56 protein-coding genes (1 of these 56 only partly in view) are annotated in these 56,238 nt (G+C 63.5%); 12 read left to right on the plus strand and 44 right to left on the minus strand.

The window, feature by feature from the left end; translation table 11 throughout:
* Positions 1-165: 165 nt before the first annotated feature.
* The 10 genes from V3W39_RS28815 to V3W39_RS28860 all read right to left on the minus strand — a co-directional run bounded on the left by V3W39_RS28815 (position 166) and on the right by V3W39_RS28860 (position 7,379).
* The gene (locus tag V3W39_RS28815; RefSeq protein WP_330213822.1) at positions 166-630 is read right to left on the minus strand and encodes an MEKHLA domain-containing protein; all 465 of its coding nucleotides are present in this window, start codon (positions 628-630) and stop codon (positions 166-168) included.
* A 16-nt stretch (positions 631-646) separates the two neighbouring features.
* Entirely contained in the window at positions 647-1,777 is a 1,131-nt protein-coding gene (locus V3W39_RS28820) for an MFS transporter (RefSeq protein WP_177047373.1), read from the minus strand.
* 75 nt (positions 1,778-1,852) lie between these two features.
* Positions 1,853-3,217, minus strand: a complete 1,365-nt coding sequence (locus tag V3W39_RS28825; protein WP_330213823.1) for an MFS transporter — start codon at positions 3,215-3,217, stop codon at positions 1,853-1,855.
* Positions 3,218-3,309: 92 nt separating this feature from the next.
* Positions 3,310-3,846 (minus strand): alpha/beta fold hydrolase, encoded by a 537-nt coding sequence (locus tag V3W39_RS28830; protein WP_330213824.1) that lies wholly within the window; start codon positions 3,844-3,846, stop codon positions 3,310-3,312.
* A gap of 3 nt (positions 3,847-3,849) precedes the next feature.
* Positions 3,850-4,626: a DNA-binding domain-containing protein gene (locus V3W39_RS28835; RefSeq protein ID WP_330213825.1), complete on the minus strand. Its 777-nt coding sequence runs from the start codon at positions 4,624-4,626 to the stop codon at positions 3,850-3,852.
* On the minus strand, positions 4,623-5,474 hold the full coding sequence (bufB, locus tag V3W39_RS28840; RefSeq protein ID WP_330213826.1) for an MNIO family bufferin maturase: 852 nt from the start codon (positions 5,472-5,474) through the stop codon (positions 4,623-4,625). The genes V3W39_RS28835 and bufB overlap by 4 nt, the downstream gene beginning before the upstream one ends.
* 97 nt (positions 5,475-5,571) lie before the next feature.
* A complete protein-coding gene (gene bufA2 / locus V3W39_RS28845; protein WP_003211275.1) occupies positions 5,572-5,844 on the minus strand; it encodes a BufA2 family periplasmic bufferin-type metallophore in 273 nt (90 codons plus the stop codon).
* Between the two features lie 24 nt (positions 5,845-5,868).
* The gene (locus V3W39_RS28850) at positions 5,869-6,636 is read right to left on the minus strand and encodes an alpha/beta fold hydrolase (protein ID WP_177047363.1); all 768 of its coding nucleotides are present in this window, start codon (positions 6,634-6,636) and stop codon (positions 5,869-5,871) included.
* A 45-nt stretch (positions 6,637-6,681) separates the two neighbouring features.
* Positions 6,682-7,110 (minus strand): DoxX family protein, encoded by a 429-nt coding sequence (locus tag V3W39_RS28855; protein WP_177047361.1) that lies wholly within the window; start codon positions 7,108-7,110, stop codon positions 6,682-6,684.
* A complete protein-coding gene (locus tag V3W39_RS28860; RefSeq protein WP_169387734.1) occupies positions 7,107-7,379 on the minus strand; it encodes a BufA1 family periplasmic bufferin-type metallophore in 273 nt (90 codons plus the stop codon). Before V3W39_RS28860 ends, V3W39_RS28855 begins: the two co-directional genes overlap by 4 nt.
* 577 nt (positions 7,380-7,956) lie before the next feature.
* Here V3W39_RS28860 and V3W39_RS28865 point away from each other — a divergent pair.
* The 3 genes from V3W39_RS28865 to V3W39_RS28875 all read left to right on the plus strand — a co-directional run bounded on the left by V3W39_RS28865 (position 7,957) and on the right by V3W39_RS28875 (position 14,917).
* On the plus strand, positions 7,957-10,782 hold the full coding sequence (locus V3W39_RS28865) for an ATP-binding protein (RefSeq protein ID WP_330213827.1): 2,826 nt from the start codon (positions 7,957-7,959) through the stop codon (positions 10,780-10,782).
* 277 nt (positions 10,783-11,059) lie between these two features.
* Complete coding sequence (locus V3W39_RS28870; protein ID WP_330213828.1) at positions 11,060-13,333, plus strand: TonB-dependent receptor; 2,274 nt, start codon at positions 11,060-11,062, stop codon at positions 13,331-13,333.
* A 9-nt stretch (positions 13,334-13,342) separates the two neighbouring features.
* Positions 13,343-14,917, plus strand: a complete 1,575-nt coding sequence (locus tag V3W39_RS28875; RefSeq protein ID WP_330213829.1) for an alkaline phosphatase D family protein — start codon at positions 13,343-13,345, stop codon at positions 14,915-14,917.
* A gap of 161 nt (positions 14,918-15,078) precedes the next feature.
* Here V3W39_RS28875 and gspM (V3W39_RS28880) read toward each other — a convergent pair whose 3' ends face one another.
* From gspM (V3W39_RS28880) to gbpA, 13 genes are all read right to left on the minus strand, one after another.
* Entirely contained in the window at positions 15,079-15,507 is a 429-nt protein-coding gene (gene gspM / locus V3W39_RS28880) for a type II secretion system protein GspM (protein WP_177121953.1), read from the minus strand.
* Positions 15,504-16,598, minus strand: coding sequence for a type II secretion system protein GspL (gspL, locus tag V3W39_RS28885; protein ID WP_330213830.1), 1,095 nt, complete (start codon positions 16,596-16,598; stop codon positions 15,504-15,506). The genes gspM (V3W39_RS28880) and gspL overlap by 4 nt, the downstream gene beginning before the upstream one ends.
* Positions 16,595-17,428: a general secretion pathway protein GspK gene (locus V3W39_RS28890; protein ID WP_330213831.1), complete on the minus strand. Its 834-nt coding sequence runs from the start codon at positions 17,426-17,428 to the stop codon at positions 16,595-16,597. Before V3W39_RS28890 ends, gspL begins: the two co-directional genes overlap by 4 nt.
* A complete protein-coding gene (gene gspJ, locus V3W39_RS28895; RefSeq protein WP_177079871.1) occupies positions 17,425-17,967 on the minus strand; it encodes a type II secretion system minor pseudopilin GspJ in 543 nt (180 codons plus the stop codon). Before gspJ ends, V3W39_RS28890 begins: the two co-directional genes overlap by 4 nt.
* Positions 17,960-18,328, minus strand: a complete 369-nt coding sequence (gene gspI / locus V3W39_RS28900; protein WP_177047339.1) for a type II secretion system minor pseudopilin GspI — start codon at positions 18,326-18,328, stop codon at positions 17,960-17,962. The genes gspJ and gspI overlap by 8 nt, the downstream gene beginning before the upstream one ends.
* On the minus strand, positions 18,321-18,788 hold the full coding sequence (gspH, locus tag V3W39_RS28905) for a type II secretion system minor pseudopilin GspH (RefSeq protein WP_330213832.1): 468 nt from the start codon (positions 18,786-18,788) through the stop codon (positions 18,321-18,323). The genes gspI and gspH overlap by 8 nt, the downstream gene beginning before the upstream one ends.
* Positions 18,788-19,243, minus strand: a complete 456-nt coding sequence (gene gspG / locus V3W39_RS28910; RefSeq protein WP_177047335.1) for a type II secretion system major pseudopilin GspG — start codon at positions 19,241-19,243, stop codon at positions 18,788-18,790. The genes gspH and gspG (V3W39_RS28910) overlap by 1 nt, the downstream gene beginning before the upstream one ends.
* A gap of 3 nt (positions 19,244-19,246) precedes the next feature.
* On the minus strand, positions 19,247-20,455 hold the full coding sequence (gene gspF / locus V3W39_RS28915; protein ID WP_330213833.1) for a type II secretion system inner membrane protein GspF: 1,209 nt from the start codon (positions 20,453-20,455) through the stop codon (positions 19,247-19,249).
* 3 nt (positions 20,456-20,458) lie between these two features.
* Complete coding sequence (gene gspE, locus V3W39_RS28920; protein ID WP_330213834.1) at positions 20,459-21,931, minus strand: type II secretion system ATPase GspE; 1,473 nt, start codon at positions 21,929-21,931, stop codon at positions 20,459-20,461.
* Positions 21,928-23,841, minus strand: a complete 1,914-nt coding sequence (gene gspD, locus V3W39_RS28925; protein ID WP_330213835.1) for a type II secretion system secretin GspD — start codon at positions 23,839-23,841, stop codon at positions 21,928-21,930. The genes gspE (V3W39_RS28920) and gspD (V3W39_RS28925) overlap by 4 nt, the downstream gene beginning before the upstream one ends.
* An 8-nt stretch (positions 23,842-23,849) precedes the next feature.
* The gene (locus V3W39_RS28930) at positions 23,850-24,374 is read right to left on the minus strand and encodes a type II secretion system protein N (protein WP_259201158.1); all 525 of its coding nucleotides are present in this window, start codon (positions 24,372-24,374) and stop codon (positions 23,850-23,852) included.
* 7 nt (positions 24,375-24,381) lie between these two features.
* Complete coding sequence (locus V3W39_RS28935) at positions 24,382-24,930, minus strand: cytochrome b (RefSeq protein ID WP_330213836.1); 549 nt, start codon at positions 24,928-24,930, stop codon at positions 24,382-24,384.
* 68 nt (positions 24,931-24,998) lie between these two features.
* Complete coding sequence (gbpA, locus tag V3W39_RS28940; RefSeq protein WP_330213837.1) at positions 24,999-26,465, minus strand: N-acetylglucosamine-binding protein GbpA; 1,467 nt, start codon at positions 26,463-26,465, stop codon at positions 24,999-25,001.
* Between the two features lie 282 nt (positions 26,466-26,747).
* Between gbpA and V3W39_RS28945 the strand changes: the two genes are divergently transcribed.
* Positions 26,748-27,374, plus strand: coding sequence for a response regulator transcription factor (locus V3W39_RS28945; protein WP_177047321.1), 627 nt, complete (start codon positions 26,748-26,750; stop codon positions 27,372-27,374).
* Between the two features lie 8 nt (positions 27,375-27,382).
* On the plus strand, positions 27,383-27,922 hold the full coding sequence (locus V3W39_RS28950) for an Hpt domain-containing protein (protein ID WP_259201154.1): 540 nt from the start codon (positions 27,383-27,385) through the stop codon (positions 27,920-27,922).
* On the opposite strand, the gene V3W39_RS28955 is transcribed toward V3W39_RS28950, so the two are convergent.
* The 3 genes from V3W39_RS28955 to V3W39_RS28965 all read right to left on the minus strand — a co-directional run bounded on the left by V3W39_RS28955 (position 27,900) and on the right by V3W39_RS28965 (position 30,375).
* Positions 27,900-28,334 (minus strand): hypothetical protein, encoded by a 435-nt coding sequence (locus tag V3W39_RS28955; protein ID WP_177047374.1) that lies wholly within the window; start codon positions 28,332-28,334, stop codon positions 27,900-27,902. The two genes, V3W39_RS28950 and V3W39_RS28955, sit on opposite strands and share 23 nt — an antisense overlap.
* Before the next feature lie 80 nt (positions 28,335-28,414).
* Positions 28,415-29,695 carry a sensor histidine kinase gene (locus V3W39_RS28960; protein ID WP_330213838.1) on the minus strand — a complete coding sequence of 427 codons (1,281 nt, stop codon included), beginning with the start codon at positions 29,693-29,695 and terminating at the stop codon, positions 28,415-28,417.
* Complete coding sequence (locus V3W39_RS28965; protein ID WP_177130976.1) at positions 29,692-30,375, minus strand: response regulator transcription factor; 684 nt, start codon at positions 30,373-30,375, stop codon at positions 29,692-29,694. The genes V3W39_RS28960 and V3W39_RS28965 overlap by 4 nt, the downstream gene beginning before the upstream one ends.
* A gap of 213 nt (positions 30,376-30,588) precedes the next feature.
* On the opposite strand from V3W39_RS28965, the gene bamA reads away from it, so the two are divergent.
* Positions 30,589-32,961, plus strand: coding sequence for an outer membrane protein assembly factor BamA (gene bamA / locus V3W39_RS28970; RefSeq protein ID WP_259201152.1), 2,373 nt, complete (start codon positions 30,589-30,591; stop codon positions 32,959-32,961).
* Between the two features lie 861 nt (positions 32,962-33,822).
* Here the strand turns inward: bamA and dctA are convergent.
* From dctA to V3W39_RS28995, 5 genes are read right to left on the minus strand one after another with little or no spacing between them, the layout of a single operon-like run.
* A complete protein-coding gene (dctA, locus tag V3W39_RS28975) occupies positions 33,823-35,121 on the minus strand; it encodes a C4-dicarboxylate transporter DctA (RefSeq protein ID WP_330213858.1) in 1,299 nt (432 codons plus the stop codon).
* 49 nt (positions 35,122-35,170) lie between these two features.
* On the minus strand, positions 35,171-36,112 hold the full coding sequence (locus V3W39_RS28980; RefSeq protein WP_330213839.1) for a D-2-hydroxyacid dehydrogenase: 942 nt from the start codon (positions 36,110-36,112) through the stop codon (positions 35,171-35,173).
* Positions 36,109-36,492 (minus strand): VOC family protein, encoded by a 384-nt coding sequence (locus V3W39_RS28985; RefSeq protein ID WP_177047909.1) that lies wholly within the window; start codon positions 36,490-36,492, stop codon positions 36,109-36,111. The genes V3W39_RS28980 and V3W39_RS28985 overlap by 4 nt, the downstream gene beginning before the upstream one ends.
* Positions 36,489-37,454: a hydroxymethylglutaryl-CoA lyase gene (locus tag V3W39_RS28990; RefSeq protein WP_169387726.1), complete on the minus strand. Its 966-nt coding sequence runs from the start codon at positions 37,452-37,454 to the stop codon at positions 36,489-36,491. The genes V3W39_RS28985 and V3W39_RS28990 overlap by 4 nt, the downstream gene beginning before the upstream one ends.
* 15 nt (positions 37,455-37,469) lie before the next feature.
* A complete protein-coding gene (locus tag V3W39_RS28995) occupies positions 37,470-38,660 on the minus strand; it encodes a CaiB/BaiF CoA transferase family protein (RefSeq protein WP_330213840.1) in 1,191 nt (396 codons plus the stop codon).
* Between the two features lie 117 nt (positions 38,661-38,777).
* Here V3W39_RS28995 and V3W39_RS29000 point away from each other — a divergent pair, with 117 nt between their 5' ends.
* Positions 38,778-39,680 carry a LysR family transcriptional regulator gene (locus V3W39_RS29000; RefSeq protein WP_177047912.1) on the plus strand — a complete coding sequence of 301 codons (903 nt, stop codon included), beginning with the start codon at positions 38,778-38,780 and terminating at the stop codon, positions 39,678-39,680.
* Here the strand turns inward: V3W39_RS29000 and V3W39_RS29005 are convergent.
* Positions 39,677-40,561, minus strand: a complete 885-nt coding sequence (locus V3W39_RS29005) for a LysR family transcriptional regulator (protein WP_177079370.1) — start codon at positions 40,559-40,561, stop codon at positions 39,677-39,679. The two genes, V3W39_RS29000 and V3W39_RS29005, sit on opposite strands and share 4 nt — an antisense overlap.
* A gap of 104 nt (positions 40,562-40,665) precedes the next feature.
* Here V3W39_RS29005 and V3W39_RS29010 point away from each other — a divergent pair, with 104 nt between their 5' ends.
* The 4 genes from V3W39_RS29010 (at position 40,666) to V3W39_RS29025 (ending at position 44,664) form a co-directional block, all read left to right on the plus strand.
* Complete coding sequence (locus tag V3W39_RS29010; RefSeq protein WP_259198494.1) at positions 40,666-41,322, plus strand: RraA family protein; 657 nt, start codon at positions 40,666-40,668, stop codon at positions 41,320-41,322.
* Complete coding sequence (locus V3W39_RS29015) at positions 41,319-42,548, plus strand: pyridoxal phosphate-dependent aminotransferase (protein ID WP_330213841.1); 1,230 nt, start codon at positions 41,319-41,321, stop codon at positions 42,546-42,548. The genes V3W39_RS29010 and V3W39_RS29015 overlap by 4 nt, the downstream gene beginning before the upstream one ends.
* 97 nt (positions 42,549-42,645) lie before the next feature.
* A complete protein-coding gene (locus V3W39_RS29020) occupies positions 42,646-43,971 on the plus strand; it encodes an MFS transporter (RefSeq protein ID WP_330213842.1) in 1,326 nt (441 codons plus the stop codon).
* A 30-nt stretch (positions 43,972-44,001) separates the two neighbouring features.
* Positions 44,002-44,664 (plus strand): RraA family protein, encoded by a 663-nt coding sequence (locus tag V3W39_RS29025; protein ID WP_330213843.1) that lies wholly within the window; start codon positions 44,002-44,004, stop codon positions 44,662-44,664.
* Between the two features lie 8 nt (positions 44,665-44,672).
* Here V3W39_RS29025 and gspD (V3W39_RS29030) read toward each other — a convergent pair whose 3' ends face one another.
* From gspD (V3W39_RS29030) to V3W39_RS29085, 12 genes are all read right to left on the minus strand, one after another.
* On the minus strand, positions 44,673-46,874 hold the full coding sequence (gene gspD / locus V3W39_RS29030) for a type II secretion system secretin GspD (protein ID WP_330213844.1): 2,202 nt from the start codon (positions 46,872-46,874) through the stop codon (positions 44,673-44,675).
* Entirely contained in the window at positions 46,871-47,395 is a 525-nt protein-coding gene (locus tag V3W39_RS29035) for a hypothetical protein (protein WP_330213845.1), read from the minus strand. The genes gspD (V3W39_RS29030) and V3W39_RS29035 overlap by 4 nt, the downstream gene beginning before the upstream one ends.
* A complete protein-coding gene (gspM, locus tag V3W39_RS29040; RefSeq protein WP_259198487.1) occupies positions 47,392-48,003 on the minus strand; it encodes a type II secretion system protein GspM in 612 nt (203 codons plus the stop codon). Before gspM (V3W39_RS29040) ends, V3W39_RS29035 begins: the two co-directional genes overlap by 4 nt.
* Complete coding sequence (locus V3W39_RS29045) at positions 47,978-49,009, minus strand: PilN domain-containing protein (RefSeq protein WP_294737637.1); 1,032 nt, start codon at positions 49,007-49,009, stop codon at positions 47,978-47,980. Before V3W39_RS29045 ends, gspM (V3W39_RS29040) begins: the two co-directional genes overlap by 26 nt.
* On the minus strand, positions 49,006-49,728 hold the full coding sequence (locus V3W39_RS29050) for a general secretion pathway protein GspK (protein WP_177079377.1): 723 nt from the start codon (positions 49,726-49,728) through the stop codon (positions 49,006-49,008). The genes V3W39_RS29045 and V3W39_RS29050 overlap by 4 nt, the downstream gene beginning before the upstream one ends.
* Positions 49,725-50,345, minus strand: coding sequence for a prepilin-type N-terminal cleavage/methylation domain-containing protein (locus V3W39_RS29055; protein ID WP_177047931.1), 621 nt, complete (start codon positions 50,343-50,345; stop codon positions 49,725-49,727). The genes V3W39_RS29050 and V3W39_RS29055 overlap by 4 nt, the downstream gene beginning before the upstream one ends.
* Positions 50,342-50,713, minus strand: coding sequence for a prepilin-type N-terminal cleavage/methylation domain-containing protein (locus V3W39_RS29060; RefSeq protein ID WP_177079378.1), 372 nt, complete (start codon positions 50,711-50,713; stop codon positions 50,342-50,344). Before V3W39_RS29060 ends, V3W39_RS29055 begins: the two co-directional genes overlap by 4 nt.
* Positions 50,710-51,141: a GspH/FimT family pseudopilin gene (locus V3W39_RS29065; protein ID WP_177122076.1), complete on the minus strand. Its 432-nt coding sequence runs from the start codon at positions 51,139-51,141 to the stop codon at positions 50,710-50,712. Before V3W39_RS29065 ends, V3W39_RS29060 begins: the two co-directional genes overlap by 4 nt.
* The gene (gene gspG / locus V3W39_RS29070; RefSeq protein WP_003209911.1) at positions 51,141-51,566 is read right to left on the minus strand and encodes a type II secretion system major pseudopilin GspG; all 426 of its coding nucleotides are present in this window, start codon (positions 51,564-51,566) and stop codon (positions 51,141-51,143) included. The genes V3W39_RS29065 and gspG (V3W39_RS29070) overlap by 1 nt, the downstream gene beginning before the upstream one ends.
* A 20-nt stretch (positions 51,567-51,586) precedes the next feature.
* Positions 51,587-52,789, minus strand: a complete 1,203-nt coding sequence (gene gspF / locus V3W39_RS29075; protein ID WP_177079380.1) for a type II secretion system inner membrane protein GspF — start codon at positions 52,787-52,789, stop codon at positions 51,587-51,589.
* On the minus strand, positions 52,786-54,510 hold the full coding sequence (gspE, locus tag V3W39_RS29080) for a type II secretion system ATPase GspE (RefSeq protein WP_177047941.1): 1,725 nt from the start codon (positions 54,508-54,510) through the stop codon (positions 52,786-52,788). The genes gspF (V3W39_RS29075) and gspE (V3W39_RS29080) overlap by 4 nt, the downstream gene beginning before the upstream one ends.
* 81 nt (positions 54,511-54,591) lie before the next feature.
* Complete coding sequence (locus V3W39_RS29085) at positions 54,592-54,819, minus strand: hypothetical protein (protein WP_017478963.1); 228 nt, start codon at positions 54,817-54,819, stop codon at positions 54,592-54,594.
* 508 nt (positions 54,820-55,327) lie between these two features.
* On the opposite strand from V3W39_RS29085, the gene V3W39_RS29090 reads away from it, so the two are divergent.
* Positions 55,328-56,238: the start of a beta-glucosidase gene (locus tag V3W39_RS29090; protein WP_330213846.1), read on the plus strand. It continues 1,843 nt past the right edge of the window; only the first 911 of its 2,754 coding nucleotides appear in the window; the start codon lies at positions 55,328-55,330; its stop codon lies off the right edge, out of view.

Raw genomic sequence — 56,238 nt, forward strand, 5'->3', positions numbered from 1 at the left:
AGCCGCGACGGGGCAGGGACGCCCCGTCGCGGCGGCCCGCGGAGCAATCCCGAAGTGAGGGTACGCCGAGCCACAGCGAGGCGCCGACAGGCGGGGCAGAGCGTTTTGGTTACTTTTGCGCTTTTCAAAAGTGACCCGCTGTAAGAGCGGAACCAATAGCAGCCGTTACCGCAGGAATGGATATGTACCCCGCCCCCCCTCATCCAACCAAAACAAAGCCGCCTGCCCCACCCCGCCCAACAAATTCCAAACCACCCCGGCATGAATCATGAACGGCTGTTCCTGCGCATCCACCCGCCACCCGCTGTAACCATGAGCAATCCCCCTGGCCCCAACCTCCTCCATCAGCACCTGCCGCGCCGGCCGATCCAGCTCCGAGGCACTGAACCGCGAAGGCATCCCAATAAAATCCTCACGCGGATACTTGAAGCAGCGCAACGCGCACTCATTCACATAGGTAAAACGCGGATCAACCGCCCCATCATGGGCCAGCAGACTGTAAGGCGCCTGCTCATGCAACCACGTCAACCGCTGCTCCAAACCCAACCCCTCGGGCGCCGGCAACCCCTGCCCGGTCCAATGCCGATAAGCCTCATCCAGCAACCGCACAAAATGCTCGTCAAAAGACACAACCAGCCTCACATCATCAAGTCGAAATCTTCGCCCGCCAGCAAAACACCGCGCTGACCGCAATGGCCGCCCCGGCCACGCCAAACACCCAGGGCGCCGACGCCACCGGCAGCAACAACCCCGCCAGCAATGGCCCAAGCCCCGCGCCCACATCCCGCCACACAGCATTCGAGGCTAACGCCGAAACCCGCATCGCGCCCGGATTGCGCTCCGCCACCAGCGTCGTCACCAACGGCAGTTGCAACGCCCGCAGCACCAGCACCGCCGCCGCACCGGCAATCACCCAGTGGCTGCCAAACGCCCCCAGCGCCAGCGCACTGAGAAAGGAAAACAGCAACAACATCGACGTGGCGCCAAACTGCTGCGCAGCCCGCCCGCCCAATGGGCTCAGCAGCAGTTCCGAGACATACCGCAGCGCCATCAAGCCACCGGCGATCAACACCGCATCACCACCGAGGATCTTCTGCGCCTGAATCGACAGGCCAAAGATAAACAGCCCATCCAGCGCCACGCCTTCGATAAACGACCAGGTCGCCACGCTGTCGGGCAGCTTGAAGCGCCGCCCGGGCGTGCCGTGCAAATTGTGGCCGGCCGTAGGCAACCCCCGCGCCATCCATAATCCCACCAGGCAACACCCCGCCAGAATCAGGAAAATCGGACGCGGGCCGACATGTAACGTCAGCCATCCCCCCAGCGGCAACGCCAGCATCGGTCCCAGGGCGATCAGCGCCCGCGAGCGCCCCGCCCGCCGCGCCGCACCCAGCGGCTCGGAGGTGGCCAACACTTGGGTGGAAAGGTTCAACGCCGCAAAACACAGGCCCCAGATCAGCCGCAGCCCAAGCAAGGCGGCGAAGCCGGACAGCATCGAATTGCCCAACGCACACACCGCAGCCGCGCCGGCGGCGATGGAGCACGTCAGCCGATCTCCGTTACGAGCATAGAAATTCAGAACATGCTTGTAGCCGAAGATCCGCACCAGGCGGTTGGCCGCCAGCAGCACCCCGGCCTGGGCCAGGGTGATACCAAACGCCTGGGACTCCATCGGCAGTACCAGGTACAGCAACACGTCACTGGGCAGGCACAGGCCGAGGGTCAGCGCGGCACGGCGGGAGTGGGAATCAGCACTGCGTTGGGCCAGATCAGACATAAAAGCTGAAACATTCAGAATTATTTAGACGGCCACGGTAGCCGTCTATCACTCTGTTTTACAAGGCCCGAATAATTAAACCTTGGTGCCGTCCTGCATCAGGCGCAAACCACTGGCCACCGCGCCTACCAGCGCAAACCCGCAGCCCAGCCACAACGCGTACTGCGGGCCGCTGCTCAGGGACAGGTGGAAACACAACGCCACCAGCGACGCCCCCAGCGTCTGCCCCATCAACCGCGACGTGGCCACAATCCCGCTGGCCCCGCCACTGCGGGCGATAGGCGCGCTGGTCATGATCGCCTTGAGGTTGGGCGACTGGAAGAAACCGAACCCGGCGCCACACAGGGCCATGCGCCAGCCGATATCAAAGGTCGAGGCGTCATTGCCCAGGGTCGCCAGCGAGGCCATGCCCGCGCTCAACATCACCAGGCCAATGCCACACAGCAACGCCAGGGAGATGCGGTCTGCCAGGCGCCCGGCAATCAGCGCCATTACCGCCACCACTGCCGGCCACGGCGTCATCAGGAAACCGGTGGCCACCTGGCTGTGGCCCAGCACCGTTTGCAAAAGGAAGGGCAGCGACACAAACGCCAGGCCCTGGGCACTGAACGCACAAATCGCGGTGAGGGCCGACAAGGTGAACAGCGGGCGCTTGAACAGATCCACCGCCAGCATCGGCGCCGGGTGCCCGGCCTGACGACGGATCAGCAACACCCCGCACAGCAGCGCCACGGCGATCAGCCCCAGGGTCAACACCCCCTGCGCACCGTGCACCGCCGACCCCAGCCCCAGTACCAACAAGGCAAACAACCCGGCGCAGAGAATCGCCGCCAGCCGGTCAAAGGCATGCCCGGTAATCGGGATCACCGGAATCGCCCGCACCCCGAGCCACAAGGCCAATGCGCCCAGGGGCAGATTGATCAGGTACAGCCAGTGCCAGGTGGCCACCGACAAAATCGCCGACGCGGCGGTGGGCCCCAGCGTAAAGGCCAGCCCCACCACCAGCGAGTTATACCCCAGCCCGCGGCCTAATATTTTTGCCGGATAGATATGCCGCAACAGCGCAATGTTGACGCTCATGATCGCCGCAGCGCCCAGGCCCTGCACCACCCGGGCGGCGGTCAGCGTCGGCAGCGACCAGGCCAGCCCGCAGAACAGCGACGCTATTACAAACACCAGCAAGCCGCCGAGGAACACCCGGCGGTGGCCAACTACGTCACTCAGGGAAGCAAAGGGCAGCACAGCGGCGATGGTCGCCAACTGGTAGGCGTTGACCACCCAGATCACCGAAGCGGAGTCGGTGCCGATCCCTTCAGCCAGGGTCGGCAATGCAGTGTTGACGATGGCCGTGTCGAGGGTCGCCATGCCGATCCCCAGGGAAATGGCGACCACCGCCGCTAAACGTTTATCACTGGGCAACCCATCAGCTACTGAAGACATGGACAATCCGCACACGTGGCAAAGGCCCTTAGATTACGGGCTGCGGCCTTTTTTTTCAGCGAACAAATGCGCGGCTGTCCAAATATTCATGTTCAGGTACGCCATGTCCCCATCCGCGCCATTTGCCCCAACACCTCGGCCAGCGCGGGCTGTGGCGCGCTGTTGACGGTCACCAGCGCCACACAACGGCTCGGCCGCAAGGTCGCCGCCGCCGTGACAGCCCGACCACCCAGGTCGAACCCGCCGAGCACTGCCTCCGGGATGTGCAAGGCGTTCATCAGGTCCAGCACGTCCTGGCCCAGCACCACCTCCTGGATGCTGGCGGGCGCAGCCTTGTCCAGCGGCGTGGTGCTGCCATGGCCCCGCAGGTACGGGACGACGACCCGCAAGCCCTGGGACACCAGGTGCGGCACAACCTCGGCGAAACGCTCAAGGTCACCGTCCGCCCCATGCAGCAAAATGATCGGCCTGCCCTCCTCGGGGCCGGCCTCGTAGTAGCCGATATCCAGCAGGTCGGTGCTGACCTGGCGGATCGTCCACTTCGCAGGCGCCGCCATGGCCGGCAGTGAAAGCACCACAGAGGCAATGGCGGTGGACATCAGAAAGCGACGGCGATTGAAAAAAGACATGGGTCATAGCTCCAAAAAATGCGACACAGGAAGATCGTCAACGATCCCCACAATCAACTCGCTGCCGATCCAGCCGGCCAGCCATTCACCGGCTTTCGCCACGCCCTCCTCGACCCCCAGGCGCTCCACCAGAAACTCGCACAGCCCGACAAAACTGCCGTTGCCTTGCAGGTGCACCAACGCCTGGAACTCCACGGCGTCGACCTGGCGCAGGCGCGAGGTGAATTGCCGACGCCACACCAGCAGCCCACCGGCCTCGGCCAGCATCACCGCCTCGGGCGCCGGGGTTTGTTGCCACAACGCCGACCAGATCGCCTCGGCGTTGGTGGTCAGCCCGTGGCAGCGCAGCGACGGCGTGAATTGCAGGCACGCCGTGTCCCAATCCACCGCCGCCAGCGCGTCCATGGGCAACGGGCTGGCATCGGCGGCGACAAACGCCTCATTGAGCGACGACTCGATCCATGCCAGTTCATGCACGTCCGGGTTGTTGGGGAACAGTTCGGCCAAGGTCTGGTGAAAGCCTTCGGGATAAACATCCAGGGTCCAGGCATGGGGCGGATACCGGTCGATATGGCTGATGGACGCGGCCAGGAACGCCTCATCCCCGACCCAGCGCCGCAGGTTGGGAAACGCCTGCTCCAGGCAACCCACCAACTGCGCGCGGTAGTTGTTCTGGTAAACCGCGAGGCCGGCGGTCTTGTTGCCAAGCACCTGGGCCGACTCGTCCGAAGCACTCACCAACCAGATGTGAAAGGCCTGCTGCCACTGCGCGAGGTTCATGGGCGTACCTGCGAACGCTTGTAGGCCTCGGAGGCTCCCAGCATCCGGGCGATCGACAGCTCCTCCAGCAGCTCGGCCAACGGCGGAATCTCGTCGTCGCGTTCGATCATCGTGGCGACCGGGCCGAGCAACCCGACGGCCTTGGCATACAGATCCCAGACCCCGTCACACACCGGGCTGTCGTGGCTGTCGATCAGCAATTCGCGGCCCTGGCTGTGCCCGGCCAGGTGAATCTGCCGGACTCGCTCGGCGGGAATTCCGTCAAGAAACGCCAGGGCATCAAAGCCATGGTTTCTGGCGCTGACAAACACATTGTTGACGTCCAGCAACAGCTCGCAGCCGGTGCGCCGGGACATGGCGGCGATAAATTCCCACTCGCTCATGGACGCATCATCAAAGGCCAGGTAGCTGGACGGGTTTTCAAACAGCATCGTGCGGCCCAACACCTCTTGAGCCAGATCGATATTCGCGCAGACCCGGTCCAGCGCCTCAAGGGTGTAAGGCACCGGCAGCAGATCATGAGAGTTGAACCCGCCACTGCGGGACCAGCTCAGGTGGTCGGACACGAACAGCGGTTCGATCTCGTCCACCAGGGATTTGAGGCGCTTGAGGTAATCGCGATCCAGGCCTTCGGCGGTGCCAATCGACATCGACACCCCGTGCAGCGCCACCGGATAACGCTCACGAATCCGGCGCAGGATATGCCGTGGCTGGCCGCCCGCGACCATGAAGTTCTCGGAGATCACTTCAACGAAATCCACCGCCACCGAGGTCTCCAGGAACTCGCTGTAGTGCTCCTTGCGCAGCCCGAGGCCGTAGCCCGGGAAACGCGGATTGGATGTCGGCATCACACGGTCTCCGTTACAAAACTGTAGGAGCGAGCTTGCTCGCGAAAAACCTGAGAACAACGCGGGACGCCAGGCACCCCGCGTGTTCACTGCGACCTTACTTCGGTTCAGTAGTAGTGCCGCCCAGCTTCAGGCACTCGGACGGGGTCTTCACGACCACGCCCTGGCCCTTGCAGCTGTTGAGGCCCTTGCAATCGTTCTTGGCCGTGGCGCACAGGCTTTCGCCCTTGCAGTTGTTCACGCCGTAGCAGCGGCCTGGCTGCTCCGGCTGGTCGGCGGCGCTCGCGGCAGCGGCGAAAGAGGCCGACGCCATGGCGATCAGGGCGGCAGCAGTGGCCAGGCTCAAGCGGGATTTGATGGACGTACTCATGGGTGTTACTCCTCGGGGTGGGGTTTATTTGATGACGGATGCAGCGTCTTCGATGACCTTCGCCACAGCCTCAGGCTGGGAGATGTACACCGAGTGGCTGGCCTTGATTTCGGTGACCTTGGAGCCGGCGCGCTTGTACATCCAGCGCTGCAGATCCGGGCTCAGGGCGCGGTCTTCGGTGGACACCACGGCGTAGGTCGGCTTCTTGTGCCAGGCTGCGGCCCAGATGGTGCCGCCGAACAGCGCGGTGGTGGCCGGCACTTGGGAGGCAGCCATGAAATCGGTGCGGTTGGTGGTCAGGTCGGCGGCGAAATCGGCGTTGAATTTGGTGCGATCAAAGAACAGGTGACCGTCGCGGGTTTGCTTGACGTCGTTGCTCGGCGCCGGCATCGACGACAGCAACTGGCTCATGTTCTCGCCGACTTCCGGTTGCAGGGCCGAGACATAAACCATCGACTTGACCTTGTCGCGGTCACCGGCAATCGAGATCACACCGCCACCGGAACTGTGACCCACCAGCACCACCGGGCCGACCTGCTGCTCGAGCACTTCGCGGGCTTCGGCCACGTCTGCGGCGAGGCTTTCATGGCCCTGATGCACCACGGTCACCTTGTAGCCCTTGTGAATCAGGATGTCGTGCACCACTCGCCAGCCAGAGCCGTCGACGAAGGAACCGGGCACGATCACCACGCTTTTGCCGGTGCCCGGCTGGGGCTTGGCCGCATCGGCCGCCGAGGCCAATAAGGGTGAACCGAGTGCCATGGCGATCGCCAGGGAAGAAAGAATACGCATGCGACTCTCCACAGGCCTTGGGGCCTGATCATTGTTGTGAAAGGGTTAACGGCGCTGGCCGGACAACACGCGGTCGAGTGACCAGGCCCCGCCGCCATACGCCAGCAGCGGCAATAACAGCCCCGCCCAGGTCAGGTGGGTCGGCCAGGCGTCGGGGTACACGAACACCTCGATCACCAGGGTCATGCCCAGCAGCGCGGCGGCCGCCGGACGGGTCAGCAGGCCCAGCACCAGCAACAGCGGGAACAGATGCTCGGCGTAGGTCGCCAGGTGCGCCGCCCATTCCGGCGGCACCAGCGGCAAGGCGTATTCCGAGCGAAACAAGGTGTAGGTCGACGGCTTGAGCTGCAGGAAACCGGTCACCTTGGTGCGGCCCGAGAGGAAAAACACCGAAGCGATACCCACGCGAGCCACCAGCAACAGCAGCGCCTCAGGCAGCACACGCTTGAGCACCGCAGGGGCCCGGGCAATCATGGTTGTTCCGTCAGGCTGCCGAAGCCTTTGGGGGTCTTGATCTGGGTGCAGGTGCCTTTGTCCACCAGCACCCAGGCGTTGCCCTGGTAATCCGCCTTGGCCGTACCGGCGCAGGAAGTACCGGCACCGGCGGCGCAATCGTTGGCACCGGCGAGGGACACGCCGAAGCATTTTTCCTGGGGCTTGGCCTCATCGGCATGGGCGGTGGCGGCGAAGGCACCGAGGGACAGTGCAAGGGTGGCGGCAAGGGCCGCGTAATGGCGCTTCATGGGTTGGAACTCCTGGCTTGACTGAATGTGGCCAGGGCGCTTGTGCGGTGGGTGACCACCTGCGCCATCTGGTAGACAGATTTAAAGCCAGGCGTGTATCCCGTCTGTGTCGCGTTCCCGCCTTCTATTCATGCCGGTGTATCAGGTGGGTGCTGATACACAGTCTGATACACAGCCAAAAAACCACCGCCAAACCACCGCCGTTTTATTCGGCTTCCCGAACGACACAATTAGAAATATTCGCCTTTCCGAACACTCCCCTTCCCGCGCCGTCGACGACCTCAAAATTCCCCATAAATTTCATAAGGTTGTTGTCATCTTTGTTACATGCCAACTGGCATACATTCTGCTACATCAGGTTTTCTAGTAATAAAATGTTTCTAAATTGAAACAGTCTCATCGCCTGAAACCCAACGGCCCCGCGCCCTATAACAATGTCCATGCCCCAAAGGAGGGCGGCAATTCTTACCTTTTTGATCGACTTCAACTCTCCAAGCCTGCTGCCGCACGTAAGCACCCAAAAGGGCGAATGGCCTGATCGCCAATAACAAGCCCGACTACAAAAAAGGACAAATTGATGAGTTCGAGCAAATACCCCGCAGCGTCCTTCATGGACCTCGCCCCCCATGCCCCGGACCACACCGAGAACGCTCTCGGTTTTGGCCCCTTTCTCTTGTTGGCGCGCCAGCATGTCTTGCTGCGCAACGGCGAGCCGGTGACCCTCGGCAGCCGCGCCTTGTACTTGCTGATCGCCCTCGCCAGCCGGGCGGGCGAGTTGCTGGAAAAGTCCGAACTGATCTCCTTCGCCTGGCCCAAGGTGGTGGTGGAGGAATGCAACCTGCGCGCACAGATCGTTGCGCTGCGCCGGGCGCTGGGGGATGACGGCAACTTCAGCTACATCGTCACCGTGCCTGGCCGGGGTTACCGGTTTGTCGCACCCGTAACGTTGCAGGCCGTGAGTGAAGGCGCCATGCCCCAGGCTCTGGTGCCGGCGCCGACCGTGGAAGAGCCCAACCTGCAACCGCCACCGAGCACGGTGATTGGCCGCGAACAGCTGATCCTGAGCCTTGCCGACCAGGTGCTGAACCAGCGCTTCGTGACCATCACCGGCCCCGGCGGCATCGGCAAGACCACCGTGGCCCTGGCCGTGGCGCAACTGCTGCAGGGCCGCTTTCACCAGGGCATGTGCTTCGTCGACCTGGCCCCCGCCACCAGCGGCCAATGGGTAGCGGGCATGCTCGCCAACGCCTTGGGCATCCAGAGTGTGATTGACGAACCCTTGCAAAGCGTGGCCTCGATGCTCGCCGACAGCCCGCTGCTGCTGGTGCTCGACAACTGCGAACACGTGCTGCAAGCCACCGCCGATGCCGTTGAGGTGCTGCTGCGCTGCGCGCCCCAGTGTTGCGTGCTGACCACCAGCCGCGAACCGCTGCGGGCCGAAGGCGAGCGGGTGCACGACCTGGCACCGCTGCTGGTGCCCGACGAAGACTCAAGCCTGAGTGCCGAGCAAGCCATGACCTGGTCCGGCATCGCGTTGTTTATCGAGCGGGTCAAGGCCCTGGACCCCGGCTTCGTGTTCAAGGACACCGACGTCGCCGCCGCCAGCGCCATCTGCCGCAAGCTCGACAGCAATGCCCTGGCCATCGAAATCGCCGCGGCGCGGGTGCGCACCTTTGGCATTCAGGACCTGGTGGGGTTGCTCGACGGCAGCTTCCGCCTGCAAATGACCGGCCGGCGCACCGCCCTGGCCCGCCACCGCTCACTGAGCGCGACCCTGGACTGGACCTACTCGATGCTCACCGGCGACGAACAGGCGATGTTGCGCCAACTGGCGGTGTTCACCGGTTCCTTCACCCTCGATGCGGTCAAGGCCATGACCGCCAGCAGCACCCTCGATGCCCGCAACGCCCTGCCCTTGCTGGAAAGCCTGATGGACAAGTCGCTGCTGATCGCCGGTGAATCGCAGCTGCTCAAGCGCTACCGCCTGCTGGAAACCACCCGCGCCTACGCCCTGGAAAAACTCAGCGAACAGGGCGAAGCCGATGCCACCCGCCAGCGCCATGCGCTGTTCGCCCTCGGGGTGTTGCAGGAAGCCGGGCAGACCCTCGACAGCCTTTCCCCCGACACCTGGGTCGGCCTCTACGGCCCGGAAATCAACACCGTGCGCGCCGCGCTGGAGTGGGCGTTTTCAGGCTCGGGCCACCTGCCCACCGGCATCGAACTGACCCTGGGCGGTGTGCCGTTGTGGCTGCGCCTGTCGCTGGTGAGCGAGTGCCGCACCTGGGTCGACAAAGGCCTGGCCAGTGCCGCCACCACCCCACTGCCGCTGCGCCAGCGCATGCTGCTGCAAACCGCCTTGGCCAGTGTGCTGATGCTGACCTACGGCACCGGCGGGCCGATGCGCGAAGCCTGGCGCCAGGTGCGCGAAGACGCCCGCGACCTGGGCGATGCCGAGCACAAGCTGCGGGCGCTGTGGGGCTTGTGGAGTGACCGCTGCGGCTGCAACCAGTACGCCGAGGCGCTGGAACTGGCCGAGCGCTACATCACCCTGAGCAGCAGCGGCAACCAGCAACTGCTGGGCAAACGCATGCGTGCGGTGGCGTTGTTTCACATGGGCGACCTGGTCGGTGCCCGGCAAAATATCGACGAGGCGCTGGGCTCACCGTCGGCCCCGCGCTCGCACATAATCGATGTGCATTTTGACCAACGCATCGCCGCTCGCTGCCTCAAGGCACAGGTGCAGTTGCTGGAAGGCGATGTCGACCCGGCGCTGCACCTGATCGGCAGTTGCGTCGATGAAGCCATCACCCTCGATCACCCCGCGACCCTCTGGTACACCCTGTGCCTGGGGGCAATTCCCCTGGCACTGTTGGCGTCCAACCTGCCCAAGGTGCGGTATTACCTGGGCTTGCTGCAAGACAGCACGACCCAGCAGGATCTGCATATCTGGCGTCAGTTTCGACTGTGCTTTGAAAGCATTCTGTTGATCCGCCAGGGGTCGCCCGAAGAAGGCGTGCCGTTGCTGGGTGAGGCCTTGCATCACCTGCATGGGCAAGGCGATAGCCAGCTTTATAGCTTGCTGCGTTGTGAATACGCCCTGGGGCTGGCGCGGCTGGGCCTGGAGAAACTGGCGCTGGAGGTGCTGGAAGACACGCTGCAATTGGCACTCGGACGGCATGAGCGCTGGTTCGTGCCGCAGATGCTGCGGATCAAGGCGCAGTTGATCTTGCGCCAGGCCCAGTACGGGTCGGTGGACAAGGCCAAGGTGTTGCTGCGCCAGGCGTGGGTGGATGCCCAGTTGGCCGGGGCGCATTTCTGGCGGGCGCAGATCGCCAGTGACCTCGCCAGGCTGCAGGAACCGAAGCTGCGGATTGCTGCGTTACCGAGGTTTCAGCATCGGTAAAGGCCGCTGGCCACGGTGTGTATTCGTTATCCCGATGACGGATACACAGCCTGTTGATTCCCAAACAACCTGCCCACCTGACTGTTGCTTTTTCAGCGAAACCTGCGCGCCATTCAAAAATAACTCAATTAAATCAAATACTTAATTGTTACAAAATGATGGCACATAGCTTGCTATCACCTCTTCCAGCTTACTCTTCAAAGAGCGGCCCCTGCGTGAAGGGACGGCACCCCGCCGGCCCCACGCTCAAGAATCGGATTTCTTAAGGGACCTTGCCATGCACCCTCTGCTCCGTCATCAGCGTTATACCCGACCCACGCGCCCTTTCATCCTCGCCAGTGCGCCCTTCATGGCCCTGCTGGCAGGTGACGCATTAGGCGCCGAACAACCCGTCACCACCGCCCTGCCCCAGGTCACCGTTACCGCCCAACGCCACGAAGAATCGGCCCAGGACGTGGGTATCGCGCTCACCGCCCTCAGCGGCCAGGACCTGCAAGACAAGGGCGTGACCAAGGTCAACGACCTGCAAAACTACGTGCCCAACCTCGACATCGCGCCCCAGTACGGCGGCGGCAACCCCCTGTTCCGCATACGCGGTGTCGGCCTCAAGGACTACGGCAGCAACAACACTTCCACCGTGGGCGTGTACCTCGACCAGGTGGCCTTGCCCTACCCGATCCAGACCCAGGGCCAACTCTTCGACCTGGAGCGCGTGGAAGTTTTGCGCGGCCCCCAGGGCACGCTGTACGGGCGCAACAGCACCGCCGGCGCGATCAACTTCATCACCAACAAACCCACCCAGGAATTCCACGGCGGGCTGACCACCAACTACGGTTCCTACAACGCCAGCAACGTCGAAGGCTTCCTCTCCGGCCCGTTGACCGACACCCTGCGCGCCCGCCTGGCCTTCATCACCGAACAAGGCGGCGCCTGGCAGGAAAACCGCGTGACCGGGCAAAGCCTCGGAGACAAGGACAACACCTCGCTGCGCGGCCAGCTGGACTGGGACGCCACCCCAGACATCAACTTCAACCTCACACTGCACGCCGGCCAGGACAAGTCCGACAGCCTGGGCTCGTACCTGTATCAGGGCCTCAAGCCCAATGCGACCAATGGCCGGGGCTATTCCGCGATCAGCGCCGAAAGCGACCCGAGCAAAACCGGCTGGGGCCTGACCCCGGGTTTTGCCAAGCTGACGGGCCTGTCGGTCGGTGACAAGCCCCATCGCGACAACGACAACACCGGCTTTGCCCTCACCGGCACCTTCGACCTCAATGACCATTTGAGCGTCACCAGCATCACCGCCTCCGACCGTTTTCGCCGGCGTGAATACATCGACTGGGACGCCTCGGTGATCCCGCAATCCGACGAATACTTCGACTCCAAAATCGAAGTCTTTTCCCAGGAACTGCGCCTTGCCTCCCACGACAACGAGCGCTTCAACTGGCAGACCGGGCTGTACTTCGCCCAGGACCGCCTCGACGAAAACTTCTATTCGGACTTCAGCGCCAACCTCGGCTACGGCACCTACACCTCGTACACCCAGAAGTCGAACACCTACAGCGCCTTCGCCCAGGGCGACTACCAACTGACCGACGACTGGAAACTGATCGTGGGCCTGCGCCAGGAAAAAGAGCACCGCGAACTGCAAGACTTCAGCACCCAGCGCATTCTGGTGAACAGCGGCGTCTACAGCCTGGGCCAGCTGAGTTTCCCGGCAGCCGACAGCGACCTCGACAGTAACTCCACCTCTTGGAAGCTGGGCCTGGAATACCAGGTCACGCCATCGACGCTGCTGTATTCCACGGTCAGCCGCGGGATCAAATCCGGTGGTTTCACCGCCTACAATTCCAGCTACGCCGAGCAGATCGCGCCGGTCAAACCGGAGAAACTGCTGGCGTATGAGCTGGGTTTCAAAAGCGACTTGAGCGACACCCTGCGCATCAACGGCTCGGCGTTTTACTACGACTACCGCGACCAGCAGTACCAGTCCCAAGTGTGGATCAGCCAGCAGATCGGCAACGTCGGGCGCCTGGTGAATATCCCCAAATCGAAAATCTACGGCTATGAATTCGAGCTGCAATGGGAACCGCTGCCGGGCCTGACGCTGGGCCAGTACTTCGGCACCAAAAAAGGCAAATACCTCGACTACAAAGGCCTTGATAGCACCGCCACCCGGGCGGTGGGTTTTGCCTATCCGGTGTACAACGACTTCTCCGGCTCCAGCCTGACCAACTTTCCGAAAATCAGCTACGGCGGCCAGCTCCAATATGTGTGGGACGTCGGCGGCTTCACCTTCAGCGCCGAGAGTGACTACTCGTTCCACGACCGCATCGTCGGCAGCAACGGCACCACCACCCAGAAATACTGGCTGGCAAATGCGCGCCTGGGCATAACGCCCAAGGGCAGCAACTGGTCGGGTGCCTTGTGGGCGCGCAACGTGTTCGACAAGCAATACGACCTGTACCACGGCTCGTTCCTGTCCAACGCCCAGATCGCCACCCCCGGTGAACCACGCACCGTGGGCGTCCAGGCCAGCTATAAATTCTGAGGACCTGCCATGACTGTTGATCTCAATCGCCGGCAGGCCTTGCGCCTGTTGGCCGGGGCGGCGGCCGCCCCGCTGATCCTGCGCTACGGCAGTGCCCTGGCCGGTGTTGCCACGCCATTTACCCTGGGGGTCGCCAGCGGCGATCCGTGGCCGGACGGCTTTGTCATCTGGACCCGCCTGAGCACCCTGCCGCTGTTTCCCGGCAACGAGTACGCGTTACCCGCAAGCATCCCGGTGGACTGGGAAGTGGCCCTGGATGAAAACTTCAGCCGCATCTCCCAGCGCGGTCGCACCCACGCCCTGGCGATCAATGGCCACGCGGTGCATGTGGAACTGCACGGCCTGCAGCCGGGGCGGGAATACTGGTACCGTTTTATCGCGTTGGGCGAACGCGGCCCGGCGGGTCGAGCGCTGACGCTACCGGCGCTCAACGCCAGGGTCGACCGCCTGAAACTCGGCGTGGCCTCCTGCGCGCATTACGAGCGTGGCTTTTTCAGCGCCTATCGGCACATGGCCAATGAACGGCCCGACCTGGTGCTGTTTCTCGGCGACTACATCTACGAATACACCAACAAACCCGGCACCCCGGGCCTGGCCCGCAGCTATGGCGCCCCCGAAGCCACCGACCTCGCCGGCTACCGCTATCGCTACGCGCTGCACAAGACCGACCCGGACCTGCAACAACTGCACGCCGCCGCGCCGTGGATCGCCACCTGGGACGACCATGAAGTGCAGGACGATTACTCGGGCCTGTCCTCCAGGGACCCAAGCGTTACCGTGGCCGCGTTTCAGCAACGGCGGGCGGCGGCGTATCAGGCGTTCCTGGAAAACATGCCGGTGCGTCGGCCACCGATAGGCAGCAATGGCAGCCCGCAGATTTACCGGCGGTTTACCTACGGCGACCTGGCGGCGATCCCGGTACTCGATGGCCGACAATATCGCTCGCGCCAGCCGTGCTACCAGGCACCGAACTTCGGCAAGGGCCATATGGAATTGAGCAGTTGCGTCGACCTCGCCGACCCCAAACGCACGCTGTTGGGTTTCGAGCAGGAGCGCTGGCTGTATGACGGCCTGCGCCGCAGCGACAGCCGCTGGAACCTGCTGGCCCAGGACCTGTTAGTGGCACCGCTGCGGGCGCAAAAAACCGGCAGCGACGACGCCCGTTACTGGACCGACAGTTGGGACGGCTTCCAGGCCGCCCGCGGCCGCCTGATTGACAACCTGCGGGACAGCCGCGCGGCCAACCCGGTGGTGCTCAGCGGCGACTACCACTCCTTCTGGGCGAACCATCTCTACGAGCGGCCCGAAGACCCCGACTCACGGCTGTTAGCGGCGGAGTTTGTCGGCACCTCCATCACCTCCAACGGCCCCAGCTACGAAGCGGTGCAATCGATCCTGCCGGACAACCCGCAGATTCGCTTCTACGACAGCCGCCCGCGCGGGTACCTGTCATTGGAGCTGACGCCTGAACGGCTGGAGGTGAAGATGCAGGCGATTTCGGACCGGCTGGACCCGAATGCCACGGTCTCGACCCTCAAACAGTTTGTGGTGGAAAGCGGCAGCCCGCAGGTGCAGGAAGTTTAATTGCGCCCGCCCCTGTCCCACTGTGCCGGCCGGACCAGATTGCCCAACCGGCCAGCGCACGGTCACCTCGTCGCGCACATCGACTTGCAGGGCCTCCGTTTAGCGACATGCGTGTATTCATGATGGTGGCGCTCACGCCATGGAGTGTAGATACCTATCGGCTACCTGAGCACAACGCGAGCCCATAACTGGTTGTCGCGTTTCTCCAGGGTCAGCGATTGCAGGCCCTCGCCCTCTCGCTCCATACGGTCCAGCCAGGCCAACAGCGCCTGGGCGTCACCACTGAGCGTCACACGCAAAGAGTCGCCCTCGCTGTCCATCTGCTGGATGTCCAGCGTCGCCGCCACCGCGCTGTCACTCACTCGCAAGGACAGCGGCCGGTCGGAAGCTGGTCGGGCGACACCGCCGGGCCGCGCCTGTTGCAGTTGCCCAGCCAACATCATCTGCTGCTGGTACTGGCGCTCGCTGCCGGCCATCCGCTGGACGGTGGGCTGCCACACCAGGCTGAAGGCCAGCGCGCCGAGAAGGCAAAGCCCCATGGCCAACAACAGCCAGCGCTCACGCGGGGAAATCTGCTGCCAACGGCTCATGCCTCATCCTCCATCGCCAGGCTGACGTGCACCCGGTTGTGCTGCTGACTCGCACTCTCCAGCCGCACCGGCATGCCCTGCTGCCGGCCACGCTCGCGCAGTTGCTCAAGCTCGGCAAAGCTGTTGGCGGTGAGTTGGACTTTCCAGCCTTCGCCCTGGCGATAGTCGATGCGTTGCACTTCCACGCTGCTGGCGCCGACCACCCGGTCCATCAAGCTCACCAGCCGTGCGATGTGCGTGTGTTGTGGCTCGGCGCGTTGCCGTTGCAGGGCCTTGAGCTGCATGGCCAGGTCGGCAATGCGCGGCTGGTCGGGGTAAAGCACCTTGAACCGCTGCTCGTTGCGCGCCGCCAGTTCTCGGGTTTCACCCTGCAAAAAGCTCACCCGGGCCTCACTGCCGGCCCAGCTCAGCAACGCCAGGGTCAGCAGCGATATGCCGGCGCTACGCCAGGGCATCAGCGTGCGACGCAGGGCGAATTCGCCGCTGAGCAGGTCAATGGCGTGGGTCGGGCGGGCGCAGAGCAATTGATCGACGTGGTCGGCCTCCAGGCGTCGCAGCTCCGCAGGCAATGCCGGTTCAAGCTGTGACAAACCCTCGTCGCAGAGCACCAGGCGGGCCGGCAGCCCGCCCCCCAGCAACCACCGCCCATCCCGGTGCACCGCCACGGGTTGGTCCCCCGGCAGCACGTCGGCATCCACGAACACCGCGCACACCGCCACGCCCGCTTGAGTCATCAAGGCAAGCACTGCGGTAAACCGCTCCCGGTTCACCACCATCACCGGATAGCACCCTTGGGCGTCACGTGCACCGATGCCCAGGTGCAACGCCTCAAGCGGCTCACTCAGTTGGTCTTCCACCGCGAACGCGATGGCCTGAGCACCGGGATGGCGGCGCGAAGGCCAGGGATCGGTGCGTACCCAACTGCACAGTTCCATCGGCAGCAGCAGCTCGACAGCCTGGCCAATCAGTCCCCGGCCTCCCTGGGCCAGGGTCATCGGCCGGCCGGGCTGGCCGGCTGACCAGAGGGTGCATGGCCACTGGGCCGAGGGCTCAGCCAGGCCCTCGGCATTCAAATACAGGCGGGGTTTCATCGCGATACCTCGTTAGCCATCGAAGGGAGAATGCGCCGCGCAAGCACGTTAAAGCGCCGGGTCCCGGGGTTCAGCTCGACATCGGTGGCCGAGCGAGAAGTGCGCTTGCCCGACCTCGCCTGCACCGTTATGCGGTACCAGCGGCTTTGCACCCCAAGCCCGTGACCGTTGAGGGCGGTGCCCGCCAGCAGCGGGTCGTGGGTGAATGCCTGCACGCTGGGCCAGGCCTGCGTGGCGCGCTGGCGCATCAGAGCCTCGGTGTCGAGGTCACCCAGCGTGCGCAGCACCAGGGCCGGTGCGGTGTTGATGTTCAGCGTGGCCTGGGCCGGCAGGAACGCCACCCAGGGTTCCAGTTGATCCAAGGTGCGCTGGTCGACACCCGGCAACAACCGCAACTGACTCAGCTCGCGCACGGCGCCCACCGGCGGCAGTGGCAAATCCTGCAGGCCGAGCACCCCCAGCAGGCGTTGCCAGCGCTCAAGGGCGACCGCATCGACCTTGCCGGGGGCCAACAAGGCATTCAGATTCAAGCGGCCCGAAAGGTCTTCGATCGTCACCTGGACATCGCCGTCCTCAAGCACCAGGCCGTGTGCCCATTCCTGGGTCAAATCGACGGTTTTGGGGCGAGACTGTACGGCCTGCGTCAACTGCATCAACGCCCGGGTTTCGCCAGCGACCCCAAGCTGGCGCAAGCTCACCTGGTGCATCTGTTGCCCGCTGCTTTGCAACAGCAAACGCTGGCTGCGCAACAAACCGCTGACCAACAGCAAGGCCAGGCTCATCACCAGCAGCACACTGATCAACGCAACACCGCGCTGGCCCCCGCTCACTGCAAACCTGCGGGCAATAGCAACACGCGCCGGATCGCGTCAAACCGCCCCACGCTCAACCGCACTTCCAGGGCCATGGGCGCCAGTGCGTATTGGCCCAGGATCGAGTGACCGCGCCAGCCGGTCGCAGGGTCGTAAAGGCGCCAACTGACGGCCTGCACCTCTTCGAGCAGTTTTTGCCGCTGCACCCGCGACGAGCCCTCGCCCATGCTGTCACGCCACAGCACGCCGTTTTCCAGGCGATAGGTCAGTTGCTGGCGCTGGCTGCGCGGCTGGTCCAGGGGGTTGCGCCAGTTGCTGCGTTGCACTTGCAGGGTGGTGTTTTTCAGCACCACGGCTTGCTCGGTGACATGCAGCACGTCCCACTCGATCAAGGCCATCGCCCGCTGCAGGTTGCGCAAATCCCTATCGTGGGTCGCGGTACCGCGTTGCACCCGCACCAACCCGTCGAACAGGCTCCAGCTGGCCAGGCCCAACAGGGCAAAAATCGCCATGGCGATCACCAGCTCAAGCAAGGTAAAACCGGACTGGCTATTCATGCCGGGCCGCCATCCAGCCACGGGTCTGGTACAGCGGGTATTCGCTGCCGGCCAGGCTGACAAACAGGTCGACCCTCAACAACACCGGGTCGCGTGCGGCACTGATCTGCTGGCGCACGTGCCAGTCGCGGCTGTCCATGCGCACCACGTGCCGCTGCTCACCCACCGTGACGTCGCGCCGCAGGCGCAGCTCGGTCAAGTGGTTATCCCCGATCCATGTCGCCAGCACCCGCTCTTGCAACCCACTGCGCTGTTTGAGCACGTACTGGCTGGCCGACAACACCGCAGCGGCCAGAGTGGCAAACACCGCGAGCGCGATCATCACTTCCAGCAAGGTAAAACCCCGCTCGCGACTATTCATCGAGCACCACCTGGCCGATACCGTCGCTGGACAGGCGCAACACGGTTTTGCCCTGAATAAAAAATGTCAGGCTGAACTCGCTGGTTTCATCACTGCTCAGGGCCAGCAATTGCGCCGGCCCCTGGTCCGCGTCCAGGCTCATGAATTGCCCCTCTTGCTCAAGCCGCAAACGCAGCTCGGCAGGCCAGGCGTAGAGCCTGCTCACCGGTTGCCAATCCTGCCCGGCCAGGCGCACCGCGCGATACCCGTCGGTGCTCAAGCGCACACCGTATTCCACACCTTCCAGCACGGCGCGATCGCGCAATTGTTGAACCAGCCGCACGATGGCCTCCGCATCCTGCCGGGCGATACGTCCGGGGTTGGCGCCCACGGCAAACGTGACCATGCCCAGCAGCACGCCAGCCAACACCATCACAATCATCAGTTCCAGCAAGGTAAAGCCTCGACAGCGGCGCCTCATCAGTCGCTCCAGTTACCGATATCGGCGGCGAACCCTTCCCCGCCCGCCACACCATCGGCGCCGAAGGAATACAGGTCATAGCTGCCATCCTGGGAGTGCATGCCGGGGTTGAGGTACTGATACGGCGTGCCCCACGGGTCCACCGGGATACTTTTCAAATAGCCCTGGGGGTTCCAGCCCCGCGCCGCCGGCAAGCCGGAGGGGCGTTTGCTCAGGGCCTCCAGGCCCTGCTGGGTGGAGGGATAGTCGTGGTTGTCCAGGCGGTACATCTCCAGCGCGGTGGCGATGGCCTGGACATCGGTTTTGGTGGCCGTGACTTTGGCCTGGTCGGGCCGGCTCATGAATTGCGGCACCACAATCGCGCCGAGGATGCCGATGATGACCACCACCACCATGATTTCGATCAGAGTAAAACCGCGCTGTCGGCACGGCAGGTTATTGGGTTGAGGTTGCATGGGTCAGTTCACCAATTGGTTGAGGCTCAGAATCGGCAGGAGGATGGCCAGTACGATCAGCAGCACCACGCCGCCCATCAGCACCAGCATGAAAGGTTCAAACAGGCTCACCACCAGGGTGATCCGTGCGGCCAGGCTGCTTTCCTGTTGTTCGGCCGCACGGGCAAGCATGGCGTCGAGTTCACCGGCCCGCTCGCCGCTGGCGATCATGTGCAGCATCATCGGCGGGATGTCGCCGCTGAGTTCCAGGCCACGGGTCAGGGTGCCGCCCTCGCGCACCGAGCGGGCCACATCGGCCATGCGCGCGCGGATGGTCAGGTTGCCGATCACCGCGGCGCTGATTTCCAGGGCGTCCACCAGGGGCACGGCGCTTTTGCCGAGAATCGCCAGGGTGCTGGCGAACCGTGCGGCTTCCATCTCCCGCAGCACCTTGCCCACCAGCGGCAGCTGCAACGCCAGGTGATGCCAGCGCAGGCGCCAGGTCGGCTGCTTCAAGCTCCAGCGCCACGCTCCGATTACACCCGCCAGCAGCCCGGCCATCAGCACACCGTGATGGCGCAGGCCGTCACTCACGCCGATCAGCAGTTGGGTCAGCACAGGCAGGGCCTGGCCGCTTTCGACAAAAATCTTCACCACATCCGGTACGACAAAGCCCAGCAGAAAGCCGACGATGGCCACACTGGCGGTCATCAGGATCAACGGGTACACCATGGCCATCTGGATCTTCTGCCGTGACGCCTGACGCGCCTGGGTGTAGGCCGCCAATTGCGCCAGCACCTGGCCCAGGTGGCCGGAGCGCTCACCGGCAGACACCGTGGCGCAGAACAATTCGGGGAATGCCCTGGGGAACAATCCCAACGCCATAGCCAGTGAATGCCCCTCCATGACCCGGCTGCGCACCGCCGATAACAACCCGGCCACACGGCGCTTGGCGCTTTGCCGGGCCACGGCGTCCAGGGCTTCTTCCAGCGGCAGACCGGCCTGAACCAGTGTCGACAGTTGCAAGGTCAGCAGCGCCAGGTCTGCCGCACTAAGGCGCCCGGCGCGGGGCGTAGTGTGTGTGGCGCCGCTGGCCTTGACCTCGGTCACACTGCGCGGCCACAACCCGCGAGCCCGCACTTGCTGGCGCGCCTGTTGCGGGCTGTCGGCTTCCACCCGGCCCCGGCAGCCACGGCCCGCCCCATCCTGGGCACGGTATTCGAAGGTCGCCATGCCCTAACCCTCCTGCGTCACGCGTAACAGTTCGTCGACGCTGGTCACGCCGTCGAGTACCCGCTGGCGGCCGTCCTGAAACAGGCTGCGCGACGCCTTGCGCACCTCATCGGTCAGTGCCAGCTCGCTGGCGCCCTGGTGAATCAGCGCGGCCACGGCCGGCGTCACGCACACCAACTCGTAAATCCCGATACGCCCGCGATAGCCCAGCTGGCACTGCTCGCAACCCACCGCGCTGAATACCTGCGGCGCCGCCAGGGGGTCGACCCCCAGACGCCGGCAGGCGCAGGCATCGGCGATGCCGGCGGCCTTGCAGTGCGGGCACAATGCACGCAACAGGCGTTGGGCCAGAATCCCCACCAGGGACGATGCCAACAGGTACGCATCAACACCCATGTCTACCAGCCGGGTCACCGCCCCCACCGCGCTGTTGGTGTGCAGCGTCGACAGCACAAGGTGCCCGGTGAGCGAGGCCTGGACCGCGATTTCGGCGGTCTCGCGGTCGCGGATCTCACCGACCATGACCACATCCGGGTCCTGGCGCAGGATCGCACGCAGGCCTCGGGCGAAGGTCATGTCGACCTTGGGGTTGACCGGCATCTGGCCGACACCCGGCAGGTGATATTCGATGGGATCTTCCACCGTCAGGATGTTACGGGTCTGATCGTTCAGGCTGCTGAGCGCCGCGTACAGGCTGGTGGTTTTGCCGGAGCCGGTGGGGCCGGTGACCAGGAAGATGCCGTGGGGTTTGCCCAGCAACTGCCGCAACGCCGCCAGGGTTTCGTCGGGCATGCCCAGGCGCGGCAGTTGCAGGCGCCCGGCCTGTTTGTCCAGCAGCCGCAACACCACCCGCTCGCCATGGGCCGAGGGCAACGTGGAGACCCGCACATCGACCTCATGCCCGGCCAGGCGCAAGGCGATCCGGCCGTCCTGGGGGATACGTTTTTCGGCAATGTCCAGGCGCGCCATGACCTTGATCCGCGACACCAGCAACGTCGCCAGCTCACGCCTTGGCCGGAGTATTTCGCGCAGTTGGCCATCGACCCGCATGCGCACCGACAGGTAGTGCTCAAAGGTTTCCAGGTGCACATCGGAGGCCTGCTCGCGCACGGCTTCGCTGAGCAGAGCGTTGATCAGGCGGATAATCGGCGCATCGCCTTGCTGCTCCAGCAGATCGGTGGTTTGCGGCACCTGGTCCACCAGGCTCAGCAGGTCCAATTCGTCGTCCAGGCCCTGGGCGACCGCCTGCGCCGCGCTTTGGCCTTCGCGGTAGACCGCCGCCAGGCGCGTCGCAAAGGTGTCGGCGTCCAGGCGCAGCAACGGCAAGTCACGGCCACACACCCGGCGGGCCTCGCCGATGGCCGCCAGCGGCGTATCAGCGCGCAACGCCAGGTACCAGCCGGCCTCGCCACGGTCCAGCAACACGCCAAACCGCCTGGCGAAACCGAAGGGCAATTGCTCGTAGGCCACTGTCATGGGTTCGGCGCTTTTTTGCGTAGGTCCACCACCGGTGGATCGAACAACTCACTGGCATCCAGCGGCAACAACAGTGAGTTATTTTCCTGCGCCCCCGGCTTGCTCAGCTCACGCAGGGTGTCGTAGCGCTGCTGGCTGACAGCCGACAAATCCTGCTTGCTGCGCACGATCGTGGGGCGCAGGAACACCATCAGGTTGCTTTTGGTCTGGGTGTCGCGGCTCCAGCGAAACAACGCGCCCAGGTACGGAATGTCCCGCAGCAACGGCACGCCACTGGCCTGGGTGCGCACGCTGTCCTTGATCAGACCGCCGATCACGATGATCTCGCCGTCGTCCGCCAGGATCGTGCTTTTGAGCGCACGTTTGTTGGTGATCAAATCCGAGGAGTCGATGCCCGACACCGACGGTGCAATGTCCGAGACTTCCTGCTCGACCTCCAGCCGCAAGGTTGAACCCTCGTTGATGTAGGGCTTGATCTTGAGGCTGATGCCGACGTCCTTGCGCTCCACCGTCGTGAACGGATTGTCGGCGCCGCTGCTGTTGGTGGAATAGGAACCGGTCTTGAACGGTACGTTCTGGCCCACGATGATTTCGGCTTCCTGGTTGTCCAGGGTCAGCAGGCTCGGTGTGGACAACAGGTTGCTGCGGGCATTGCTGGCCAGGGCGGAAATCAGTGCGCCAAAGCGGTCCGTACCGAGCTTCAGGACGGCGGCTTCGGGGGCCGCTTTATCGCCGTCGAAATTCAGCCCGCCAATGATCGGAATGCCGGCGCCCGGGAAGTTGATGAAGCCTTTAGCGTCTCCTTTGTCGATCCCCCACTGCACGCCGATGGCTTCGGAAATATCCCCGGTGATCTCGACGATCGCCGCGTGGATCAACACCTGCGCCCGGGGCTGGTCCAGTTGGCGGACGATGTTTTCGATGGTACGGATCTGCGCCGGCTCGGCGATCAGCACCAGGGCGTTCTGGCTTTCGTCCGCCTTGATCATGAAGCTGGCACCCGGTGCGTTATCCCGGGCACCCGCCACGGCAGCCGCCGGCTTCTTGCCCTGCATCATCGAGTCCAACACCTCGGCCAGTTGTCTGGCGTCGCTGTGGCGCAGACGAATCACCCGGGCGTTATCGAGGATCGCCGTGGCCGGCACATCGAGGCTGCGCGCCATGTCGAGCAGCCGTTGACGTACCTCGGGCGGGCCGACAAACAACAGGCGGTTGGTGCGCGTATCGGCCAGCACCTGGATCGCCGTGTCGGCGCTGCGTTTACCCATCGCGGCTTCGAGCACCGGCGCGACATCGGCGGCCTGGGCGTGTTGCAGGGGCAGCACCACATGCTGTTGGCTTTGCCCGGAATCCAGCTGGCGCACCACCTGCGCGATCCGGCCTACATTGGCCGCCGTGTCGGTAATCACCAGGGCGTTGGCCGATACCGACGGGCCGACATAGCCGTTGCTCGACACCAGCGGTCGCACCAGCCCGGCAATGTCACCGGCACTGCTGCTGCCCAGGGCGATGACCTGAGTGGTGAACTGCGAGGCCGTGGTTTTGTTGCCGGCGCTCTGGCCGGCGCGGGTCTTGGCCTCGGCAACCGGGGCAATCAGGATCCGGTCGCCCTCGTCGATCACGGTGAAGTTGTGGGCATCGAGCACCGAGTAGAACAGCCGGCGCACGCCCTCCCGATCCAGGGCCTGGCGCGACATCACCGTCACACGCCCGGACACTCGCGGGTCGAGCACCACGGTGGTGCCGAGGATGTCGGATATTTCTTCGACGATGTCCCGCAGTTCGGCATTGTTCATCGCCAGTTGCCATTTTTCTTCTTCGGCCCACGTCGCGTCATGAAACAGCCCTGCGCACAAGGCCGAAAAAAGCAGCAAAGAGCGCAGGGTATTGACGCTGGGAAAACGCTTCATCAACTTGATCACTCTGATTGCCCGGCCATCGGGCGTAGAAAACGCGTGGGAATCGCCGGTATCGGCGTCTCGGTGCCCGCCTCAAGCCGTTGCAGGAAACGGTCGCCGCCGGTTTGCAACATCAGCCGCTCCTCGCGGCCTTTGTTCCACAGCACCACATGGTCGGCGCTCACCCGGCGCAACGTGCTGCCACCGGGCAAATGCTCGCCCACCACATACACCCGCGAGCCCTGGGCGTCGGCCAACAGCGCCTTCGACAACCCGTTACGCGCGATAAAACTGGCCTGCAAGGTGAGGTTCTGCGTGCTCGCCCTCAGACGGGTTTGCGGCACCAGCCCCAGCACGGTCGCCACGGCTGTCGCATCCAGCGCCTCACGCAACGGGGCGACCGTCGCCGACGTGTCGGCGATTGGCGCAGCGGTGAAGTGCTGGCGAAACCGCAGCTCTTGCCAGACCAGAAACGCCCCGTAGGCCACGGGCAACAACAGCAGTCCGGCCACACTCAAGCGCCGCCCCGGTAATCCAACGCTCACGGCAAGCTCATCTGTATCGGGGCTGTGCACGGTGGACGCGCGGGCGCAGCAACATCCGGCGCAACACACGGTCGCCGCACAGCTCATGCACCACCACCGCGCCGATGTGCAGCAGCACCAGCAGTAACAGCATGACGCAGGCCACGATATGCACGGCAAAACAGCGGGCAATCAGCAGCGGGTCGCTCAAGGGCTGGGGGATTTCCAGCAACGCGAACACGCTGATCGGGCGGTCCATCATCAACACCCCACTGAGCAGCACCACACCCACCATGAGGTAGATCGACAGATGGCCGAACGTTGCGAGCAGTTGCACAAGGGACAGAGATCTCACGCGCGCAGGCTGGGCATGCAGAATCGTGAAGAAGATGCGCCAGACGAACACCGGGATAAACACCGTGGTCAGCGACACATTGAAAAACCCGACCGCCTGTTTGATTGCGGCAGGCACCGGCAGGCTGGCGATATAAAAACCGGACACCAGCGTCCACAGAATGACCACCGCCGACAACCAGTGCAGCAGCACTCGCTGTCTCGAGTAACCGGAAACTGACATGTGTGACTCGACTCTGGATAAAAAAGTCGGGCGGCCTGGCTCAGGCCGCCCGAAACATCAGGCAGGATTTACAGCTTGTCCCATGCGGCGTGCGAATGCGCACCTACGCCCGGCTCATAGCCGTTGGCGCTCGGGCTGTATTGTTTGCAATAACCGTCGGCCGGCCATTGCTTGCATTCGTAAACCTCATTGGTCTTGGGTTGCAGCACCTTGGTACCAGCCTTATAGCTTGCCAGGCCCTGAGGGAAGACGAAGTCGTACTCGATGCCGGCGCCTTCACCCGATAGGGTCACCGCCTGGGTATCCTGGCGCGTGGTGCGGCCATCCAGAGTGGTGCCTACCAGCGTCAAGGTGTGCGGGCCCGGGTTGGAACGCACGTCCATCTCCAGGGTTGCAGAGCCACTCTCGACGGTCTGCTTGAGGCTGCCCGTGGCTTTGTTTTTGTCATCGAACAAGGTGGCTTCGATGTTCATTTGACGGTTGCCCACCATGCCGAAATCGAGCTTGACCAACCCTTTTTCCAGCACGTATTCAGGCTTGATGGCGCCCAGCGCCAGGGTCGCGGCGATGTCTTCTTGCATCTCCTGCTGAATTTCGTAGCGCACTACGCCGCTTTCTTTCTGGGCATAGATCGTGTTGCTGCCTTTGACCGGTTCGATGTCGCCCGCATCGTTACGGACACCGGCACGTACCAACTCGTGGGTCTGGTTAATTTTTTCCGCGAGTTTGAATGCCCACTCCTGCGGTTTGCCTTCTTCAGCATTGTCGATGCTGATTTCAACGCTGTAAGGGGTGCTCTCACCGCTGCCGGTAAAGGCGCGGGCCTTGACCTTGTCACCGGCCAGCAAGGTGGTTTCGCTGGCGATGTTTCCCACTGCGGACCAGCCTCCAGGCAACGCCGCTTCGGCTTGAATGTCGACATCGACGACGCTATAGAACGCCGCATCCGTATCAGCCACCGTCCACACCGCCAGGATCACGTGATAGCCAGACCTGTCATCCGGGATGGTGCAGTGATGCTTGGTATCGGCCACAGGCTTCTCGCCACGGCCATCGACCTCACAGAACGGCGCGCTGTCGAACGAGGCACGGGTCAGGGGTTGGTTCGGGTTCCAGTCCTTGCGGGTGATGAAGTACTCATGTTTGGTGGCCGGGTGCACGGCCGTGTACCTCCACTGGAAATCAATGCTGTGATCCTTCAATTCCGTCTTGTACCAACGTGTGGCGGACTGGGCGTCCATCGCTGAAAAAGACGGGTTGCCACCACTGGCGATCTTGCCGTCAACCGGCCCCTGCAGAGGCCCGCCGCCAGCACCGGCAGGAAACCCCTTGAAGGTTTCACCGACACTTTGTGGTTCGTATTGCGCGTTGCCGCAGTCGTTGTTCAAACCTTGCTGGCAAGCATAGGCACGCGATGGCGGGTATTGCGCATGCCCGTGGGCGCTGGCGCCTTGAGAGGCCAACATCGCCGACAGCAGAACCGCCGAAGACGTGCACGTAAAGACGGCACGGCGGCTATAAATTTTTGATTTCATCACTATTTCCAGACTGCAAGTGAGAACGCCAGGCAGGCGCCGTTCTTTTGCACGGCGTAACGCCGAACAACGGAAAGAAAGCCTATCGGGAAGAAAGGACGAAGTCTGTGAGCCGCCACTTACGTTCTTGCAAGAAATTTCTTATAGACAGCTCTAATGAGTAGAGCTAAGTGAGCGACAAAATTTCCGGGCAATTTCCTACATCTTTAAGAGACATGACTGACATCGAAACAGCGTTAATATCCCGCGCCAAACTCCATCAGACGATCAGGGAAGTTGCACATGCATAAAGTTGTACTGGTCGATGACCACCCCTTTATCAGAGCTTCCGTACGCGCGCTGGTGACTCAGGCCGGGCACAAAGTCGTGGCAGAAGCCGACAATGGTGTTGATGCGATCACCGCGGTCCGTGAATGGACGCCCGACCTGGTACTGCTGGATATCACCATGCCGCGCATGGACGGCATCACGGTGATCGAGAGAATCCGCGCGCTGGAAATGACCCCCAAAATCATCGTGCTGTCCTACCTGTCACCCGAGCATTACGCCATGCGCTGCGTCACTGCCGGGGCCGCCGGTTTTATCTGCAAGAGCGATGAGCTCAGTACCCTGCCCCAGGCCATCAAGAGCGTGATGGACGGCTATGTGTACTTCCCCCAGAGCAGCGTCCCGCTCAATGGCAAGGTCGGTGTGTTCACGCACGAGGAGCAACTGATTGCGACCTTGTCCAACCGTGAACTCTCGGTGTTCCAGCAGCTGTCCAACGGCATGAGCAATAAAGACATCGCCACCAATATCCTGCTCAGCAGCAAGACCATCAGCTGTTATAAAGCCCGGCTTTTCGCAAAGCTGAATGTGACGTCGGTGGTTGAACTCGCGGATATGGCGCGGCGCAATAGTATTATTTAGGGGCTCGCGTGTTGAAACACTTGATCAACGAATTTGAAGGCATCAGCGCCGACGCCGTGCGGGAAGAAAAACAGCGCTGCCTCGACGCGGGCATGAATGATTGCCTGTTCAAACCCGTGAGTCGTCAGCAACTGATCGACCGTTTGCAGCCTTTACAGGCCGAGTGCTTTGCACAGGAACAAGCGGCCGACCCCAGCATCACATGCATCGAAAAACAGCTGGGCGCATTCACCTTCGACAACCCCGCGGTGATTCAGGAATTGAAGGATGAGTTACTGAGCAACAGTCGCGTGGATATCGACCTTCTGGCCACGCTGATCCGGGAGGATGACCGGGAAGGGTTGGCGGAGTTTGCCCATAGGGTGAAAGGCCCCGCCCGGTTGATTCGCTACGAACAGCTGATTGTGTGCTGCGAAAACCTTGAGGCTGCTGCACAGGCTTCGCCGGGCAGGCTAGAGGAACTGGCCGATGCGCTGGAGCGCTGTCTGGTGCACCTGGTGGACTGCCTTGGGGGCGATCCGGGCATCACTGATCCGCTGCATAAATAATGGTTTGCGCACAGTCGGGCGCAGCCGGCCGGCGGGTAAAGTAGGTGTCGCCTTCATCCGTATGAATCTCGTATTCAAACTTGGTTGCAGTGACATGCCTGATGATCTTCAGCACCCGCTGGAACTTCACGCTTTGGGTGCCGTTCTGGTTGGGCCCGGTGAGTACGTTGACGCTTTGAAACCAGCCGTCGTTCTTCCTGTTTGCCACCAGGGCGCCGCTCATGGCTTCGAACCGCTCCAGCCGGGTAAAGCCCCACAGTGTTTGCTCTTCCACGGTTTGGCCAAGGGCGGCCGAACCGGTAAACACGAACAGATTGATCGCCGGGCTGTCTTCGCAGAAGAAATCGTAAGGCACCAGCCCATCGACCATTTTCTTGCCGGCCACGAAGCCTTTTTTGTGCACCTGAAACATCGCCACCTCCACGCCAATGGCGTCACTGAACATCAGCTCACGCAGAGGGAAAGTCTAAGGGCGCAGGGCGTACAGGGCGGTCAAGCCAATGTAATTTCGTGTAAAGATCCCACCCGGGGCAGGTTGATTTCCACGGTCAACCCGCCGGGTGGCTGGTTGTACGCCACGATGGTGCCGCCATGCATTTCCACAGCTCGCAAGGCGATCGCCAGGCCCAGTCCGAAACCGCTATCGGCGTCGTTCGGGCCGCGTTCGAAGGGCCAGAAAATACGCGGCAACCGCAGCGATTCAACCCCCGGCCCCTGGTCACTGATCAAGACCCTCAGCCAGGGTGTGTAGGGATTGATCTGCGCCGTGACCAGCACCGTCGTATCCGGTCGCGTGTAGCGCACCGCATTGCGAACGATATTCTCGAAACACCGATACAACAGCTCGCCGCTGGCACAACTGACAAAGGCCGGGCACGCCTGCAAGCTGACACGACAGCCTTTGATGCCCGCCTCGAACTGCGCATCCTCGACAATCACCGCCAGCAATTCGACGATATCCACCGACTCGCGCTCGATGCTCTCGGGGCGGCCCTGCACGCGCGCCAGGGTCAACAGCGCCTCGATCAGTGTGTCCATGCGCGCCGATTCACGCTGGATGCGCCCGAGCATTTCCTCGCGTGCCGGGGCTTGCTGCAGCAGCCCGATGGCCGCTTGCATGCGCGTCAACGGTGAGCGCAGTTCATGGGAGATGTCGTGCAACAGCTGTTGCTGGGCTTCCACCAGCAGTTTCAGCTGGTTGGCCATGCGGTCGCAGTCTTCGGCCAGGTCGACGATTTCATCACGGCGCTTGCCCATCATCGGCCGCACCCGGGTTTCGAAGCGCCCCTGGGCCACCTCGCCCATCGCCCGCCGCAGGAATGCCAACGGCCACGCCAGGTAGTAGGCCATGTACCCGCTGAACAGCGCACTCATCACGGTGCCGATGATCAATGGGACCAAATGGCCCAGCCGCCCGGGGTCGCGAGGTTTGAGGGAAGACCGCAGTGACAGCGCGACGCCGTCCTTGCTGATCAGCGACTTTTCATAGGCCGGCCGCGGGACCGGCGTGCCGGCCAGCAGTTGACCGGCACTGTCATAGACACCGATGGCCTGGCCGCGGGCGGGCTCCCACACCGTCAGGAGCTGGCCGCCCGAGTCGACACCGTATTGCACCAGCAACTGTTCTTCGCTGGCCAGGATTGCATCCAGGTGATGATCCCCGGGGCCCAGGCTGCTCGCCACCAGAATGCTCAACCCCACCAGGAACGTGAGGCTGGTAGACAACCAAAAGGCCAGGAACAGTTTCCAGAACAGCCGGCTGGGTTTCATCATTCGGCGATCAACAGGTAACCGAGGCCGCGTACACTCTGGATCCAGGCCTTGGCGTCGGGGCGCGGGCCCAACTTCTGGCGAATGCTGCTGATGTGTACGTCGATGCGTCGGTCATAGCGGGTCAGCGGGCAGCCCAGGGCATTGAGGGACATATCCTTTTTGCTCACCACCTGGCCAGCGCACCGGGCCAGCACTTCAAGCAGGCTGAATTCGGTACTGGTCAGCCCCAGCTCGCAACCGTTCCAACGGGCCTGGCGTTTGCCGGGCCACAGCATCAGGGCGCCGGTCGTTATGACCTCTCCGGTCGGCTGGCCCACGGGTTGCACCCGGCGCATGATCGCGCGCAGGCGCGCCACCAGCTCCCCCGGGGAACTGGGCTTGGGCACGTAATCGTCCGCGCCAAGCTCCAGCCCGGTGATGCGGTCGATGTTGTCGCCGCGGGCGGTGAGCAACACCACCGGCACCTGGCTGCTGGCGCGGATACGCCGCAGCACCTCGATGCCCGAGAGCCTGGGCAGCATCACATCCAGCACCACAATGCTGTAGCGCCCCGACAACGCCTCAACTTCACCTTCCTCGCCGGTGTGCACGCAGGTCGCCTCAAAGCCTTCATGCTCCAGGTATTGGCCCAGCATTTCAGTCAGTTCCTGGTCGTCGTCGACTAGCAATACGCGGTTCATGGCGAGCTCGTGAAGGGGTCTGGCCACAGTATCGCCCAGCATCCTCGCCCCGGGGCCAACCTTTACCTAACTTGACACTTGGTTAACCGCACCAAACCCCCGCCGCTCTTATGCTGGCCGTCCACCCGTCTGGCCGCGTTGTGATGACCCGTCTGCGGCGAGTCACCATGGCGCGCTTGCGCTGCTTGTCGATGTGTTCTGGAAAAGATCTTGATGAATTTTTCGCGCCTGCTCTGCTCGGTTGCGCTGCTGCTCAATGTCACACTTGCACACGCTGAAGCCTTCAAAATCTCGGATATCCGTATCAATGGTCTGCAACGGGTCTCTGCGGGCAGCGTGTTTGGCGCCTTGCCGCTGAACGTGGGGGACGAAGTGGATGACCGACGCCTGGTGGCTTCCACCCGCGCGCTGTTCAAGACCGGCTTCTTCCAGGACATCCAGTTGAGCCGCGACGGCACCGTGTTGATCATCAATGTGGTCGAACGCCCCTCGGTGTCGAACATCGAGTTCGAGGGCAACAAGGCCATCTCCACCGAAGACCTGCTCAAAGGCATGAAGCAATCGGGCCTGGCCGAGGGCGAGATCTTCCAGCGCGCCACCCTCGAAGGCATGCGCAACGAACTGCAGCGCCAGTACGTGGCCCAGGGTCGCTACGCGGCCACGGTCGACACCGAAGTGCTGCCGCAACCACGCAACCGCGTGGGCCTGAAGGTCAAGATCGACGAAGGCTCCGTGGCGGCGATCCAGCACATCAACGTGGTGGGCAACAAGGTATTTACCGACAAGGAACTGGCCCGCACCTTCACCCTCAAGACCAGCAACTGGCTGTCGTTCTTCACCAACGATGACAAGTACGCCCGCGAAAAACTCACCGGTGACCTGGAGCGCCTGCGCTCCTATTACCTGGACCGGGGCTATATCAACATGGATATCACCTCGACCCAGGTGTCCATCACCCCGGACAAGAAACACGTCTACATCACCGTCAACGTCAACGAAGGCGAGAAATACACGGTGCGCGACGTGAAGCTCAGCGGCGAATTGAAAGTCCCGCAAGACCAGCTTGAAGCCCTGTTGCTGGTGCAAAAGGGCCAGGTGTTCTCGCGCAAACTGATGACCACCACCTCGGACCTGATCACCCGGCGCCTGGGTAACGACGGCTACACCTTCGCCAACGTCAACGGCGTGCCCACACCCCACGATGAAGACCACACCGTGGACATCGTGTTTGCCGTCGACCCGGGCAAGCGCGCCTACGTGAACCGCATCAACTTCCGTGGCAACACCAAGACCGACGACCAGGTGCTGCGCCGGGAAATGCGCCAGATGGAAGGCGGCTGGGCCTCGACCTACCTGATCGACCAGTCCAAGGTCCGCCTGGAGCGCCTGGGGTTCTTTAAAGAGGTCAAGGTCGAAACCCCGGCCGTGGCGGGTGTGGATGACCAGTTGGATGTGAACTACGCCGTGGAAGAACAGGCGTCCGGCTCGATCACCGCCAGCGTCGGGTTTGCCCAGGATGCCGGGCTGTCCCTCGGTGGCACCATCAGCCAGAACAACTTCTTGGGCACCGGGGATTACGCCAGCCTGGGCTTGACCCGCTCGGAATACCAAAGCAAGTACAACATCGGCTTTACCAACCCCTACTTCACACCGGACGGGGTGAGCCTGGGCTATAACGCGTTCTACAGCGCCACCGATTACAACGACTACTACGACGATGGCAGTGGTGTTTCCTACTACTCCATCAACAGTTACGGCCTTGGGGCTACGCTCGGCTACCCGATCAACGAAACCTCGCGGCTGAGTTTTGGCCTGACGTTACAACACGACAGTATCGACCCTGGGATCTACAGTTCGGATGAGATCTATGACTTTCTGCAGCACAACGGCAGCCAGTTCACTAACCTCAAGGCCAACCTGGGGTGGTCGGAATCGACGTTGAACAAGGGCGTGATGCCCACCCGTGGTTACTCGCAGAACCTGAACCTGACGGTGACCGTGCCGGGCAGTGACCTGAGTTTCTACAAGGTCGATTATTCCGGGCAGGCGTTCCTGCCGGTTACCAATTCAACAACGCTGCGCTTCCATACCAAGCTCGGTTACGCCGACGGATACGGCTCGACGGACGGCCTGCCGTTTTATGAGAACTACACCGCCGGGGGCGAGGGTTCGGTGCGGGGGTTTGAGAGCGGGACGCTTGGGCCGCGCAGTACGCCGGCCACGGGCGCGTATGCCAGTGCGGGGCAGGAGTACTATTCAGACCGGGATGCGGAGGCGTTGGGCGGCAACATTCTGATCACCGGTGGGGCGGAATACCTGTTCCCGATGCCGTTCCTCAAGGACAACAAGTCGGTCCGGACGTCGGTGTTCTGGGATGTGGGTAACGTGTACTCAGACAAGTGCGCGCTGACTACCACTCAGGGGTGCAGTGGGGTTGACCTCAGTCAGTTGGCCGCCTCTGTGGGCATTGGTGCTACGTGGTATAGCCCGTTGGGGCCGTTGAGTATCAACCTGGCGCTGCCGGTGCGTACGCCGGAGAATGCTACCAAGCAGGTGTTCCAGTTTTCCATGGGGCAGAATTTTTGACCTGCTGGAGGGTGGGGGCATATCCGTTGCTGCGGTAACGGCCGCTTATGGTTCCGCTCTTACAGCGGCTCACTTTTGAAAAGCGCAAAAGTAAGCAAAACGCTCTTGCCCCACCACTCGGCACCTCGCCTAGGCTCGGTGTGCCCTCAGCTCCGGTATTACTCCGCGGGCCGCCGCGACGGGGCGTCCCTGCCCCGTCGCGGCTAAACCGGCGTCCTGCCGGTTTACCCGCTCCGTACTACCTGCGTTCGGCCAGCGTGGTTTAACGGGGCGCCTAAGATCAAGATCAAAAGCAGATCAACAGCACAGCGGCCTACAGCCCGGCTTGAGTGTGGTGAAGCAAAGGCAACATCAAAATCCAAAGCGAGCACGTTCTACTGTAGGAGCTGGCTTGCCGGCGATGGCATCAACTGGGTGTACCTGATGCACCGAGTCGCCTGCATCGCCGGCAAGCCAGCTCCTACAGAAAAGCAGCTCTGCATTAGCATCAGTTTCAGATTTGGTTTTCGCTGTGGCTTTTGATCTGGCTTTTAACACTCAGGTCGGCTTTCAGGCCGCCGTGCTGTTGATCTTGATCTTGCTCTTGATCTGACTGCCCCACTCAGCCCGAGGCCGAACGCAGGGATTGAGGAGCGGGTAAACCGGCAGGACGCCGGTTTAGCCGCGACGGGGCAGGGACGCCCCGTCGCGGCGGCCCGCGGAGCAATCCCGGAGTGAGGGAACGCCGAGCCTAGGCGAGGCGCCGACAGGCGGGGCAGAGCCTTTTGCTTACTTTGGGGCTTTTCCAAAGTGAGTCGCTGTAAGAGCGAAACCATAAGCCGCCGTTACCTAAATAACGGATATACACCCACAACCACCCACTCACCCCCGCCCCTCCCTGGCACACCCACCACGCAACTCCGCCGCCAGCTTCCCCTCATCCAACGCCCCCTCCCACTTGGCAATAAACAGCGTCGCCACCCCATTGCCAATCACATTAATCAACGCCCCCCCTTCAGAAATAAACCGATAAACCCCGAGCACCAACACCAACCCCGCCGCCGGAATCACATCCAGGCTACCGAGGGTCGCCGCCAGCGTAATAAACGCCCCACCGGTAACACTGGCCGCCCCCTTGGACGTCAGCAGCAGAATCAGCAACAAGGTGACCTGGTGCCAAAGATCGAGGGGAATATCCAAAGCCTGGGCAATAAAAATCGCCAACACCGTCATGTTGATGCAACTGCCATCCAGGTTGAAACAGTAACCCGACGGCACCACCAACCCCACCACCGACTTCTCACACCCCAGGCGCTCAAGCTTGCCCATCAACCGCGGCAACGCCGACTCCGAAGACGATGTCCCCAACACCAGAAACAGCTCATCACGGATGTACTTGAGAAACTGCCACAAACTGAACCCAGCCAAACGCGCCACCAGGTTCAACACCACAAACACAAAGAAAACCGCCGTCACGTAATAGCAAATCAACAAGTTCCCATAGGCCCCCAACGACCCCACACCATACTTGCCAATGGTAAACGCCATCCCCCCGAACGCCCCCAGCGGCGACACATACATGACAATCCTGACCATGCGAAAAAACGCCTGGGCCACCAGGTCAATCAGGCTCAGCAACGGCTTGCCCGCAGCCCCCAGCATCTGCAAACCAAACGCAAACAATATGGAAATAAACAGCACCTGCAGGATGTCGCCCTCGGCAAACGCCCCCAACACCGTGCTCGGCACAATATGGGTAAGAAACCCCACCACACTCTGCTCATGGGCCAGCTTGCTGTAGCCCGCAACCGCCTGGCCATCGAGGGTCGCCGGGTTGATATGCATCCCCGCCCCCGGCTGCATCAGGTTAACGCCGATCAGCCCGATCACCAGCGCCAGGGTCGTCAGCACCTCGAAGTACAGCAGCGACTTGAAGCCAACCCGGCCGATGCGCTTGAGGCTCTGCATGCTGGCGATGCCGCTGACCACGGTGCAGAAGATGATCGGTGCAATCAGCATCTTGATCAGCTTGATGAACGTGTCGCCCAGGGGCTTCATCTGTTCGCCAACGCCGGGGTAAAAGTGCCCGACGATAACGCCCAGCAGGATCGCCAGCAGCACCTGCACATACAGGTGGCGCAGTACGCGGCGCAGGCGTGACGGGGATTTTTCCGAAATCATGCTTGTTATTGTTTTCATGAGTGGACCTTGTTGTTTGGAGGGGGAACCTCTACGACACGACGTTGATCAGGCTCCCGCTGTAGTAACCCTGCAGGTTGCCGAGGATGCCGTCGGCCAGCCGTTGCAGGCTGCTCTGGCTGGCCCAGGCCACGTGGGGCGTGACGATCAGGTTGGTATGCGGGCTGTTGAGCAAGGGGTGATCGGCGGGCGGCGGTTCCTGGCACAGCACATCCAGCGCGGCGCCACCCAAGCGGCCACGCTCCAGTGCCGCGAGTACAGCCGACTCCTCCACCAGTGGTCCACGGGCGGTGTTGATCAACAAGGCGCCGGGTTTCATTTGCGCGAGCTCTGCTCCCCCAATCAGGTGACGGGTATGCTCGGTCAGCGGGCAGTGCAGGGAAATCACGTCGCTCTGCGCCAGCACCGTCTCAAACGCCTGATACCCCTGGCGCACCGCCGTCACGCCGCGGTGCTCGGCGAACAGCAGGCGCATGCCCAACGAACTCGCCAGGCGCGCCGTGGCCAGGCCGATCGCGCCCTTGCCAAAGATGCCCAGCACGCTGCCTTGCACATCTTGGATCGGCTCGCGGTGCACGCAAAAGTGTCGCGATTCGGGCCAGTCCCGCCGGGCCGCGCGCTGGTAGGCAAACAGCTGCCGGCGCAGGGCGAAGATCGAGGCGATCACCGACTCGGCAACGCTTTGCGCCGAATACGCCGGCACGTTGGACACGCTCACACCAAAGTCCCGGCAGGCGGCCAGGTCGATGCAGTCGTAGCCAGTGGCCGCGACGCAGATGAAGCGCAGGTTGGGCAGTTGTTCCAGCTCGACGCGGCCAATACGCACCTTGTTGGTGATCAGCACGTGGGCATGCCGGGACACGTCCACCACTTGATCAGCAGGCGTATCAGGTCGGTCTTGCCAGTCGGTGACCCAGGCCGGCGCGGGAATGTTCAGGGGCAAGCTGTCGCTGTCGAGGAACACCACGTTCATGGCTGTACCTGCTCGGAAATCTCGATCAGGTTGAGGTCCGGGTCGCGCACGTACACCGAGCGGATCGGCCCGGTGGCGCCCGTGCGCATCACCGGGCCTTCGATGATCGGCCACTCGACCTTGGCCAGATGGGCAATCACCTGCTCCAGCGGAATCGAGGCGATAAAACACAGGTCCAGCGCCCCTGGCACCGGCAAGTGCGCTTTGGGCTCGAACTCGTGGCCGCGCACGTGCAGGTTGATTTTCTGCTGGCCGAAGGCAAACGCCTTGCGCCCGCCGGCGAAGGTCTGCACCTGCATGCCCAGCACGCGCACGTAGAAGTCCTCGGCCGCAACCGGGTCGATGGTGGTGAGTACCAGGTGGTCAAGATGGTCGATCATGGGCGCAGCTCCAGGGTGTTGGCCACCTGCTTTTCCAGGCTGGCGACATGGGCGGGAATCGGGTGCAGGTCCAGGCGTTTGCCGGCTTTCAGGACCTGGCTGGGAATCTCGTGGCCGATCAGTCCGGGCAGTTGCCGGGCAACCGCCAGCACGCGATCAAGGTCGACGCCGGTGCTGAAGCCCATCAGTTGCAGCATGTGCAGCAGGTCTTCGGTGCATACGTTGCCGCTGGCGCCCGGTGCGTAGGGGCAGCCGCCGAGGCCGCCGAGGGATGAGTCGAAGCGGTCAACCCCGGCGTCGATGGCCGCCAGGGCATTGGCCAATGCCATGCCGCGGGTGTTGTGGAAATGCAGGGTCAGTTGCAGCGCCGGGAACCGCTCGCGCACGGCCCGGGACAGCGCCTCGACCTGGCTCGGGTAGGCCATGCCGGTGGTGTCGCACAAGGTCACGCCACGGGCGCCCAACTCAGCGAAGCGCTCTACCCAATGCAGCACCTCCCCCACCGGCACATCGCCCTGCATCGGGCAGCCAAACACCGTCGACAGCGACACATTGATCGCCACCGGGCCCTTGGCGCCGATCACGCTGAACACTTCACGCAGCTGGGCAAACGACTGCTCGCGGCTCATGCGCAGGTTGGAGCGGTTGTGGGGTTCGCTCACCGACATCACCAGGTTGGCTTCATCGATGTTGCACGCCAGCGCCCGCTCGGCGCCGCGCACGTTGGGCACCAGCACGGTGTACTCCACCGCCGGGTTGCGGCGGATGCCGTGCATCACCGCCTCGGCATCCCGCAGGGCGGTGATGGCCTTGGGCGAGGTAAACGAGGTGACTTCGATCTTGGCGAAACCGCACTGGCTGAGGGCGTCGATCATGGCGATCTTGTCGGCGGTCTCGATAAACCGTGCTTCGTTCTGGAAGCCGTCACGGGTGGCGACTTCCTGCAAAAACAGGCGTTGCATGGCTGTTCCTCCGATTCAAATGATGCCGCGCTGGCGCCAGTCGGCTTGCTGCGCGGGGGCGATGCCGAGGCCGTCGAGGATCTCGGCGGTGTGCTGGCCCAGGGTCGGCGCCGGGCGCATCACGCGGCCCGGGGTGGTGCCGAGCTTGGGCACGATGCCGGGCAAGGTCACCGGCGTGCCGTCGTCCAGTTGGCTGTCGAGGAGCATCTCCCGCGCCCGGTAGTGCGGGTCGTGGGCGATGTCGGCGGCGTTGTAGATCTTGCCGGCGGGAATCCGCGCTTCGGTGAGGATCGACAGCACCTCATCCAACGGCAGCTGTGCGGTCCATTGGGAGATGGCGGCGTCGATGCGTTCTACCTGCAGCACCCGGCCGTCGTTCTGCGCCAGCGCCGGGTCGGCCGCCAGGTCGGGGCGACCGATCACTTCCATCAGGCGTTGGTAGATGCTGTCGCCATTGCCGGCGATCAACGCAAAACCACCGTCGCGGCAGCGGTAGGCGTTGGTCGGCGCGATGCCCGGCAAACTGCTGCCGGCGGGTTGGCGCACGGTGTTGAACACCGAATATTCGGGCAACAGGCTTTCCATCATGTTGAACACCGACTCGTACAGCGCCACGTCGATCTGCTGGCCTTCGCCGCCGTTCTGTTCGCGGTGCCGCAGGGCCAGCAGGATGCCGATCACCCCGTGCAACGCCGACAGCGAGTCGCCAATGGAAACACCGACCCGCACCGGCGTGCGCCCCGGCTCGCCGGACAGGTGGCGCAGGCCGCCCATGGCTTCGCCGATCACGCCGAAGCCGGGGCGGTCGCGGTAAGGCCCGGTCTGGCCATAGCCGGAAACCCGCAGCATGATCAGTTTCGGGTTCAGCGCATGCAGCGTGTCCCAACCCAGGCCCCAGCTTTCCAGGGTGCCGGGGCGAAAGTTCTCGATCAGCACGTCGGCATCCGCCACCAGGCGGCGTACCACTTGCTGGGCCTCAACCTGGCGCAGATCAAGGGTCAGCGAGCGTTTGTTGCGTGATTGCGCCGCCCACCACACGGACGTACCGTCGTGCAGCAGCCGCCATTTGCGCAGCGGGTCACCGGTCACCGGCGGTTCGATCTTGACCACCTCGGCGCCGAATTCGCCGAGCATCTTGGCCGCGAACGGCCCGGCAATCAGTTGACCCAGCTCCACGACCTTGAGACCTTGCAGCGGTAAGCCCATGACGTTTTCCGTTCTTGTTGAGTGCGTGTGCCATGGATAATCGACACAAACCGGGCGGATGAAAATTTCGGATTTCGCCACTATCCTTTCCATATTGGAAACCCTCGGACACCCCTGATGATCAATCCCCTGCATTTCGACCTGCTGTCCCTGCGCTTGCTGATCTTCGCCGCCGAAACCGCCAACCTCACCCGCGCCGCGGAAAAGGCCAACATGACCGTCTCGGCCGCCAGCAAGCGCCTGGCCGAACTGGAACGCACCACCGAATGCCCGCTGTTCGTGCGCCTGCCCCGGGGGCTGGAGCTGACGGCGGCGGGACAAGGCATGGTCGAGCACGCAAAGATCATTCTGGAAGGCGTCAACCGCATGGCCTGCGACGCCAGTGACTACGCGGTAGGGGTACGCGGGCATGTGCGGCTGTTCGCCAACACCTCGGCGGTGGTGCAGTTCCTGCCGGATGACCTGGCGGCGTTCCTGCGGGACAACCCTCACGTGCGCATCGGCCTGGAAGAAGCCCTCAGCGAACCGATCATCCAGGCGGTGGAAAGTGGCCGCGCCGATATCGGAATCTTTGCCGATAACGTGCCGGCCGAGGGGTTGTACAAACTGCCGTACCGTGAAGACCGGCTGGTGCTGCTGGTGCCCGTGGGCCATGCGCTGGCCACGCAGCCAAGGGTGTCTTTCAGCGACACCCTTGGCTTTGATTACGTGGCGCTGAACCAGGGCAGTTCGCTGCTGCGCCGGATCACCGACGCCGCCGCAAGCGCCGGCAAGGTGCTCAAGGTGCGGATCCAGGTCAGCAGTTTCGACGGGATCTGCCGGATGATCGAAGCCGGGCTGGGCATCGGTATCCTGCCGTTGTCATCGGTGCGGGCCGAACTGCTGGGCAGCCGGTTGATCGCCGTGGAGCTGGACGACGACTGGGCGCAGCGCACCCTGTTTGTCGGGGTCAGCAGCCAGGCGCAGTTGGCACCGGAAGCAGCGAAGTTGTTCGAGTACCTGAGCCAGCGCAATCCTTAGCGAAACCGTGCGATCACCGCCTCCACCACCGGGTTGGGGCGCTGGGTGTTCCAGGCGACTGCCGTGGTCACCACATTGAGTTTCTGGCTCAGCGCCCGAAACACCACATTGGCCGGGGCCAGTTTTTTCAGCGACGCCGGCACCAGCGCAATCCCCTGCCCATAGCTGACAAACGCGATCTGCGAGGCCACCGAACGCACTTCATGCAGCACCCGTGGGGAAAAACCACTGGCACGGCAGGTAGCGATCAGGTTGTCGAAATACACCGGGCTGACATAGCGCGAGAACATCACCAACGGCTCATTGGCCAGGCTCGACAGGCTGATGCGCGTGCGGCTAGCCAACGGGTGATCCGCCGGCAAGGCCACCACCAGCCGGTCTTCCGTCAGCGGCAGGGACTGCACCGAGGTGCCCAGGTCGCCGTCGAGTCGGGCGAACGCCAGGTCAATGTCTCCGCTTTCCAGCGCCGGCAGCGCCTCGACGCTGTCGATTTCCCGCACCGACACCGTGAGCTGCGGGTAATCGAGCTTCAGTTGCTCGATCAGGCCGGGCAACACATCGAACATCGCCGTGGAGATCGCACCAATGGTCAACATCCCCGACTGCCCCGCCACCGCTTCCTCCACCGCCAGCTCCAGGCGCTCCAGTTGCTCGGCGAATTTGCGCACCGCCGGCAGGATCGCCGCGCCCACCGGGGTCAGTTGGGCACCGCGTCGCGAACGGTCGAACAGCTTGACCTTGAGCGCCTGCTCCAGCACCTGGATCTGCTCGCTCAGGGGCGGCTGGGACATGCCGAGGCGCTTGGCGGCGCGGCCGAAGTTCTGCTCTTCGGCCACTGCGAGGAACAGCCAGAGATGACGGATCAGGCGAAAATTGATCATGGTTTTATCCATAGGTTAAGCGTATGTAAGGCTTCTGTACTTCGTAATATACCTATCAAAGCGCCTCGCCGACACTGGCCGCCTCTGTCACCCGAGGCTTGCCCATGACCGCTGATCACTTGCTCGACCGCCTGGCCGCACTGGACACCAACACCGTGTCCGACGCCCTCGACTTCCTCGGCCTGCCCGGCGCCACCGTGGGCCTGCGCCCGCTGTGGAACTGCCCGAAGATCGTCGGCCGCGCCAGCACCGTGTTGCTCGGCCCCAAGTCCGACACCGCGCCGACGGTGCACCTGATCACGCCGGTGATCGAACAGGTTGAAACCCGCGACAGGGTGCTGGTGATTGCCGGCGGCATCGAGGGCATTTCCTGCTGGGGCGACATCATCGCCAACGCCGCATCGCGCAAGCACATCCGCGGCACGGTGATTGATGGCTTCAGTCGCGATATCGACGGCAGCGAGGCCATCGGCTATCCAGTGTACGGGCGTGGCGTGACCATGATCAGCGCGCGCAACCGCGTGGTGCAGCTCGATGCCGGCGTGACTATCAGCGTCGCGGGCGTCAGCGTCAGCGAGGACGACTATGTGATCGCCGATGTATGCGGCACGGTATTCGTGCCCCAGGCGATGATGGAAAAGGTCCTGGACCTGGGCGAGCGCATCGCCCGCCGCCAGGACGGCATGGTGCAGGCGGTGCGCAGCGGGCGCTCAGTGGTGGAGGTGATGCACGACGCACAGTTCGAGGCGATCAGCCAATGAGCCGCGATATCCAGCGGCTCAACCCGCGCCTGGCCAGCGCACAACCGTCTGCTACCTATCGCATCATGGACCGCGTCGCAGAACGCCGGGCACAAGGCGCGCAGATCATCTCGCTGTGCGCCGGCGAGCCGGATTTCGACACCCCGGCGCATATCCGAGAAGCTGCAATCCGGGCCATCGAAACCGGCCACACCCGCTACACCCAGGTGGCCGGTGCGCGAGCCCTGCGGGAGGCGGTGGCGGCGAAGTTCCGCCGCGAAAACGGCCTGGACGTGTCCTGGCAGGACACCCTCGTGTGCAACGGAGGCAAGCAGGTGATCTATAACGCCCTGGCGGCCACCCTCGATGAAGGCGACGAAGTGATCGTGCCGGCGCCGTACTGGGTCAGTTACCCGGAGATGGTGCAACTGTGCGGCGGCGAAGCGCGCATCGTCACCTGTGGTGCCAACAGTGGGTTCAAGCTGACACCCGAGGCGCTGGCCGCCGCAATCACCCCGCAGACCCGCTGGCTGATCCTCAATTCACCGTCCAACCCCACCGGCGCGGTGTACAGCAAGGACGAGCTGCAGGCGCTGGCCGAAGTGCTGCTGGCCTACCCGCAGGTGCTGGTCCTCGCCGACGATATCTACGAGCATCTGATCTTCGACGGCCAGGCCTTTCATACCCTGGCCCAGGTTGAACCCCGGCTGGCACCGCGCACGTTGACCATGAACGGCGTGTCCAAGGCCTACGCCATGACCGGCTGGCGCATCGGTTTCGCCACCGGACCGCGCTGGTTGCTGGAAGCCATGGAAAAGCTCCAGGGCCAGCAAACCTCCGGCGCCTGCTCGATCTCGCAACAGGCGGCCCTCGCCGCACTGGAAGGCCCCAGGGACTTCATCCGCGACAGCCGCGGGATATTCCAGGCGCGCCGGGACCTGATGGTCGAGCTTCTCAACGACACCCCGGGCCTCGGGTGCATCAGCCCTGCCGGTGCGTTTTATGCGTTTGCCTCCTGCGCGGCGCTGATCGGGCGTACTTCCGCTGGCGGCCGGGTGCTGCGCAGCGATGAAGACGTGGCCCTGGCGCTGCTCGACGAGGCGAATGTGGCCGTGGTCCACGGCAGTGCCTTTGGCCTGGGGCCGTACATTCGCATCGCCTATGCCCTGGATGATGCGTCGCTGCGCCAGGCGTGCGAGGCCATCCGCGGCTTCTGCAGCAACCTGGTGACTGAAGAAGAAAAGTGATGAATTCACATAGATAAATATCGCTAATGGTGGCGTTCGGCCCTTTTTAAGATGAGGGCCGAACAGGACAACACTCACAACAACAAGGTCCGCCCCTATGTCTATGCCTGAAGTCATAAAACCCGCTGTGCGCAGCCAATACCGCTGGGTGGTCGCGGCGCTGATTTTCCTGATCTACACCGTGGCTGCGGCCGACCGGGCCAACCTCGGCGTGGCGCTGCCGTTTATTCGCCAGGAGTTTGAAATGAGCAACGCCCAGGCCGGCGGGCTCGTCAGCCTGTTCCTGCTGGCTTACGCCCTGGCACAACTGCCGTCGGGCTTTGCTTTCGGTCGCTTTGGCGTCAGCCGGATCCTGCCGGGGGCCATGGTGCTGACCTCGTTGCTGACCGGCCTGGTGGGCACCGCCAGCTCACTGCTGGCCCTGAAACTCTATCGCCTGGGACTGGGCATCGCCGAGGGCCCGTTGCCCATCAGCATGACCACCACCATCAACAACTGGTTTCCGGCCCGGGAAAAAGGCACGGCGTCGGGGATCTTCCTGTCGGCTGTGAAGTTCGGGCCCGTGATCGTGCCGCCGCTGTGCGCGGTGATCATTTCGGTGTGGGGCTGGCGCGAGATTTTCTACTTCTTTGCCATCCCGGGCATCGTGCTGGCAGTGGTCTGGTACTTCATGGTCACCGACCACCCTTCCCGCAGCCGCTTCGTCAATCAGGCCGAACTCCAGTACATCGTCGAAGACACGGCAATCGCCCAGACCGCCCGCGTACACAAGACCCCGGCCTGGGTGGAAAAGCTCGACCGGGTGATCCGCACCCGCGATGAAAAACCCCTGGAGACCAACCGCCAGGTGTTCAAGTCCTGGAACGTCTGGGGCTGCGCCACCAGCTACTGCTTCCAGCTCGGCGTCTCCAGCGTGCTGCTGGCGTGGATCCCGACCTACCTGATGACCGTCAAGCAGTTCTCGATCATGAACATGGGCCTGGTCTCGGCAGCGCCTTGGGTGGGCGCGGTGCTGGGCAACCTGCTGGGTGGCTGGTGCTCCGACCGCCTGATGGGCGGGCGCCGCAAGCCGGGCATGCTGCTGTCGGCGGTCGGCACCTCGTTGATGATGTACCTGCTGATCAACTCACCGGCCGAGCCCCTGCCCTATGGCTTGCTGCTGATGCTGACCGGCGTGGTGCTGAGCCTCGGGTTCTCCTCCTACATGGTCTACCCGATGGGCCTGACCACCAAGAAGACCTTCCCGATCTCCAACGCCATCGTGAACATGATCGGCCAGTTGGGCGCCGCCGCCACGCCCTTCATCACCGGCCTGCTGCTGGACAACTACGGCTGGAACTACGTGTTCGCCTGGCTGGCCATCGGCTCGTTCATCAGCTTCATCATTTTGCTGACGATTGCCGAGCCCCGCCCACAAACCTGACCTATTTGTCACCACCCTGAGGAGTTACCCATGTCGCCCCAAGACCAAGAATTGGTTGCCCTGTTTGCCGGCCTCGACACCCCGGGCGTGTCCGACGCCCTGGACAAGCTCGGCCTGCCCGGCCAGTGCCTGGGGATCATGCCCCTGGACGATTATCGCCAGGTGGTGGTCGGCCCGGCCTTCACCGTGCGCTACGTCAGCGCCAGCACCCCGCCGGGCACCGTCGGCGACTTTGTCGATGACGTGGCCGAAGGCGATGTGGTGGTGATCGACAATGACGGGCGCACCGACTGCACCGTGTGGGGCGACATCATGACCCAGTACGCCGGCAGCCAGCGGATCGCCGCGACGGTGATCGATGGCGTGTGCCGCGACGTGAGCAAGGCCCTGGGCGACGGCTACCCGTTGTTCACCAAAGGCCGGTTCATGCGCACCGGCAAGGACCGGGTTGAAGTGGAGTCGGTGAACCAGCCGGTTTCCATCGGCCAGGCCCGCGTGTGCGCCCGCGACATCGTGGTGGCCGACGCCAACGGCGTAGTGATCGTGCCCCGCGAGCGCGCCCATGAAGTGGCGGCCTGCGCACGCTCAATTGAAGCAGTGGAAGCGCGTATCCGGGCGCTGCTGGATGAAGGAAAATCGTTGCGCGAAGCCCGTGCAGCGCTGGGTTATCACACCCTGCAACGCAAGGGCTGACCCTCCCTTCAGTTGGCCGGGCGCAACAGCTGCATCTGCTGGCGATAGTCATCCGTCACCTGCCGCGCCTGGCCGCTGCTGGTAATCACCCTCGGCGTGATCAGCACGATCAGCTCGGTGCGATCCTTGGACTTGCTGGTGTTGCCAAACAACCAGCGCAGCCCGGGGATTTTTCCCAGGTACGGCACGGCGCTGACGCTCTCGGCGTTGTCCTGCTTGATCAGCCCGCCGAGCAACACGGTCTGGCCGCTTTGCACCGCCACCTGGGTCGACACCGAGCGCGTGGAGATGCGCGGGTTGTTGGGCGTGTCGCTGCTGTTGGTGGTCTGGTTCTCGGCATCGCTGACCTGCTGCTGGATGTCCATGTACACCAGGCCGCCCGGGTTGATGCGCGGCACCACGTCGAGGATCACCCCGGTCTGGATGTATTCGACGCTGCTCAAGGTGGTGTCGGAGGTGCCGGTATTGACTGTGGTCTGGCTGATGGGGATGTTGTCGCCCACCTGGATCTGCGCCGGCTGGTTGTTCATCACCACCAGCGACGGCGCCGACAGCACCTGGGTGCGGCCGTTGGTTTCCAGGGCATGCAAGGCCACTTGCAGGTTGGAGCTGACGAAGGAATAGAACAGCGAATCCGCGCCCAATCCCGCCCCGCCACCGCCCAGCGCGCCCTGGCTGCCTGGAGTATTGGTCACCGTGGTGCTGGTGGAATTGCCCGCCAGGCGCCCCAGGTACCATTGCACCCCGAGGTCCAGTTCGCCGGTGAGTTTGACTTCGAGGATGCGCGTTTCGATCTGCACTTGCAGCGGCGGGTTGTCGAGGCGCTTGATCGCCGATTCGATCTCCTTCCACTGCACCGGGCGAGTGCGCACCAGCAACTGGTTACTGCTTTTCTGCGCGGTGATGCGGGTGCCGGCGTCGAGGCTCTTGCCGGGGGTTTGCGGCTCGGCGCTTTCACTGTCTTCGCTGGTGGCCGGGGCCTGGTCCTCGTCATCGCCAACGGGCGGGTTGGTACCGCTGTTGTTCAGGCCGCCGGAGGTGCCGCCACTGGTGTTGAGTGACGACAGGGTCGCCGTGCGCAGACCCGGCGCCACCTTGGCCGGCGTATCGTCCTTGATCGCGCCGGTGCCGTAGATCTGCCGCAGGTACTTGGCCAGGTCCGTGGCCTTCATGTTGCGCACGTCGTAGACGTACATCTGCGGTTCATTGCCGCCGCCTTCGTCGATGGTGTGAATCCAGTCGCCGACTTCGCTGAGGTACTGCGGCTGGGACGAGATCGCCACCACCGAATTGGTCCGCTCAATCGGCAGAAAGCGCACCATGCCCGCCAGGGGCATGCCGCTGTCGGGGCCGAACATTTTTTGCAGCTCGGGCATCAGCTCGGCCACCGAGGCCCGCTGCAAACCGAACACCCCCACCGACATGCCTTTGAGCCAGTCAACGTCGAAGGTGTCGATGGTGTCCTGATAGTTGGCCAGCTCATCCGGCGTACCGGCCAGGCTCAGCACGTTGCGCGCCGGGTCCACCAGCAGGAAGGCATTTTCCCGGGCGAACGGCTTGAGCAGTTTCTGCATTTCCGTGGCCGAGATGTAGCGCAGTGGAAACAGCCGCGCCGAGAGCCCGCTGGAGGGTTGCGACACGCTCATTTCCGGCACCAGTTTGCCCGCCACCGCCTGGTTGGCCGGCAGGATCACGTAGCGCTGGCCCTGGCGGATCATCGCGTTATCAGTCCAGGACAACAGGGTTTCGAGGATCGACAGCGCCTGCTTCTTGTTCACCGGCTTTGAGGTGGAGAAGCTTACGTTGCCTTTCACACCCTGGGCGATGCTGTAGTTCTCGTGCAGCAGGTCGCCCATGACGCTGTTGATCACCGCCTCAATCGGCTGGTCGGCGAAGTTGAACACGATGTCGCCGCTGGCTTCATCCTTGACCGCCGGCGCCGGTGCGGGCTGGCGCACAAACTGCTGGTTGCCGCGAATCAACTGGCGTTGGGGCGGCGTGGACGCCTGGGGTTGGCGACTGTCAGCCGCAGGCGACTCGCTGGCCGGGTCTACGGCGGGCCGTTGCGAACCGGTGCCCTGCATCGCCTCGTGGAGCAAGGCGTCGTCCGGGTCGAGGTGATCGGGGAATGACCCACAGCCGGCCAGGGAGACGGCGGTGGCCAGGCAAAACACGGTGGTGCGCAAGGCGCCAGGGCAAGTATCGATCAAGGTGCGGGCTCGTGAGGAAGGGAAATCGGTGGTGTGGTGGACGGCGGCGGCAAACGCGGAACGCTGAGGCTCAGGGTTTGCGTGCGGCCATCCAGTACAAAACGGGCATGCAGCGGTGTCAGGTGTTCCAGGCGCCAGCCGTTGGGCAGGGCCTGGCCTTGGTGGACCTTGAGTGGCGGGCCGTCCGCAGGTTTGAGCAGCGCGACGCGCAGCTCGCCGTCGAGCAGCACGCCGGTCAGCTTCAGGCTCGACAGGCTCGAAATCTCGGCCTGGCCCACGGCGGCATCGGGGCTGCGGTCGGGGCTGAACAGCGGCGCTTGCCAGGTGCCGGCGAGGCTTTCCAGGGGCGCGCTCGGGGCCACGCGAACCTTGGCCGTGGCATTGGCGCGCGCAGCGGAGGCTGGCTCATCCAGCCACTGCGGCGCATCGCCGATGCTGCTCAAGATGCCGACCATCAGCAGGCCCAGCAGCCCGGCCACACCGAGCAAGCCCCACTCCAGAGGGCGCAATGAACGGATCATCGGCGGGCCTGCGTGGCGGCGGCCGGTTGCAGATAGCCGCGCACCAACAGGTGCACCACCAGCTTTCCGGCGCCGCCGCTGGCGGGCGCATTCGGGCCACGGCGGATGCTCATTTCATCCACGAACAGGAACGGCCGCTGGTACTCCAGTTCATGCAGGATCGCGGTCAGCGGCTCGATGGCGCAGTTGAGGGTCAGGCTGACTTTCACCTGGCGATAGGGTTCGCTGTCGTCCTGCTCCGGGGTGATGGGCATGCGCTGGGTCAGGCTGCACCCACCGCCAAGGCCGGCGCGGCTATTGATCAGGTCGGCGATGCGCTGCATCAGGTCGGCCGCCACGGCGCTGGGGTCATCCCCGGGCAACAGGCTGGTGCTGCTCGCCGGGTCCTGACGGGCTTGCTCAAGTTGCTCGCGCAACGCGGCGCCCTGGTGCAGCAGGCCGGCATAGCGTTGCTGTTGTTCGCGCAGTTGCTCGGCCTGCTCGCCCATGGCGCGCAACGGCCCGGCGAACCAGCTGTCGATCAGCAGCCAGTAGCCGCCGCCGAGCACCAGCGCGAGGACCAGCAAGGCTGCGCCGCGACGTTCACGGGGTGTCAGTGGTCGGCGCATCGGCGGCCTCCTGGTGCAAGTGGGCGCGCAGGGAAAACTGGTCCTTGCCGGTTTGCGCATCGGGTTGGATCACCCCTTCGAACTGGGCGTTTTCCAGGCTGTGGCAGGCCTTGATCCGGGTGATCAAGGCACTCGCCTTGGCGCTCTGCCCGGAGAAGGAAACGTCGGCGCCGTCGTTGACCTCCAACTGGTCGATCCAGGTGTCGGCGGGCAGGCACGCCGTCAGCTCGTTGAGCAGCGCTGCCAGCGGCGGTTGTGCCGACTTGCGGCGAATCAGGTACTGCGCGGCGCCACGGGTATTGAGCAGTTGCTGGCGCAGGCTCTGGATCTCGGCGACCTGGGCTTTTTGCTGCTGCACTTGCTCGTGCATCACGTCGAGCACCCGCTGGCGGTCGTTGAGCCACAGCAGCATCGCCGCAATCAACAAGGCGCCGCACAACCACGGCAGGCTGCGCTGCAAGCCCTTCCCCGCCGGGCGTTGGCGAGGGCGCAACGGGGTCGGCAGCAAGTCGATGCCCATGGGGCCGTCCACATCCACCGCGTGGGGCTGCAAACCAAGGGCGGCGCAGTCCACCAGGATCTGGTCCAGGCGCTCGCGCAGGATGGCCACCAGGGTCACCTGCAAATGCGCAGCGGTGCGCCGTTCCTGACGGGCCACGAAGTACAGCTGCCCCGCCTCGAACGGGGTAAAGCGGTCCAGCTCATACCCCACCACCGTCGACAGGTCGCGCCCGGCCGCCAAGGGCAGTTGCAGGCTTTGCCGCAGCACCGCCGAGGGTGGGAGCAGCAATACCTGGCGCACTTCGCCGACAGGTTTTGCCACCGCCTCGGTCAACGGCCACAGGTAGTGATGCTCGGGGATGTCGTGGAGCGACAGCCACGCCGGCAGGCAGCCCCGCAGCTCCTTGAGCCACAGCCGCCAGCCCGATTGCAGCACGCTGCCGCGCCAGCGCTGGGCGACAGGCGCCACCAGCACCTGCAGCCGTGCGGATAAGTGTTCGTTCATTCTTGCCAACGTAGGACTCGATAAGGTTGTGCGCTGCCTTGCGCGGGGCTCAATAACACCGTGGCTTGCAGCCGGGCGTGCGCGCCGCCTGGCCGTTGTGCGCGGCTGTCGATCACCAGCACGTCGCCGGGGTCGGCGCCTGCCGCACTCAAGCGCGGCAGGTTCAACGCGCGGCGCATCAACGGGCTGGCGAAGGCCGGATCAGGGCGGTCCAGGCCACTCCACAGGCTGATCTCGGGCACCAGTGCGCTGTACAGCGCCTGGGTCATACCCGGTAATTGCCGCACTTCCTCCACCACCCGAAACGGCGGCAGGCCTTCGTTGCGCCGCACTTCCAGGTCCCTGGCAAGCCGGTTGGCCTGGGCCTGGGTGGCACCGCAGGCCAGGGCCAGGCGCGCAAAATCACCCGCCTCGGCGCTGTTCAAATACAGCTTGCCGCGCTCGCTGTGCAGGCTCACGTGCAACTGGGCGTCATCAAACACCAGGGGCATTTCGCGACCGTCGGCAATCCACTGTTTGCGCTGCAGCGGGTCGGCCAGGGCCTGCATGGCCAGCGCCACGCCCGCCTCCGCCGCCAGCAAGGCCTGGGCGTGCTGGCGATGCCACAGGGCCTGGCGAGTCTCCAGTTGCACCCAACCGGCCAGGCCGCCCAGCAGCAGGCTGAGCAACGCCAGCACCCACAGCACCAGCAACAGGGCAACGCCGCGCTGGCGCTTCATTCGCCCGATGCGCCACTGGAGAGGTTCAGGCGCAGGGCAACCACCTGGGTCACCCACGGCACCGGCCCATTGACGCGCGCGGCGATACGCACCGCGTAAGGCAGGCGCTTGGTCCACGGCCAGTCATTGATCCAGCCGGTGGCCTGGCCCTTGGGCGACACGCCGAAATAGCTGAATTGCAGGTCCTCGACGTTGGTGAGCAAAACCTGCGGCTCGCTGCGAATGGCCGGCACGCTGACCTGGGCGCTGGACTCGAACCGGGCGAAGGCCACTCGCAGCTCGCCCTCGGCCAACTGCAAGGTGAAACGCTGGATGCCGCCGCCGAGCACGCCCGGCAAGGTCGCGACGAATTGCAGGCGTTGGGGGTTGCCGACAAAAAAACCGTTGGTTTGGCTGTCGTCCTCGGTCACATCCAGCGGCAGCGCCTCGCTGATGGAGGTGCGCAGGAACTGTTGCGCGGCGCGCATTTCATCCAGGCTGACCGTGTAGCGCTGGGCCTTGAGCACCGCGCGGTTGGCTCCCAGCAATGCGCCGCCCACCAGGACCAGCAACACGCCCAGCAAGCTGAGCACGATCATGATTTCGAGCAAGGTAAAACCCCGTTGATGCTGATTCACAGGCCGGCCCTGTCGGTGGCAGCGCGCAGTTTCAGGGTGCTGAAACGGGCCTGGCGCCGGGCTTCGCTGACGGTCAGGTCAAGGCGAAACAAACGCGGCTGACCGATGCGGGTCGGCTGCTGGGCAACGGTCAATTGCCAATCGATGCCGTCCCCCAGGCTGCCCTGGCGGGTGCCGCTGGCCAATGGGCCCGAGGCTTCCTGATCCATCACGCTCAGGGCGGCGTGGGTGAGGCGGTCACTGTGGGCCACCTGCAACAACGAGCGCGCGCTCTGGCCGAACGCGACCAGCAGCACCATGCTGCAGATCGCCATGAGGGTCAGCGCGGCGAGCATTTCCAGCAAGGTGAAACCCGACTGGCGATTCATGGCAAGGCCCTGGACTGCACGCTGCCGGTCAGCCAGCCAATATCGATGCGCCAGCGGCGTGAGCCATTGGCCAACAACAGGTTGCCGCCGGTGGAACTGCCGTCGGGGTAGAACTCCACCGCCGGGCCTGCGTGCTCGGCGGTGTGCAGGGTCACTTGCAGGTCGGCCGGCCAATGCTTGAGTGGTCGCCCCGGCGCCTGGAAACTCAGCTGCTCCAGGTCGAATAGCGTCCTGGCCGGCATGCCGCTGACAATCGCCCGCGCCCGTGTACTGCGCAGGGCCTCGACCATCTGCCCGACCGCCTGGCGCTCCTTGGCAACCCGCAGGCCTTGTTGCAGGCCGAATCCCACCAACCCGGCCGCGAGGCTGATCAATACGATCACCACCAGCATCTCCAGCAGGGTAAAGCCGCGTTGGGGGGCAAGCATTATTCCCAGTTGCCCAGGTCGGCACTGTAGCCTTCGCCGCCGGGCTGGCCGTCCTGACCGTAGAAGATCAGGTCGAAGGCGCCATGTTCCCCGGGAAAGCGATAGCCGAAGGCATGGCCGAACGGGTCCTTGAGGTCGGAAGGCTTGGCGTACGGCCCGGCCCAGCCGGCGGTATTGCCGGGCTTGTCGACCAGTTGCTGGAGGGTCTTGGGTGGCGAGCCGACATCCAGGCCGTAGCTCTCGATTTTCATGCTCAGGCTGGCCAGTTGCGCCTTGCCCGCGCCGTATTTGCCCTTGTCGACGTTGCCGCCCACCTGGCGCACCACGATGGTGGCGACGATGCCCAGCAGCACGATCACCGCGAGCATTTCCAGCAAGGTAAAACCGCCTTGGCGGCGGGCGGGTTTGAAACGGGTATGGCGCATCGGCTTGCTTCCTTGGGTCTTCATATATTGCTGGTCAGGCTCATCAGCGGCAGCATGATCGCCAGCATGATCACCGCCACCAGCACCGCCATGACCACGGTCAGGGACGGCACCAGCGCGGCCAGCAGGCGGTCGATACCGCGTTTGGCTTCGACGTCGAACACGTCGGCGACCTTGAGCAGCATGCTGTCCAGTTCACCGGCCTGTTCGCCGACTTCAATCATTTGCAGGGCCAGGTCCGGCAGCAGCGGCTGGCTGCCAAACGCACTGGCCAGGGTGCCGCCACCTTTCACCGACTCGGCGGCCTGGGCCACTTGTGCCTGCAAGGCGCGGTTGGTGCAGACCTGGCGGGCGATCACCAGCGCTTGCAGCAGCGCCACGCCGTTGCTCAGCAAGGTGCCGAGGGTGCGCGCCAGGCGTGCGGCTTCGACCCGTTGCAACAGCGGGCCGATAACGCGGATGCCCAGCACGCGGCGGTCGTAATTTTCGCGGTGCTTTGGGTTGCGCAGGCGTGCCGCCAGGCCCCAGGCCGTCACGATCAACCCGGCGAGCACCGCCAGGCCATAGGCACCGAGGAACTGGCCAAGGCCCAGAATCACTTCGGTGATCAGCGGGATCGGCACGCCCAGGTCCTTGAAGATCGGCACGAATTGCGGCACCACGTAGGCCAGCAGCAAGGCCAGGGAACCGAGCACGCCCACCACCAGGAAGGCGGGATAGATCAGGGCGTTGATCACCTCGCCCCTTAACAACTGGCTGCGCTCCAGGTAGTCGCTGAGCTGGCGCAGGGTGTTTTCCAGCGCCCCCCCGGCTTCGCCGGCGCGCACCATGCTCAGGTACAGCGGCGAGAACTGGCTGCCCTCCTCCTCCAGCGCCGCCGACAACGGCTTGCCGGCCTTGACGTGCTCGCGGATGCGCTCGATCAGCGCGCGGGTCTGCGGCTGGCCGGGTTGCTTGAGCAGGATGCCCAGGGAGCGTTCCAGCGGCTGGCCCGCCCCCAGCAGCGTGGCCAGTTGCTGGGTAAAGCTGACCAGCGCCGCGCCGTTCAACTGGCCACGCCCGAAGGCATTGCGCAGGCCTTGGGCACCGGCGGCATCGATGTGCAACAGCAGCAAGCCGCGCTTGTGCAGCGCGGCAACAGCAGCGGTCTGGTCTTTGGCTTCGATCGTGCCGTTTTGCGCGACGCCCTGGCTGTCGAGGGCGCGGTATTTGAACAGGCTCACGCGCCCTCTCCCCGGGTGACGCGCAGCACTTCTTCAAGGGACGTGACACCGGCCACCGCCTGGCGCAGGCCCTCTTCATGCAGGGTGCGCAGGCCACCGCGGCGGGCAGCTTGTTCGAGGGTTGCGGCATCCGCCTGGCGCATCAACAAGCTGCGCAGTTCGTCATTCATCACCAGCAATTCGGTGATTGCGCTGCGGCCGTGGTAACCGCCGCCCGGGGCATCCGCGCGGGGCCGGTACAGCAGGATCGGGCGCTGGTCGGTGAAGCGGTCGAGGCCGTGTTCCTCGATCAATTCCGGCGGCGCTTCGAAGGCCTCGCGGGTGGCCGGGTCGAGGCGGCGCACCAGGCGCTGGGCGAGAATGCCATTGACGGTCGAGGCGATCAGGTAGCTCTCCACGCCCATGTCCAACAGGCGGGTGATGCTCGCCGCGGCGCTGTTGGTGTGCAGGGTCGAGAGCACCAGGTGGCCGGTCAGGGAGGACTGAATGGCGATGCGGCAGGTTTCGAGGTCGCGGATCTCGCCGATCATGATCACGTCCGGGTCCTGGCGCACGATGGAGCGCAGCGCCCCGGCGAAGTCCAGCCCGATGGCCGGCTTGACCTGGATCTGGTTGATACCTTCCAGCTGGTATTCCACCGGGTCTTCGACGGTGATGATCTTGCGCTCGGCGGTGTTGAGCCGCGACAGCGCGGTATACAGCGTGGTGGTTTTGCCCGAACCGGTGGGCCCGGTGACCAGCAGGATACCGTGGGGCCGCTCGAGCACTTCAAGAAAGGTTGCCAGGCGCTGACCGTCGAAGCCCAGGCTCTGGAAATCGAACTGCACGGTCTGGCGGTCCAGCAGGCGCATCACCACCGACTCACCGAAACTGGTGGGCACCGTGGACACCCGCAGATCCAGCTCCTTGCCCTGGATGCGCAACATGATCCGGCCGTCCTGCGGCAACCGCCGCTCGGCGATGTCGAGGCGCGCCATGATCTTCACCCGGGAAATCACCGCTGCCGAGGAACTCGAGGGCGGCGCTTCGGCCTCGTGCAGCACACCGTCGATGCGGTAGCGCACCTTGAGCTGGTTTTCGAAGGGTTCGATATGGATGTCCGAGGCGCGATGTTCCACGGCCCGTTGCAGGATCAGGTTGACCAGGCGAATCACCGGCGCTTCGGAGGCCATGTCCTTGAGGTGTTCGATGTCTTCCAGGGCGCCGCCCTGCTCGTCGAGGTTTTCGATCAGGGTGCCCATGGCCGAACGGCCCTGGCCGTAGTAGCGCTCGATCAGGGTTTCGACTTCATTGCGCGGCCCGACCGCCAGCCACACCGGCACGCCGCACGCATAAGCCAGGGCCTGGAACGGGTACAGCAGCGCCGGGTTGGCCGCCAGCACCCGCACGCCGCCATGGCTCCAGCCCACCGGCACCACCTGGTAATGGCGCATGAAGCGTTCGGTCAGCACCGGCAACGGGTCGAGCAAGGGTGGCGCGGCATCGGCCAGCAGCAACGGTGCGCCGAGCAAGTCGGCCCAGGCCCGCGCCAACTCCACTTCGGAGACCAGCCCCAGGCGCGTCAGCAGGCCGAGCAGTCCGGTGTCGTCGGACTCCTGGGATAACCGTCGGGCGCGTTCCAGGTCGACGGTTTTCAAACCGGCCTGTTGCATCAGCCATGCGCACACCTGTTCGGTATCCGGAATCTGCATTCGGCAAGCATCGATGGGCGTGGACGGCATGGGCTGAGGTATCTGCAAAATCTGAGGGGCTATTTAAAAAACCTGTTCCCGTGAGGCGCCCGGGAACAGGTGCATCCAACCTTAGTTGGAGGTTTTTGGTGCAGTCGCCTGGCTGTTGCCCAGCGGGCGGCCGCCCTTGGTGGTTTCGGCTTTCTGCTTCTTCGCCGCCTTGGCGTCGTGGGCCTGGGTGATCACCGTGGAATCGGCGGCCCCGGACTTCGCGTCGGCGTCCGTCGACTCGACGGCCATTGCCGCACCACTTAGTGCAACGCCCAGTACAACACCGGCACTCAACAGGGAAATCTTCATCAACTTTCTCCAGATCAAAAACAATCAATCGCCCAGGTGCAGCCCTGACAAGATCAAGACCCTACACCAAAGCATTTTGTATTACAGCCCATTTGAGTTATGGCCATTTAGAACTACTGGTAGACGCCACTAGTTAGCCATGACCGTGCATATTTTCTTAAACCAATCGACTGGTAGGTTTAACACAAGTTCATAAACGTAATAAAATATTTCTAATTTCACGCAAAAATTAGCTTTCGTTTGACATTTTACGGCAAGAATTGACTTAATTATGGCGATTTAACGGTTCAAAGTGCCATCTAGTGATATCACTTGGTCACTACTCACAATAATAATTAGTTCAATTGTTACACTTTTAAAACTGCGAAATCCGCCCAGTAATCGCAATTAGCCATCGGCCAAAAGTTGCGACAAAGGCGAACTATTGCCCGTAAAAAAGTGACGAGCGTGCACAACAAAACGCACTTCTCGACGCCCAGTTTTCAATAATCAGTTGTCGGAGAGCTCCATGAGCAAACGCAAGATGATCGGTGCGCAGTCGGCTTTCGCCCTGCTGGCACTTGCCGTGTCCCAGGTGCATGCGGCCACCAGCCCCGCCCTGGATGAAGCCCGGGTAAGCCGCGCCGAAAAGGCCGCGGACCAGACCCTGGCCAAGATGACCATGGAAGAAAAACTCGCCTATATCGGCGGCACCGGCGGCTGGGACGTCAAGCCGTTGACCCGGTATGGCGTGCCGCAGATTCATGGGGCCGACGGTGGCGTGGGCGTGCGCTACACCAGCGAAGGCAACGACCAGGGCGTGGTCTACCCCTCCGGCCCGAACCTGGCGGCCAGCTGGAACCCGCGCCGCGCCATCGACCTGGGCCGTGCCCTGGGCTACGACACCGCCAGCGGCGGGTATCAATTCGTCACCGGGCCTGGGGTGAACCTGTACCGCATGCCCTACAGCGGCCGGGCGTTTGAGTACCTGTCCGGTGAAGACCCGTTCCTCGGCGCCAGCCTGGGGCCGGCGGTGATCAATGGCATCCAGTCCCGCGGGGTGTGGGCCAACGCCAAGCATTTCGCTGCCAACGACCAGGAAAGCAACCGCTTCCACCTCGACGAGACCATCAGCGAACGGGTACTGCGGGAGATGACCCTGCCACCCTTTGAGTCCGCCTCGAAGAACAGCAAGGTGGCGATGATGATGTGTTCGTTCCAGAAGGTGAACGGTGAGTTCGCCTGCGAGAACAAGCACCTGATGCACGACATCCTGAAGACCGAATGGGGCTATCCGGGCTTCGTGCAGAGTGACTACAACGCCGTGGTCAACGGGTTGCCGGCGGCACAGGCCGGCACCGACCTGGACATGATGGGCTACCAGATGAACAGCACGGTGCTCAAGCCGTTCCTGGACAGCGGCGAGCTCGCCAGCGCGAC

The sequence above is a fragment of the Pseudomonas sp. Z18(2022) genome (assembly GCF_036346535.1).
Lineage (GTDB): Bacteria > Pseudomonadota > Gammaproteobacteria > Pseudomonadales > Pseudomonadaceae > Aquipseudomonas > Aquipseudomonas yamanorum_A.

What these genes read in the sequence shown, in the direction of transcription:
- V3W39_RS29015 (WP_330213841.1), top strand. Translation starts at nt 41,319, where the DNA reads ATGAGCCGCGATATCCAGCGGCTCAACCCGCGCCTGGCCAGCGCACAA.
- gspE (WP_330213834.1), bottom strand. Translation starts at nt 21,931, where the DNA reads ATGACAGTGGCCTACGAGCAATTGCCCTTCGGTTTCGCCAGGCGGTTT.
- V3W39_RS28830 (WP_330213824.1), bottom strand. Translation starts at nt 3,846, where the DNA reads ATGTCTTTTTTCAATCGCCGTCGCTTTCTGATGTCCACCGCCATTGCC.
- gspG (WP_177047335.1), bottom strand. Translation starts at nt 19,243, where the DNA reads ATGCAACCTCAACCCAATAACCTGCCGTGCCGACAGCGCGGTTTTACT.
- gspI (WP_177047339.1), bottom strand. Translation starts at nt 18,328, where the DNA reads ATGAATAGTCGCGAGCGGGGTTTTACCTTGCTGGAAGTGATGATCGCG.
- V3W39_RS29065 (WP_177122076.1), bottom strand. Translation starts at nt 51,141, where the DNA reads ATGCTTGCCCCCCAACGCGGCTTTACCCTGCTGGAGATGCTGGTGGTG.
- V3W39_RS28835 (WP_330213825.1), bottom strand. Translation starts at nt 4,626, where the DNA reads ATGAACCTCGCGCAGTGGCAGCAGGCCTTTCACATCTGGTTGGTGAGT.
- V3W39_RS28960 (WP_330213838.1), bottom strand. Translation starts at nt 29,695, where the DNA reads ATGATGAAACCCAGCCGGCTGTTCTGGAAACTGTTCCTGGCCTTTTGG.
- V3W39_RS29045 (WP_294737637.1), bottom strand. Translation starts at nt 49,009, where the DNA reads ATGAACGAACACTTATCCGCACGGCTGCAGGTGCTGGTGGCGCCTGTC.
- V3W39_RS28825 (WP_330213823.1), bottom strand. Translation starts at nt 3,217, where the DNA reads ATGTCTTCAGTAGCTGATGGGTTGCCCAGTGATAAACGTTTAGCGGCG.
- V3W39_RS28995 (WP_330213840.1), bottom strand. Translation starts at nt 38,660, where the DNA reads ATGGGCTTACCGCTGCAAGGTCTCAAGGTCGTGGAGCTGGGTCAACTG.
- V3W39_RS29020 (WP_330213842.1), top strand. Translation starts at nt 42,646, where the DNA reads ATGTCTATGCCTGAAGTCATAAAACCCGCTGTGCGCAGCCAATACCGC.
- V3W39_RS28985 (WP_177047909.1), bottom strand. Translation starts at nt 36,492, where the DNA reads ATGATCGACCATCTTGACCACCTGGTACTCACCACCATCGACCCGGTT.
- gspM (WP_259198487.1), bottom strand. Translation starts at nt 48,003, where the DNA reads ATGCGCCGACCACTGACACCCCGTGAACGTCGCGGCGCAGCCTTGCTG.
- gspD (WP_330213835.1), bottom strand. Translation starts at nt 23,841, where the DNA reads ATGAAGCGTTTTCCCAGCGTCAATACCCTGCGCTCTTTGCTGCTTTTT.
- V3W39_RS28820 (WP_177047373.1), bottom strand. Translation starts at nt 1,777, where the DNA reads ATGTCTGATCTGGCCCAACGCAGTGCTGATTCCCACTCCCGCCGTGCC.
- V3W39_RS28870 (WP_330213828.1), top strand. Translation starts at nt 11,060, where the DNA reads ATGCACCCTCTGCTCCGTCATCAGCGTTATACCCGACCCACGCGCCCT.
- V3W39_RS29025 (WP_330213843.1), top strand. Translation starts at nt 44,002, where the DNA reads ATGTCGCCCCAAGACCAAGAATTGGTTGCCCTGTTTGCCGGCCTCGAC.
- gbpA (WP_330213837.1), bottom strand. Translation starts at nt 26,465, where the DNA reads ATGAAATCAAAAATTTATAGCCGCCGTGCCGTCTTTACGTGCACGTCT.
- dctA (WP_330213858.1), bottom strand. Translation starts at nt 35,121, where the DNA reads ATGATTTCGGAAAAATCCCCGTCACGCCTGCGCCGCGTACTGCGCCAC.
- gspJ (WP_177079871.1), bottom strand. Translation starts at nt 17,967, where the DNA reads ATGAATAGCCAGTCCGGTTTTACCTTGCTTGAGCTGGTGATCGCCATG.
- bufA2 (WP_003211275.1), bottom strand. Translation starts at nt 5,844, where the DNA reads ATGAGTACGTCCATCAAATCCCGCTTGAGCCTGGCCACTGCTGCCGCC.
- V3W39_RS28980 (WP_330213839.1), bottom strand. Translation starts at nt 36,112, where the DNA reads ATGAACGTGGTGTTCCTCGACAGCGACAGCTTGCCCCTGAACATTCCC.
- V3W39_RS28860 (WP_169387734.1), bottom strand. Translation starts at nt 7,379, where the DNA reads ATGAAGCGCCATTACGCGGCCCTTGCCGCCACCCTTGCACTGTCCCTC.
- V3W39_RS28865 (WP_330213827.1), top strand. Translation starts at nt 7,957, where the DNA reads ATGAGTTCGAGCAAATACCCCGCAGCGTCCTTCATGGACCTCGCCCCC.
- V3W39_RS28850 (WP_177047363.1), bottom strand. Translation starts at nt 6,636, where the DNA reads ATGCGTATTCTTTCTTCCCTGGCGATCGCCATGGCACTCGGTTCACCC.
- V3W39_RS29010 (WP_259198494.1), top strand. Translation starts at nt 40,666, where the DNA reads ATGACCGCTGATCACTTGCTCGACCGCCTGGCCGCACTGGACACCAAC.
- gspL (WP_330213830.1), bottom strand. Translation starts at nt 16,598, where the DNA reads ATGAAACCCCGCCTGTATTTGAATGCCGAGGGCCTGGCTGAGCCCTCG.
- V3W39_RS29000 (WP_177047912.1), top strand. Translation starts at nt 38,778, where the DNA reads ATGATCAATCCCCTGCATTTCGACCTGCTGTCCCTGCGCTTGCTGATC.
- gspE (WP_177047941.1), bottom strand. Translation starts at nt 54,510, where the DNA reads ATGCCGTCCACGCCCATCGATGCTTGCCGAATGCAGATTCCGGATACC.
- V3W39_RS29005 (WP_177079370.1), bottom strand. Translation starts at nt 40,561, where the DNA reads ATGATCAATTTTCGCCTGATCCGTCATCTCTGGCTGTTCCTCGCAGTG.
- gspF (WP_330213833.1), bottom strand. Translation starts at nt 20,455, where the DNA reads ATGGCGACCTTCGAATACCGTGCCCAGGATGGGGCGGGCCGTGGCTGC.
- V3W39_RS28945 (WP_177047321.1), top strand. Translation starts at nt 26,748, where the DNA reads ATGCATAAAGTTGTACTGGTCGATGACCACCCCTTTATCAGAGCTTCC.
- gspM (WP_177121953.1), bottom strand. Translation starts at nt 15,507, where the DNA reads ATGAGCCGTTGGCAGCAGATTTCCCCGCGTGAGCGCTGGCTGTTGTTG.
- V3W39_RS29085 (WP_017478963.1), bottom strand. Translation starts at nt 54,819, where the DNA reads ATGAAGATTTCCCTGTTGAGTGCCGGTGTTGTACTGGGCGTTGCACTA.
- bamA (WP_259201152.1), top strand. Translation starts at nt 30,589, where the DNA reads ATGAATTTTTCGCGCCTGCTCTGCTCGGTTGCGCTGCTGCTCAATGTC.
- V3W39_RS29050 (WP_177079377.1), bottom strand. Translation starts at nt 49,728, where the DNA reads ATGAAGCGCCAGCGCGGCGTTGCCCTGTTGCTGGTGCTGTGGGTGCTG.
- bufB (WP_330213826.1), bottom strand. Translation starts at nt 5,474, where the DNA reads ATGCCGACATCCAATCCGCGTTTCCCGGGCTACGGCCTCGGGCTGCGC.
- V3W39_RS28990 (WP_169387726.1), bottom strand. Translation starts at nt 37,454, where the DNA reads ATGCAACGCCTGTTTTTGCAGGAAGTCGCCACCCGTGACGGCTTCCAG.
- V3W39_RS28935 (WP_330213836.1), bottom strand. Translation starts at nt 24,930, where the DNA reads ATGTCAGTTTCCGGTTACTCGAGACAGCGAGTGCTGCTGCACTGGTTG.
- V3W39_RS28875 (WP_330213829.1), top strand. Translation starts at nt 13,343, where the DNA reads ATGACTGTTGATCTCAATCGCCGGCAGGCCTTGCGCCTGTTGGCCGGG.
- V3W39_RS28855 (WP_177047361.1), bottom strand. Translation starts at nt 7,110, where the DNA reads ATGATTGCCCGGGCCCCTGCGGTGCTCAAGCGTGTGCTGCCTGAGGCG.
- V3W39_RS28965 (WP_177130976.1), bottom strand. Translation starts at nt 30,375, where the DNA reads ATGAACCGCGTATTGCTAGTCGACGACGACCAGGAACTGACTGAAATG.
- V3W39_RS29035 (WP_330213845.1), bottom strand. Translation starts at nt 47,395, where the DNA reads ATGATCCGTTCATTGCGCCCTCTGGAGTGGGGCTTGCTCGGTGTGGCC.
- V3W39_RS28955 (WP_177047374.1), bottom strand. Translation starts at nt 28,334, where the DNA reads ATGTTTCAGGTGCACAAAAAAGGCTTCGTGGCCGGCAAGAAAATGGTC.
- V3W39_RS29060 (WP_177079378.1), bottom strand. Translation starts at nt 50,713, where the DNA reads ATGAATCGCCAGTCGGGTTTCACCTTGCTGGAAATGCTCGCCGCGCTG.
- gspH (WP_330213832.1), bottom strand. Translation starts at nt 18,788, where the DNA reads ATGAGGCGCCGCTGTCGAGGCTTTACCTTGCTGGAACTGATGATTGTG.
- gspG (WP_003209911.1), bottom strand. Translation starts at nt 51,566, where the DNA reads ATGCGCCATACCCGTTTCAAACCCGCCCGCCGCCAAGGCGGTTTTACC.